We start from the raw sequence: 57,671 nt of genomic DNA, 5'->3' as shown, positions 1-57,671 counted from the left end.
TAAACTCTCCAAAATACACGTATATATTTTAACATAAGTCGAAATCGCAAGTAAAATGAGCGCGGACAGCCCCAATGTTCCATGTGAAACATGAAAACAGACAAACGGACATCCCAGTGAAAGAATGCCCGTTGTATCAGTGATCCTGATCATCCATGAAACCAGAAGTATCTCTGTTTTTCTTTTTAGTTTTTCGTACATATAACAAGACGATAACGATAAGTAAGAGAGTGGTCGCCTGCAAAACCCCGCTGCTGAAAAGGAAAAAGTTCTTTATCATGTCCCACATATAGTTTCACCTCTATTTCGTATTTCCTTTACATTGATTTTCCCTTTCTGGAAACTTCAAAACATCAGGAACAACATCGGAACCGGGGCATATGCTGATAGTGAAAATGAAGGATAAAGGAGATTCTTACACCATGACTGAGCGGAGAACATTAGCATGGCATGAAACGTTAGAACTGCATGAGTTAGTGGCTTTCCAGGCAAACGGACTTGTGAAATTAAAAAGAACAGAGCGGGACGTAAGCGACGCCAGATTAAAACAGCTTTACAGATTTTCCATCCATTCGCTGGAACAAAATCTGCGTGAACTGCTTCCTTTCTTCCCTGAAGCTCCCGCTTTTCGTGAGGATGAAACAGAAGAGCGCGCTGATTCCTCCTTTTACAGCGGCGGCCTGCTCATTCTGGCCAAAACATCTGTCCGCAATTATGCCGGAGCCATTACAGAGACGGCCACACCTCAATTAAGACACGTCTTCGTCAAGCACTTAAATGCGGCCATCAAGTGGCATCAAATGGTCTTTGAGTATATGGAAGAACGCGGTCAATATCCGGCTTACAACCTGAGCGAATTGCTGAAAAATGACGTGCGCAACGCCAGAAAGGCCATCGCGATGAAATAAAAAAAAAGCAGCAAGGAATTTAATCCTTTGCTGCTTCTTATTTTTGAGCGGACTGATCTTGAGGAGACGTTTTTTCCCGGTATGTCTCGAGAAACTCCCGGTTGGCATCTCCCCATTTCTTCATTTGCAAAACGATCGGTTCCAGCGACCTGCCGAATTCGGTAAGAGAATACTCCACCTTTGGAGGCACCTGCTGATATACCTCGCGATGCACGATGCCGTCCGCCTCAAGCTCGCGAAGCTGAAGCGTCAGCATACGCTGCGTAATGCTGGGGCAAATGCGCCGAAACTCATTAAACCGCTTTTTTCCGCCGATCATATGATAAAACAAAATACCCTTCCACTTTCCGCCGATAACGGAAAGCGTCAGTTCAACCGGACAACCTTCTTTATTCGGATATATGTTCATTTTTCATCCTCCATAGTACCTTTTTTGATACTATATGCTGATTAGCATCTGACTTACCCAGTATTTTACTCGCAATCCTCTCCACCTCTCAACAAAAATGCTTCTTTTTCACATCAATTTTTAAGGTTTTGAAGATTACACCCTCCTCAAGACGTGTTAAACTATAAAAAGATTGTTTACACTACAAAAAAGGACAAGGAGTTATTATGGAAAAAATTCTTATTTTCGGACATCAAAACCCAGACACAGATACCATTTGCTCTGCCATTGCCTACGCTGATCTAAAAAATAAACTCGGCTTCAATGCTGAGCCCGTCCGCCTTGGACAAGTCAACGGCGAAACACAATACGCGCTTGATTATTTCAAGCAGGAAAGCCCGCGTTTGGTGGAAACAGCCGCAAACGAAGTAAACGGCGTCATCCTTGTTGACCACAATGAACGCCAGCAAAGCATCAAGGATATCGAAGACGTTCAGGTTCTTGAAGTTATCGACCACCACCGTATCGCCAACTTCGAAACAGCGGAACCTCTTTACTACCGTGCTGAGCCGGTCGGCTGTACGGCTACGATCTTAAACAAAATGTACAAAGAAAATAACGTGAAAATCGAGAAAGAAATTGCGGGCCTCATGCTGTCAGCAATCATTTCCGACTCTCTGTTATTTAAATCTCCGACTTGCACGGAGCAAGATATCGCAGCGGCAAAAGAGCTTGCTGAAATTGCCGGCGTAGATGCGGAAGAGTACGGCTTAAACATGCTGAAAGCGGGCGCCGACTTAAGCAAAAAAACTGTGGAAGAACTGATTTCTCTTGATGCGAAAGAGTTCACGCTCGGCAGCAAAAAAGTCGAAATCGCCCAAGTCAACACAGTTGATATTGAAGATGTTAAAAAGCGTCAGCCGGAATTAGAAGCGGCTCTTTCAAAAGTAATTGCTGAGAAGAACCTTGACCTGTTCCTTCTCGTGATTACGGATATTCTGGAAAACGATTCCCTTGCGCTTGCCATCGGTGATCAAGCGTCAAAAGTGGAAAAAGCATTCAACGTGACTTTAGAAAACAACACGGCTCTTTTAAAAGGCGTCGTATCCAGAAAGAAACAAGTCGTTCCTGTTTTAACAGACGCGATTGCAGAATAACCAAAACACCCCGGAAACCGGGACTGACCCCATAATATGAGACAAACAAAAAACACCTTCAAGTTTGAAAACGGATCGTTGTTATCCGAAATTAGACTTGGAGGTGTTTTTCTATGAGGGCAAGAGTGAGTTATCCGGTTGAAGTCAAACAGAAGGCTGTAGAAATGAGATTGGCGGGCGTGCCTGTGAAGGAGATCATGCAGGAATTGAATATAAAGAATAAGACGCAGGTGCAGACATGGGTCAGGTGGTATAAAGCTGGGGACACACATCGATTCGAACAACCTGTCGGAAAGCAATATTCTTATGGAAAAGGTCCAGAGTATTCTTCCGAATTAGAGAAACTGCAGGCAGAAAATTGTTATCTGAGACAACAGAATGAAGTGTTAAAAAAGTACAACGAATTGGAAAGGAAGCTGATAGCGAAACGCCAGTCGAGCTTGTAGAAGCATTGCGCAGCACAATGACCATAAAGGATATCTGTATTCATTTAGGTATCTCACGAGCATCTTATTATCGTTGGAAGAAGAATCTGATGAAAGATAACCCTAAATACCATTTAGAAAAACAAATCGGCACGTTGTGCCGAGAACACAAGTATCGATATGGCTATCGGAAAATCACAGCCATATTAAAAAAGGGAATGCGTATGAATCATAAAACGGTTCAGCGCATTATGCAGAAGAATCAGTGGCAATGCCGGGTTAAGGTGAAAAAGCGCAAGAAGAATGGGCAGCCATATGCCGTGGCCGAGAATATATTGGAGCGGAACTTTCAGTCTGATCGCCCTCTGGAAAAGCTAGTAACGGATATCACATATTTGCCTTATGGGCAGAAACAATTGTATCTTTCCAGTATATTGGATTTATACAATGGAGAAGTGATTGCTTTTACGATTGGCGATAGACAGGACACAGACTTTGTCTTACACACACTTGATCAGCTGCCCGCACTGCCAGAGAACTGTGTGTTACATAGTGACCAAGGTTCTGTTTATACATCTTATGAGTATCAGAAAGCTGTTAAAACAAAAGGCATTACCATGAGCATGTCCCGCAAAGGGACGCCCGCTGATAATGCCTCCATTGAATCGTTTCATTCCTCACTAAAGTCTGAAACGTTCTACCTCGACAGGTTGGAAAGCACTACGACGACCATCGTAGAACAAACTGTCGAAACCTATATACACTATTATAACAACATTCGTATTCAAACGAAACTAAACAACCAGCCGCCGGTCACATACCGACAGCTGGCTGCTTAAAGGTGTTTTGATCCCTGTCTCAAAAACGGGGGTCAGTCCCAACCCGCCGGGGTGTTTTTTTTTACAGCTCATTCCTCAGACGGCCGTTTTGTAAGAGCTTTCTCCGAAAATCTTTTTGACGGAATTTAATATACAATATATAATATATCACATGTAAGGAGTTCGTTTTCCTAATTATTGTAAGTTAATATCAGAACATCAGAATCGGGGGTGTCTATCCTGGAAAAACACGCTGCTCTTTCTTATTCACGAACAACAGGCATTTGGCTTGTGCTTACAGGAGCTATCTTATGGGGGGTCTCGGGAACGGTTGCCCAGTATCTGTTCCAGCACCGCCATTTTAATACAGAATGGCTGACTTCGGTGCGCCTTCTGGTGTCAGGGGCGCTTCTGCTCGGCATCGCGTACCGCAAAGAAAAAGGACGGATATGGGCTGTTTGGAAAGACAGACGGGACAGAATTCCCCTTCTTTTATTCGGGATTTTCGGAATGTTAGGCGTTCAATACACCTACTTCGCGGCAATTGAGTACGGCAACGCGGCAACTGCTACCGTTCTTCAGTATTTAGGGCCAGCGATCATTACATGCTTTTTAGCGATTCGCGCAAAGAGAATTCCTTCAGGAAAAGAGCTGCTCGCCGTCTTATTGGCGGTTGCCGGCACATTCATTTTGGTCACGCACGGGAATGTCGGAAGCCTGTCCGTATCCGGTCTGGCCGTCTTTTGGGGCATCAGTTCGGCGTTTGCACTGGCGTTTTACACCCTTCAGCCGCATCGTCTGCTGAAGAAATGGGGATCTGCCATTATTGTCGGATGGGGCATGCTGATCGGCGGAGCCGCCCTCAGCTTGATCCGCCCGCCCTGGAAATTTGAAGGCGAGTGGTCCTTTCCTGCATATGCCGCGATCGTGTTTATCATCATTTTCGGAACGCTCATCGCTTTTTATTGCTACTTGGAAAGCCTGAAATATCTGAGTGCCTCTGAAACCAGCCTGCTCGCTTGTGCAGAGCCGCTGTCGGCAGCTTTTTTAGCTGTGATCTGGCTGCATGTTCCCTTCGGAATATCAGAATGGCTGGGTACTTTGCTGATTTTAGCTACCATCGCTTTATTATCTATCAAGAAAAAATAACCTCTCTTTTTTAGAGAGGTTTTTTCCTAGGCCCAGAGCACCCCTTAGTCTCAATTACCCATATATTAAAAGGCCTTTTTTCATTTTACTATCATCCAAAAGAGGAAAATAGACCAGTTGTCAATAGAATCAGAGTCTAATAGAATGATGTCGACAAGTAAATCATGCAGGATTGTTACTGATAAAGCAGGCAAGACCTAAAATGTGTTAAGGGCAAAGTGAATTCTTTGGCGTCACCCCATACATATTTTAGGTCTTTTTTTCTGTAACAAACCTGCCATCCATGAATGCAGGAGGAGCGAATCGGTAGATCGCAAAAAAAGGTACATACAAAAGGAGACATGAACATGAACATCAAAAAATTTGCAAAACGAGCCACAGTTCTAACTTTTACGACTGCACTTCTGGCAGGGGGAGCGACTCAAGCCTTCGCGAAAGAAAATACCCAAAAACCTTACAAAGAAACGTACGGCGTCTCTCACATCACACGCCATGATATGCTGCAGATCCCTAAACAGCAGCAAAGTGAAAAATACCAAGTGCCTCAATTCGACCAATCAACAATTAAAAATATCGAGTCCGCAAAAGGACTGGATGTGTGGGACAGCTGGCCGCTCCAAAACGCTGACGGAACAGTAGCTGAATACAACGGCTATCACGTCGTGTTTGCTCTTGCCGGAAGCCCGAAAGACGCTGATGACACATCCATCTACATGTTTTATCAAAAAGTCGGCGACAACTCGATCGACAGCTGGAAAAACGCTGGCCGTGTCTTTAAAGACAGCGATAAGTTCGACGCCAACGATGAAATCCTGAAAGAACAGACACAAGAATGGTCCGGTTCTGCAACCTTTACATCTGACGGGAAAATCCGTTTATTCTACACTGACTTTTCCGGTAAACATTACGGCAAACAAAGCCTGACAACGGCGCAGGTAAATGTGTCAAAATCTGATGACACGCTCAAGATCAACGGAGTGGAAGATCATAAAACGATTTTTGACGGTGACGGAAAAACATATCAAAACGTTCAGCAGTTTATCGATGAAGGGAACTATACATCCGGCGACAACCATACGCTGAGAGACCCTCACTACGTTGAAGACAAAGGCCATAAATACCTTGTATTCGAAGCCAACACGGGAACAGATAACGGATACCAAGGCGAAGAATCTTTGTTTAACAAAGCGTACTACGGCGGCAGCACAAACTTCTTCCGTAAAGAAAGTCAGAAGCTTCAGCAAAGTGCTAAAAAACGCGATGCTGAATTAGCGAACGGCGCCCTCGGCATCGTAGAATTAAACAATGACTACACATTGAAAAAAGTCATGAAGCCGCTGATCACTTCAAACACGGTAACTGATGAAATCGAGCGCGCGAATGTTTTCAAAATGAACGGCAAATGGTATCTGTTCACTGATTCACGCGGTTCAAAAATGACGATCGACGGTATTAACTCCAACGATATCTACATGCTTGGTTATGTATCAAACTCTTTAACAGGTCCTTACAAGCCGCTGAACAAAACTGGTCTTGTACTGCAAATGGGTCTTGATCCTAACGATGTAACGTTCACTTACTCTCACTTCGCAGTGCCGCAAGCCAAAGGCAACAATGTCGTGATCACAAGCTACATGACAAACAGAGGCTTCTTTGAGGATAAAAAGGCAACATTTGCGCCAAGCTTCTTAATGAACATCAAAGGCAAGAAAACATCCGTTGTTAAAAACAGCATCCTTGAACAAGGACAGCTTACGGTTAACAACTAATAACAACAAAAAGAAAATGCCGATACTTCATTGGCATTTTCTTTTATTTCTCAACAAGATGGTGAACTCAATCATGGCACGAAAATGGCCCGTTGTAATATTGATCTTTTTGGGTGCGTTCCTGTTTGTCGGCTTACTGCCGAACAAAAGCCACAATTCCTCTGACACAAACACGGAGCATAAGAAAGATTACCGTGCGGCGTATCATTTTACGACCCCGGACAAATGGAAAAACGACCCTCAAAAGCCCATTTTTTTCGAGGGGAAATATCATTACTACTATCTTTATAATCGGGATTACCCGAACGGCAACGGCACAGAATGGCGGCACGCCGTATCAGAGGACTTGGTGCACTGGACGGACGAAGGCACGGCTATTCCGAAATACACCAACGAAAACGGCGATATATGGTCCGGTTCTGTCGTCATTGATAAACACAACACCGCGGGCTTCGGCAAAAACGCGCTGGTCGCCGTCACAACGCAGCCGACAGCCAAAACAAAAGCCCAGGAACAATATTTATGGTACAGCACGGACAAAGGAAAAACGTTTACTTCCTATAGTGATCAGCCCGTGATGAAAAATCCGGGAACTAAGGATTTCCGGGACCCGAAAGTGATCTGGGATGAACAGGATGACAAATGGGTGATGGCCATGGCCGAAGGCGAAAAAATCGGTTTTTATGAATCACCCGATTTAAAAAATTGGACATACACGGGCGGTTTTATCACTCAGCAGATCGGCCTCGTCGAATGCCCCGACCTTTATATGATGCGTGCAGATGACGGAACAGCCAAGTGGGTTCTGGGCGCAAGCGCAAACGGCAAACCCGCAGGCAAACCGAATACGTACGCGTATTGGACCGGAAACTTTGACGGGAAGGAATTTTCCGCCGATCAAGAAGAACCGCAATGGCTCGATTACGGCTTTGACTGGTACGGCGGCGTCACATTTGAGGACGGTAATAGCGAAGATCCGCTGACAAAACGCTATGCGCTGGCATGGATGAACAATTGGGATTATCCGAATGAAACACCGACACTAAAAAACGGCTTTAACGGTACGGATTCTATCGTCCGTGAAATCCGCCTTCAGCAGCAGGACGGCGGCACATACAGCCTTGTGTCAGAGCCGGTTGAAGCATTGAACCAATTAACCTCTTCAACTGACAGCATAGAACACAAACAGGTGAACGGTTCAGAGACACTGCCGATCAAAGGTGATACATATCAGCTTGATATGGATATCGCTTGGTCAGATATCAAAAATGCAGGCGTCAGACTCAGAGAATCAGCAGACCAAAGTCGGCATATTGATGTCGGTATTTCGGCAGAAGACGGCTATGCCTATGTGAACAGATCGTTTACAGACCAGCCTGATAAAACCGGCGCATACGCCGAAAGCAAAGCCCCATTTGACGGAAACAAAGGGCGCGTCCATCTGAAAATTCTCGTGGATAAAACAAGTATTGAAGTATTTGCAGACGACGGAAAAACCGTTTTGACAAATGAAGTGTTCCCAAAACACGAAGATCAGGGAATCACGCTCTTTTCTGAAGGCGGCTCCGCTGACTTTCAGCATATTGAGATGAAGCATCTCGGTTCGATTCATTCTTAGACGTCCCTCTTCATTTCTAACCAGCGCCCGGACTGTGGTAAAATGAAAATATGTATACTACGATTCATGAGGTGTTCCATTGGATAATCAAAACAAAGAACCTGTGCTGAAAAGAACCATCATGCGGGACGAAGTGTATCGCACACTCAGAAACTGGATCATAACGGGCAAGCTCAAACCGGAAACAAAGTTAAAGGACAAGGATTTGTCGGAAACATTGGGAATCAGCCGCACCCCGATACGGGAAGCCTTATTGCGGCTGGAAGATGACGGCTTGGTGATAACAAAAGCGAACAGATGGACGCTTGTCGCTCCGATTGAGTTAAAAGAAGCGGAAAACTTGTATTCCATCGTCTGGACGCTTGAAAAACTCGCATTGCAGCAAGCTCTCCCGCATGTGGACGATGCCGTGATTCAGGAATTGAAACAGCTGAATGAAAATCTTCTTCAAACAATGAAAGACGGCGATAAACTGGCCATCCTGGAAGCGGACAATGCATTTCACCATCGCATCATTCTGCTTGCGGACAACGCCGAACTTCACAAATTGCTAGTAAGCCTGAAAGTCAAAATTCAGAGAATGGAAATCCGCTATTTCAGTGAAAACGGCGCTTTAAACAGATCATATAATGAACACTCTGATATCATTCACGCATTAGAACAGCAAGATGCCGCCGCTGCTTTTACAGCGCTTGAAGCGAATTGGAAAAACAGTTTAGAACGGCTGCAGAACATGGCATAGCAAATGAAAAAGCCAAATCACTCATATGATTTGGCTTTTTTACGGATATCACAAGACAGCCGCGTTGGCTGTCTTGTTTACTTATTGTTTATATATAAATACATACCGTAATCCGTCGGCACAGAAGCATACCCCATCTGTCTGAGCATGGCTGTTATATTCCCGCGATGATACGTTCCGTGGTTCACAACATGGAGGATCATATCGGCCGCTGCGGTTTTCATGATGTCACCTGACGGATGCTCTATTTCAAGAGGGAGACTGATATTTTCTTCCTTTTGCAAAAATAATTGATACCGGTCTGATAATTCCGAGAACATATCTTCCAGCTCTTCTATCTCTTTAGACAAGATGTCCTCTTTTTGCTGTTCAGCTGATTTCAGCGTATCCTCCAGACGCTCTCCGGAGAACACATCAAACCACCCCTTATCCGACAGATACACATGAGTCAATACACCGGCTATCGACGGAAAGACACTTTGAATCTCCTTACGATACACATCCTCCGGAAGCTCTTTAAGCCGGGTGAATATTTGCTGATTTGCCCAAAGATGATAATCATACAATTGCAGTGCCAGATGTCCCACATTACCCTCTCCTCTCTCGATATAGAACGTACGTTCCTCATTATACTACACTACATGCGGCTTTGTACCATCTTCTTCATTCGCAGCTGAGAAAATCCGATAAAAGCCGAAATTAATAAGAGGAGGCCTGCGCCAATATAAATAAACCGCACGCCGAATACATCCGAGATAACCCCCGTTCCGATAATGGAAAACATAAAAATGAACTGAACTAAAGCTGATCTCGCCGCTAATATATTGACCCGTGTCTTTTCGGTCGTGATGTTTTGAAGGAATGTTTCCTGCGTGAGATCTCGTAATACACAAGCCGGCCCCATACACAGCACCAGAAAAAGGGCCGTAACGGCGCTTGTGATCAACCCATAAATAAACGTGAACATTCCATATGCCAAGGCTCCCGTCAGCATAAGCGGAATGAGATGATGCTGAAACTTACCGGATAACTTATAGATGATCAGTCCGCCGATCATCGTCCCTGCATAATAGACTCCGTTGACATACCCCCACCAAGCCTCTCCTTTATGAAGGACGTCATGCACATAAGTCAAGGACACAGACCCAATCCATATCATGCCTGCCCACGATTCGATCACATCCATCACAATGAGAACCCTGAGCTGTTTTTGCTGAAATAAATACACCCAGCCGCTTGCCGCATCTGCAAAAAGGGAACGTTCCCTGACTGCTGCCGGCGCACACAAGCGTACTTGAAGAAACAGAATGATGCCCAAAACCGAAGAAACCAATAACATGACAGTGACGATCATTGTATCGCTCTCTCCCAAGAACGCTATGATGACGCCGCCCAGAGACCACCCCGCAAACTGAACGGTCTGATCCGCCGCAGATAATAAACCGTTCGCTTTCGCCCTTCGATCAGGAGGAATGATTTCCCCAATCAGTGCGCTTTTTATCGGAGCAAACCATCCGTTGCAAAAAGAAATGCCTCCGATCAGACAAAACATCAGAAAAAAGAATGCGGATGAACCGGTTTGGATGACAAAAAACAAACAGACTAACAGTGTGATCTGTATCAATTGAGAACCGATTAACAAAGACCGAAGCGTGAACCGGCCGGTGACCAGCGGCAAAATGGCGCTGCCCAATACGCGACATACAATGCTGACGAACGTCATAAGAGAGGCCATCGCCGTCGAACCGGTTTTTGTAAACAAAAACAAGATGACAGCCATCGTATAAAGTGAGAACCCCAAGTTGATAGCGGTCTGGCTGTATAAAATAGCATAATACGCTCTCTTCATATTCATCTTCTCACTCCCTGATTATGTAAATCATACCATATTTGCTGATCAGCTCTCTTTTTTTAAAAAAGGTAGGTATGGAGTCAAAGCTGGCTGACATCGAAAATGTCATTAAGATTCCGGACAAAAACAAAAGCCGATGCGCGCAGGCATCGGCTTTCAAATTAACCTATCATCTCAAGAACAAGCGACACAAAAGCTTCAGCGGCCGGAAGCTGCCATTTTTTCTTTTTGACCAGCATATGAGAATAAAGCCGCTCGAACGGCTCAGACTGCTGAAGAATTTTCAGCTTCCCCGCTTTTACCTCTTCTTTTACCGTAATATAAGGTAAAACGGAGAAACCGAGTCCGCTCATCACCGTCTGCTTAATTGCTTCTATACTCCACAATTCCATTGTTTGTAAATGACTGATATCATGCTTGACGAGAAATCGTTCAAACATAGTCCGATAGCTGCATCCTTCTTCATTTGTAATAAAAAAGTGCTTGCCGCTTTGTTGATAGTCGTCAAAATGTTCCGGTGCGTCACTGCCCGCCACGAGGACGATGCGTTCCTCCAATAAAGAATGATGTATGCATTTTTCCATTTGTATCTCCGGATACACCATAAATGCGATATCCACGCGGCCGCTTACTAATTCCACCTGATTCTGCCCGCATGTTCCGTTGCTCAATATGATATTGACGTTCGGATACTTCATGGAATATTCTCTGATAATCGGCCCCAGTCTGGAAATGGTCAAAGACTCCGGCGCCGCAATTTTTAAAACGCCCTTCACCTCGTGAATGCTTTGCATATTTTTGATCTTGTCATGGGCGGAAAGTAAATCCTCGGCTAACGGTATCAGCTCTCTCCCTAAAGGCGTCAGTTTCAGACGCCTTTTTTCGTACGTAAATAATGCGCCGCCGATCTCCTGTTCAAGCGCCTGAATATGAGTCGTAATCGTCGACTGCGTATATCCCAGCTTCGCCGCGGCCCCTGTATAGCTTCCCTTATCTACAATGGCCTGAAATGTAATAAGATGTCTGATCTCCATATGAATTCACCTCTAAGATGTATCGAAAAAATCAATAATGCGATTTTATTTTTCAATTTTATTTATAACTATTCTTATCATACAATAAAAAACGGTTCCATCACATTAGCAAATGAAGGTGATTTAATGAGTATCATAGCTTTTCTTTCTTATGTCCTAATGACATCTATTACACCCGGACCGAGCAATATTTTAATGATGAATGAAGCGCGCAGAGCCGGCTTTATCGGTTCATGGCGTTTTAACGGCGGCATCCTGACGGGATTTGCAGTGCTCGGCATTCTCAGCGGTCTGTTTACCATGAGTGTTTATCATTGGATTCCCGTCGTGGAACCTTACTTTAAAATTGCCGGAGCCGTCTATTTGCTCTATTTGGCTTGGCAGATCTCGCTGCCCAAAACATCAAAAGGCGATTCTGAAAAAACCCGATCGTCTTTTCTATCGGGATTTCTGTTTCAAATGATCAATATAAAGAGTATTTTATTCTTTTTAACCTTAATGAGCGCTTTTATATTGCCATTTCAGCACACGTATCCATTGATTGCGTTCTGGCTCGCGTCGGCTATTCTCCTGGGCTGGGCGGCTTTACTGCTGTGGTCGGCGTTCGGCTCTGTTTTTAAACATCTCTTTGAGAAACACGATAAAGCGTTTCGCATCGTGATGTGTCTGCTGCTCATCTATTCTGCGGTAAGCATTTATCTGTAATTCAAAAAAGATCCGCCTAAGGAATGATTTTCAAAACAGAATAAAAAAAGAGGGCTTCCTTTCCGGAAGCCCTCTTTCCGTCTGCTACGCCAATAAAAGAAAAATAAGCGCTAAAACAGCCGGAAGTCCTTGTTTTACGATAATTGATTTGTTTGAAGTAAAGCCTCCGAAAATGGGCCGCGATGACCACGCAGATGACGAAAAACATTTGAATCATATGGCCAATCGGATCAGCTCCGAGGATCAGCCCCCAAATGAGGCCGGCAGCCAGAAATCCATTATACAGACCCTGATTTGCAAACATGACCGCTACATTCCGATCACCTTCTAAATGCTTCGGCAATTTGAAGGACCGCTTAGCTGCCTTCGAATTGATAAAAAACATTTCAAGTATCATGATAAATACATGTTCTAAAGCTACAATTCCGACGAAAACAGCTGCAATAATCTCCACTGTCCCTCTCCCCTCAGCTTCACTTCAACCTTATTTCCATTGTGCGATTGTTTCGATAGGAAGACGGTAGGAAGCATATCCTTCGTCTGCCGCTTTTCCGATTGATAACAGCATGACCGGTACATAACGCTCTTTATCCATTCCGAAAACCTCGGCAATCTTTTCTTTATCGTAGCCGCCGATCGGGTTTGTGTCATAGCCGTGCGCGCGCGCCGTAAGCATCAGCTGCATGGAAACGAGTCCTCCGTCAATCAGAATCGTTTCACGGTTCACTTGCTCCGGCAGTTTTTCAAAATGCGCCGTCAACGCAGCGATTTGTCTGTCTTTTACTTCCTGCGGCATGTAGCCCAGTTCGACCGCTTTTGAATAAATTTCTTCTAAATAGTCATCACTGTTCATATCTGCGAAAACCGCGATCACCGCAGATGATGTGCTGACTTGTGTTTGGTTAAAGCTGGCAAGCGGCGCGAGTTTTTCTTTTCCTTCAGGGCTGTCAATGACGAGAAAACGCCACGGCTGCGCGTTGACTGAAGACGGTGCTGTCGTTGCTTCTTCCAGGATTTGAGTCATTTCTTCTTTGCTGATTTTAACAGCCGGATCGTAATTCCGAATGGAACGGCGGCCTTTCATAATGTCCATAAAGTCGTTTGTTTTCAGTTCTGTTTTCATGTGTAAAACACTCCTATGCTTTCATATTTTCTATATTATTCTGCATCTGTGACAATACGTTTTTTAACATACTGCGTTCTTCCGCGCTGACACCGGCAAGCATTTCCTTTATGAAACGCTCCTTCTCCTTTTTGGAAGCCTCAATTCTCTCCCGCCCCTGTTCAGTAAGCCGGACAAGTATAATTCGGTTGTCCTCGGGCTTCCGCCTTCTTGTGACCATTTCTTTGGCTTCAAGCTGTTTCAAGTGTCTTGTCACGGCTGCGCCATCAATATTCACCTTTTTCTGAAGATCGCTTTGGCTGATCTCATCGACGTAAAAAAGCACGGCGAGAAGCTCAAGGCGGGATTGGCTGATTCCGGTGCACGCTTCAAACTTCGTGCCGATCACTTTATGCAGTGATTGGAGCTGATATAAAATCTCGCCTTCCTCTGAACAACATGCTGTCAAAACCCATCCCCACTTTCTTTTGCGCAATTAATTGACTAGTCAATATTTGATATATCAATAATATACAGCCGTCATTCTATTTTTGCAAGTTTTTTCTCCTTTTTTAAAAAAAGCTGCCGATTAACGGCAGCTCTCTACTTAATGATTATGGACTTTTCTGAAATTACTGCCTTTTACTTCTGCGACATCATATACCGTCACAAAGGCTTGTTTATCAATGTCATTAATAATTTCTTTCAGTTTGGTTTCTTCCAAACGGTTGATGACACATGTGATTTCTTGGAATTTTTCATGAGAAAAACCGCCGTATGCTTCTTTATAAGTAGCGCTCCGGCCCAATTCTTCACGAATGGTCTCTACCATTAATGCAGGCTCATTGGTGATAATCTGAAATGTTTTAGAACCGCTTAAGCCTTCCTCAACCACATGAATCACCTTAGATGCAATGTAGTAAGCAATGACGGAAAGCAATGCGCCTTGCAGCCCAAATACAAAAGAAACAAAAATAAACACAAACATGTTTAAAAATAAAATGAGGTCGCTCGTGCCAAACGGCAATTTCCGTGACAGAAGCACAGCCAGCATATCAATTCCATCTAATGCGCCGCCGTTGCGCAATGCCAATCCCATTCCAAAGCCGAGAATAATCCCGCCGACAACGGTGATTAACAGGGTGTCTCCCTCGATGATAGCCGGTGTGTGGTGGAAAAAACTCGTGCCCGCGGCAAGTGAGACAATACCGATAATTGATAGAAACGCAAAACCTTTCCCGATTTGCTTATATCCTAACCAGACAAACGGTATATTGATCACCGCAATTAAGATCCCAAGAGGCAAATGAAACAGCTGTGAACCGACAATGCTGAGTCCGGTCACACCGCCGTCAGATACACTATTCGGAATCAATACGGTTTCCAGTCCATACGCGGCAATAATTCCGCCGATGATGACCATGATGGCCCGTACGATTGATTTCGCTCTGAATTTCTTACGTCTTTGTTTTTCGATTGTACTCATATCATTCCCCGCTTCAATTATTTTTTCTTATTTAAATATACCATAATTGATACTTTTCGTTAAAAATAAGCCTATCGGCTATGTTGAAGCAGGAACCGAGGAAGGAGATTTCACAGATAACGTATCCATTTATGACTTTAATCATTCACAACGCAATCATTCACTAAAAGGAATTAATGACCATTAATAATCTCTTTTATTCCCCTTCTTCACAAATTCCCAATCATGTTCTATATTTTTTCTCACCCGCTGAAGAAGGCTGAAAATGGTTTCTTTTTCCTCAGATGTAAAGCCGGACAGGGCTACCTCCGCAGAATGCTCTCCTTCTCTTTGCAATAACGGATAAACCTTTCTCCCTTTTTCAGTCGGAAACAGTTTTTTTATTTTTTTATTTTGATCATCAGGACGCTTTTCAATAAACCCTTGTATTTCCAATTTTTTGATTGCTCTCGCCGCTGTTGTTCGGTCGACTTTAATCATTTCCGCCACTTTTTCCTGTATCACTCCCGGGTTTTCACATATCCGCACAAGATAGAGATACTGCCCTTTTGTTAAGTCTAATTCTTTAAATTCAATATTGCTGATGGAATCCAGTGCCCGTGCGATCATGCCGATTTCCCGCAAAATATCAGTCATATCTTTTCAAACCCCTCATATTTTTGTTGCATTTGCAATATAATTATTTTATCGTTACTTCTATAAGACCACAAGCAAGCCGTGCAGTCCAGACTAACATGTGAAAAGGATTGGTTGATTATGAAGATAAAAAGAATAACAACGGAAATTGATTTGCAAGCAGCGCTTGAGATTAGAAAAGCAGTATTCATTGAGGAACAGCAAGTACCTGAATCCGATGAATTTGATCAGTTCGATACGCTTCAGGAACAGTGCGGGCATGTCTTGGTTTTTCATGAAAATCAGCCTGCCGGCACAGGACGCGTCCGCATTGTAAACCATACAGGCAAGCTCGAACGAATCTGCATCCTGAAGCCTTACCGTAAATACGGGTTGGGCAAAGTCATCATAAGCGAATTAGAAAACATGGTAAAAGAAAAAGGCATCACCCAATGTAAACTGCATGGACAAACACATGCGGAAGGCTTTTATCACAAACTGGGCTATCAGACAGATTCACCGGAATTTATGGAAGACGGCATCCCGCATGTCTTGATGATAAAAGAGCTGTGAGCTGTCACTGAATGAGCAGCCAAACGGCTGTATGAATTATTTACCGAAAGCCTTGTATAAAGGCTTTTTTTCATATTCTGAAACTCACAACTAAAAGGTATGTGTGCTCAGCCGGTGCTTGTCACAAATGACCGCCACAAAAAAATCAAAGCTGGAATAAAACTACCAATTTAAGCTTTTAATCTATTAAAAATTAACAGTTAAAGAGATTGTAAAAAGGGAAGAAAATCTCAAATTATACAAGAAAGACTGATTCTCTCTAATATGGACTGCTGACGCGTTACATTTTTTCTATCTTCACATATCTTTAATACTACGTACGTTATAAATAGATTCCAGGAGGAGATATGAAGTGGAAGAAACGAGTATGGAGCCATCACGGCTCTGCAAAGAATTTGCTAGAATTCTTAATTCAACGCCCAGTGTCGTAAATGGCGTATGTACGGCGACAAGATTTCGAAGCAACATTCATCCGGTGGTACTCGGAAGAAGAGCCGAGGCATTTCCTTTTATTCCTCAGGCCTTTTCATTTGAAAGCATGGATCGGGAAGGCAGAGCTTTATGTTTAGGTGAGACTGTTTTACTGCAAGAAGAAGTGAACCCGTTAATGAGTGAGCTGCGCAAATTCGGTATCATCGTAACTGCCGTTCATAACCATTGGCTGTTTGATAAACCGCGTCTGATGTTTATGCATTTTGAATCAATTGATAAACCTCTCACTTTTGCAAGAAAAGTGAGAGAGGCCCTGAGGGTTTTAACTACTAAAACTGTGCGTGCGGTACCAAAAACTGACGGGGAAATGATTGAACGGCATGGTCTTTGTGACGAGTTCAACGATATTCTAGGCGGAACCATGCATACGTTTGAAAATGGAATTTGTACAGTAATGAGATCACGAACGAATATAAAACCAGTAGTACTGGGACGGCCCGGAAGATCATTCTTGCTCATTCCGCAAATGTTTTCATTTGAATCAATGACAAAAGACGGCCGTGCTCTTTGCAGCGGAGAAACTGTCATTCTGCAAAAAGAAATCAATCCATTTATCAGCGTTCTTCGGAAACATGATCTGATTGTAACGTCACTTCACAATCACTGGCTGTTTGATAAACCGAGACTGATGTATATTCATTTCGAAGCGATTGATAAACCTGTCAACTTCGCCTTAAAAGTGAGAGATGCTTTAAAAGTGCTTACTGATAAAGAGGTCAAAGCTTAGCATGTTTCGAAGTATCAAAAAGCGATTAATATAATCGCTTTTACATATGATCAACCGAAAACAAAAAAGAGACCATATATAGGCCTGGCACAGACTTTTTTATGATAAGCGAGACTATTAAAAAACAGCCTTATAGGCTGTCGTTTTGTGTATATTCTATTGATGAGTTTATACTAATTCAACCCGCATTCCATACAAGCTCTTTATTTCTCAATGGTTTTCTACATGTCGTTGTGCAAACACCTTCTTAGCCACTGAAAGAGCATTAAGTACACGCGGGAATCCTGTATAAGGAACCAATTGGGTGATACTCTCTACAATCTCAGTCGGTGTTAATCCGGATGTAAGCCCTGTATTGATATGAAGTTCAAGCTGCGGCTCGGTTCCTTGCGTTACAAGGGATGAAATGGTAACAAGCGCACGTTGTTGATTGGTTAATCCCGGTCGTGAATATATATCTCCATAAGCAAATTCTATCATGTACTTACTTACATCTGGGGCGATATCTTTCAAGTCTTCAGAAATCTTTAAATGCGTAGAGATTTTATCATCGCTTGTTAAAGTGTACTCCATTAATTTGTCTAAACCTTGTTGGTAACGGCTTTGATCCATTTGAATTTCCTCCTGAAAAGTACTTATTTTCTGACATAAGATAATATATCGCAGCCCTCTCTAACCGTAAAATACATAAAAACTATAAAAATCATTCATTTTTTTCATGAGTTATCTTGATCTGCGTAATTACTCTTACAAAAAAATGAAATATACCGGATAAATTCGCGTACTGCGTGTGAAACATATTTGCCTTTTTTTAAAATAATCGCCACTTTCCAAGGAATGGATGGATTGACAATAGAAATTGCCTTAACTAAACTTTGATCAGTCTTTTTCACTATAGACTGAGGAAAAATGGAAATACCTAGTTCTTCTCCAATCATTTCGCTGATAAAATCCCATTGAGAACTTTCATAAACGATATTTGGACGAAAACCGGCTCTAATACACTCTTGAATAATCCGATCGTGAAGAGAAAAGTCTTCACTAAACAGGATGAAAGGTTCATTTTTCAAGTCTTGCATTTCCACAATCTCTTTATGAACAAGCGGGTGAGCGGAATGAACGAAGAGCATCAGTTCTTCATTAAGCAATGGAATGATATCAAACTGCTCTTCGTCCACTGGTTCAATAACCACGCCAAGATCCAGTACCCCATCTTCAACCTCCTGTTTCACCTTGTTTCCCCCATGTTCTATCAGCTTGATGTTCACATCAGGATACAATTGTTTAAATCCTCTAATGATTTTAGGAAAAAACAAGACACCGATAAGCGGCGGTATTCCAATTTTCACTTTTCCTTTTTTTAAATGTAAAAGATCGTATAAGTTCGTCGACAAGTCATCTATTGACTTCATAATCATTTGGCCTTGCTCAAATACAATTTCGCCTGCATCTGTCAAAGCGATTTGTCTAGCTGATCGATCAATGAGCTCAACCTTTAATTCCTCTTCCAAACTTTTCACCATCTTACTTAAGGCAGGCTGTGACAAATGCAAATTTTCTGATGCCTTAGTAAAACTGTTGGATTTAGCAACTTCAAGAAAGTAAGTGATTTGGCGTATATCCATCGTATGATCTCCATTCCATAAGTTTAACGAATACATTATATTCTTTTTATTCATTTTACTTATACAACTGCTGGGTGTAAACTTTTAGGAGACCAAAATGAATCCTGGAGGGGTTACTATGAGTAAATTATTGGAAAGTAAAGTTGCTCTTGTTACAGGCGCGGCGAGTGGAATTGGTTTAGAAATTGCACGTGAATTCGCTAAAGAAGGCGCAAAAGTTGTGATTTCCGATTTGAACGAAAAAGCCGTGCAACATGCAGCTGAGGAACTTACGGAACAAGGATACGATGTCCTCTCTGCGGTTTGTGATGTAACAAACGAAGAACAAGTAGAAAAAAGTGTCTCTAAGACACTTGAAACCTTTGGACGATTGGATATTCTGGTAAACAATGCGGGGATTCAGCATGTGTCGGATATAGAAAACTTCCCGACTGATAAGTTTGAATTTATGCTGAAATTAATGCTTACTGCTCCTTTTAGTGCGACAAAAAGAGTATTCCCTTTGATGAAAAAACAAAAATTTGGCCGCATCATCAATATGGCTTCCATAAATGGTTTAATTGGTTTTGCAGGGAAAGCGGCTTATTGCAGCGCCAAACACGGTCTGATCGGTTTAACTAAAGTATCAGCATTGGAAGGAGCGGAATACGGAATTACCGTCAACGCCTTGTGCCCGGGATATATCGACACTCCATTGGTGCAAAACCAGTTAAACGATATTGCAGAGACTAGAGGCATTTCTAAAGAAAAGGTGTTTGAAGAAGTCATTTACCCCTTGGTTCCTCAAAAACGTTTGTTAGCCGTGCAAGAAATCGCTGATTACGCAGTATTCCTCGCCAGTGACAAAGCGAAAGGGGTTACAGGGCAGGCAGTCGTAATGGACGGCGGTTATACGGCCCAATGATCTAAATAATAGAAAAAGCGCTATTCTTCATCTGTAGATATAAGAATTTCTGTAAATGATTTACTCTTCAAAAACCAAGCCGATGTTCTTCTAGGAAAGACATAGCCATACAATTAAAGTTTGAATAAAACAAGGAGAGCAGAGATTATTTTTTTCTTACATTTTGCATCTTAACTTAAGAAAAGCCGCTTTGTTGGCGGCTTTTTTACTGGTTTTCATGAGGGGAAAAGAAGCATTTGAAAAAGCGAAACGCGAAAACAAGCAGATTCTTGTCATTGATAGCATGTCCCTGTCTTTTAGTAATCATTATATTTATCTGCTTGCCAATTCCTTAATCATCAAACCCAATTCATAAATTCCCTTTTGAAGGTCTTCAAGAGATGCATAAGCATATGATAAGCGAATATAATTCCCTTTTTCTTGAGCATAGATACTGCCGAGATTGAGAAGTATCCCTTTTGTCAAAGCTTTTGTATAAAGTAATTTCATAGATAGTGAAGGCAATATTTTTACCCAGACAAAGAATCCTCCCTTCGGCATATTCCATGCAGCGACATTCTTCAAATTGGTTTCTAAGAGACTCATGACCAATTGCCTTCTCACCTTTAATTGACTTCTCACCTGTTCTAGATGTTGCTGGTATTCACCGGATGTAAACCACTCTGCCGCTACTCTCTGAGATAACGAACTGGAGCCGTAATCTGTTTGCATTTTTATGTCGGATAAACGTTCAATCACTGGTTCTGGACCGACGATCCATCCAATCCTCAAGCCCGGACTTAACGTTTTCGATAAACTGCCTATGTAAAGCACATGCCCATTTTTATCTATTGTTTTAATAGGATCTGGAGGAATCTCATCTATCCATAACTCACGATAAATGTCATCTTCAATAATGGGAAGCTGTGCATTCTCACTTGCCGCAAGGATTTCTTCTCGTCTCTTTTTTGACATTAAAATACCTGTCGGATTATGAAAACAAGGATTTGTATATAAGATAGACCTCCCCCGTTCCCCCCTTGCCATGTGGATGTGTTCCGGCAAAAGTCCATTATTATCCATAGGAACTCCAGTCAGCTTCATACCGGCTGATTGAAATACGTGTAATGAATAAAGATAGGAAGGCTGATCGAGAAATACGGTCGATCCCCTTTGTAAAAGCCCCATTGATATAAGCTGCAAGGCTTGCAGTGCGCCCGAAACAATAAGAATGGAAGAAGGAGACGCTTGAATGCCGATTGTTCTTAAATAGCCGCTTAATGCCTCTCTCAAAGGTAAATATCCTTTTGGTTCCTCATATCCGAATGCCTCTATGTTTTGAGATACCTTTCCCATGATCTCTTTCATAACAGCTAAAGGAAAAATCTCATGTGAAAGTTCTCCTTTACTGAGCTGTATAAGATCAGAATTTGATTCTGATTTATTGATCTCTTGAACGATTTTTTGGCTTGGCTGCTGGATTCCGGAGATTACATACTGATCCCAATCGGGGGCGGAATTCTTAGCCAAAAGTGTCCATGTATTGTTCGTAACAACTGTCCCTTTGCCCATTCTGCCTTCGATTAATCCATCCGCCGTCAATTCCTCTAAAGCTGTAATGACTGTGCTCCTGTTCACCTCAAAGTGTTTAGCAAGCGTGCGCTGGCTTGGAATCTTACTTCCAATCGGCCATTCTCCATTTCCTATTTTCTCTTTTATAAATTGAATGATTTGTATGTACTTAGGAAGCTTTTTCATCTTTTTTTCTTCTGGAGCGCTCATAAAAAGGATCCTCCTTAAAAACTAAAGTGGTTGGGTCAAAATCTATTTAACTGGTTGAAGTCATATCATCAAATCTTTATTAATATAGAAACACATTAAATAACTGGTTGGTTTTTGTAAAGAGGAGTGAGAAAGATGCAAAAGAAAACAGTTCGAATCGGTATATCTTACAGTCTGATGATTGGGTTGTGGGCATCAGCTTTCCCGGGAATTCGAGCGGGTTTGGAGAGTTACACGCCGGAACACCTCGCTTTGTTTCGCTTGTTGATTGGGTCAATGGCACTGTTGGTTTTTGCTGTTTTGACTCATATGCGTTTACCTGACATGAAGGATATCCCTGCTATTTTATCGTTAGGATTTTTAGGTTTTGCACTATATCACATTTTGCTGAATATCGGAGAAAAAACAGTTAGCGCAGGGACAGCAAGCTTACTCGTGACCATGACACCTATTTTTTCTGCCATGTTATCTCGTCTGTTTTTTGGTGAACATTTTGGGCTTTATAAATGGATTGGCTCTATCATAAGTTTATTGGGTGTGTCGATCATTTCATTTGGGGCAGGAAACTATACAAATTCAGTGAACGGCATTTTGTTAATCCTGCTGGCAGCTTTTTCGGAGAGTATTTATTTCGTTTTTCAAGCTCGCTATATAAAAAAATATGGATTTATTCCATTCGTTACATTCACTATTTGGGGCGGGACAATACCTATGCTTGTATTTCTGCCTGGCTTAGGGGAAGAGTTTTTGAACGCTTCAATGAACTCAACATTGTCTATCGTTTACTTAGGTTTATTACCAACGGTTGTGCCTTACTTTGCACTTGCGTATGTAACTTCACTCGTCGGTGCTTCAGAAGCAGCCATTTCACTTTATTTAACACCAGCCGTAGCCTTGGCCATTTCTTGGGTGTGGTTAGGTGAGGTACCTGCGTTTATTGCACTGACAGGCGGGATGGTTACAGTCGCCGGAGTGTGTTTCACCTATCTAACAGTAAATAAAACGATAAAGATTTTAAATCCTTATTTCTTATCTAAAAAGCAATAAGGTGGATGAAGTTTAACCCTGAAAATAGAGTCATAAGCAGTTCTCCTTTTTAATGACTTGGGTATGGTTCACAAAGTTGAGTGTATGAATTTTTTTAGAGGATTGTGGTATGTTAAACATACAAATATTAATAGAAAGCAGGTGAGCCCATGCCAAACAATAGCAAACCCAACAGTTTAATCACGGAGAAGTCCCCCTATCTGCTCCAACATGCCCACAACCCCGTAAACTGGCATCCTTGGGGAAAAGAAGCCTTCGAAAAAGCAAAACGCGAAAACAAGCCGGTTCTTGTCAGCATCGGCTATTCGACGTGTCACTGGTGTCACGTAATGGCCCACGAATCCTTTGAGGACGAAGAGATCGCCGGTATGTTAAACGATAAATTCATAGCCATCAAGGTTGATCGTGAGGAGCGGCCTGATGTGGATTCCGTGTATATGAGAATCTGCCAGCTGATGACGGGGCAGGGCGGGTGGCCGCTGAACGTGTTCGTCACCCCAGATCAGAAGCCGTTTTATGCGGGGACATATTTTCCGAAGACGAGCAAATTTAACCGTCCGGGCTTTATCGATGTGCTTGAACATCTGTCCGAAACGTTTGCGAATGACCGGCAGCATGTCGAGGATATCGCCGAAAACGCCGCCGCTCATCTTGAAGTCAAGGTTCACCCGACCGAGGGCATGCTTGGCGAACAGGCTGTTCATGACACGTATCGCCAGCTGGCCGGCGGGTTTGATACAGTGTACGGCGGGTTCGGCCAGGCTCCAAAATTTCCGATGCCGCATATGCTCATGTTTCTGCTTCGCTACTACAGCTATACGGGCAAGGAACAGGCTTTGGCCGGCGTAACCAAGACACTCGACGGCATGGCGAACGGCGGGATTTTTGACCACATCGGGTTCGGCTTTGCCCGCTACTCGACTGATAATGAATGGCTCGTGCCGCATTTTGAGAAAATGCTGTATGACAACGCCCTTCTCCTGACCGCCTATACGGAAGCCTGCCAAGTCACGGGTAATGAGCGCTACAAACAGATTGCGATGCAGATCGTAACGTTTATTCAGCGGGAAATGATGCATGAAGACGGCAGCTTTTTCTCAGCTTTAGACGCTGATACCGAAGGCCGTGAGGGGAAATATTACATATGGTCCAAAAAAGAAATTATGAACCTTCTCGGTGATGAACTCGGCCCGCTTTACTGCAAGGTGTATAACATCACAGATCAAGGCAATTTTGAAGGCGAAAACATCCCGCACCTCATTTTTACGCGGCGTGAGGCCATCCTCGAAGAGACCGGCCTCACAGGACATGAGCTGGCCGAACGCCTTGAAGAGGCAAGAACAAAATTGCTGGAGGCCCGTGAAAACAGAAGCTATCCGCATACAGATGACAAAGTGCTGACCTCATGGAACGCGCTCATGATTGCCGGGCTGGCAAAAGCCGCAAAGGTATTTCACGAGCCTGACTTTCTCAGCATGGCGGAAACAGCGATCCGCTTTCTCGAACGGCACCTCATGCCGGACGGGCGCGTCATGGTCCGCTATCGCGAGGGCGAAGTGAAAAACAAAGGGTTTATCGATGATTACGCTTTTCTCATCTGGGCTTACCTTGAACTGTATGAAGCGGGTTTTAATCCGTCTTATCTGCAGAAAGCGAAAACGTTATGTACAAGCATGCTGGAGCTGTTCTGGGATGAACGGCACGGAGGTTTCTTCTTTACGGGGAATGATGCTGAGACCCTTCTTGTCAGGGAAAAAGAGGTTTATGACGGAGCCGTGCCTTCCGGAAACAGCGCGGCTGCCGTACAGCTGCTTCGTCTCGGCCGCCTGACGGGTGATATATCACTGATTGAAAAAGCCGAAGCGATGTTTTCCGTGTTCAAACGGGAAATAGAGGCCTATCCGAGCAGCAACGCTTTCTTCATGCAAAGCGTACTGGCACATACAATGCCCCAAAAAGAAATCGTTGTTTTCGGAAGGAAAGATGACCCGGACAGAAAACGTTTCATTGAGGCGCTTCAGGAGCATTTCACTCCCGCCTATACGATTCTCGCCGCAGAACATCCGGAAGAGCTTGCCGGCATTTCTGACTTTGCCGCGGGTTATCAAATGATCGATGGGAAGACAACGGTCTACATTTGTGAGAATTTCGCCTGCCGGAGGCCGACGACGGATATTGATGAAGCGATGAACACCTTACAAATCAGCAGCAGAGCCTAGGCGGCCTGCTGCTTTTCTTTTTTCACAAAACGGAACGCGAGCCATACGAAGATGATATTGATCACCAGAGTCGATATGCAATCATATATTTCATAGCCGCCGGCTGCTGTTGTAAATATCGACGGAATGCCGCCGTACACCGAATGATCCTCTGTGAGAAAGATAAATAAAAACATATTATTGGCAGCGTGACCGCCAAGGGACATCTCCAGACTGCCCGTTTTAATCGTGATAAAGGTCCAGATCATGCCGATGGTGACATATCCGATTCCCGCCCAGAGAGCTCCATTTTCCATCTCCGGATTCCCGAAATGAAGTGCGCCGAATAATCCGCCGATAATGACTGTCAGAACCACCGCATTTGCCGTCAATTTTCCGGCGAACTGAAGCAGAAAACCGCGAAAGAGAAATTCCTCCGCAGAGGTTTGAATCGGCACCAACAAGACGGCCGCCGCTAACAGCAGCAGAAAACGTGAAGCATGGAATTCCTGAAGCATGAAACGATCCGGATGAATTGTAAAATCAATCAGCCCCGCGACAAATATCAGCACAACATATGTGCCGAATCCAAAGAAAATCCTCTTCCAGTTCAGCGACTGATTCGGTGTGATGATGGATAAAAACCGCCGTTTCATAATGAAACGAACCGCTATCCAAATGCCCGGAATCGCTATGAAATAGACGATATGCTGTAAATAAATATCCGCCAGCGGGTCACTTAATGCCCCCTCATCCCAATTTATCGTCAGTGAAGGATTGAAAGCGGACGTGAGAAACATATAAAACACGGTCAGTATGCTTCCGAAAAAGAACAAACCCACAATGACCAACAGAGAAAGGAGATATCTCGATACACTATTTTTTCCCTCTGCGGGCCGTACAAACGTATTCATATTTATGCATCAACTTCCTTTCCTTCAACATTTTACAATATAAACAGAAACAGATATAGGAAATGTTATATATTTTAAGAAGAAAGCGCTATGCCGTTTCCTTTGGCTCTGGTTATTTACACTCTGTTTTTGCCAAAAAAAGACCTTTATAATGTATTCGTCAGATAAATTCACAGTATTTTCTGATTACAATTGCAAAGTCAGGGGGTTGTTTATGAAACATCAGACATTCTCAAATGTAGCGAACCGATTAGACCGTCTCCCCATTTCACGTGTGCATTATCAAGTATTAACCGCTCTCGGAATCATCTATTTTTTTGATCTCGCTGATCTGTTTACGCTCAGCAACGTGGCTCCGGCGCTGATTGAGCATTGGGGCGTGAAGCTGTCCACCATTGCCGACATCACGGCCGCATCATTCCTGGGCATGTTTTTAGGCGCGTCCATCGGCGGAAGGCTGTCCGATCGGATCGGCAGGAAAAAAGCGCTGAATTGTTTTGTCCTTGTCTTTTCGATCTCATCTTTTCTGAATGCGCTGGCATGGGACATTCCGTCCTTAATGATTTTCCGATTCTTGACCGGTCTCGGCGTCGCGGCCGCCATGATTGTGACGAACAGCTATTTGGCGGAATTTTTTCCATCCTCCGTACGGGGAAAATACATCTCCCTTTGCGCCATGATCGGACTAATCGGCGTTCCCGTCACAAACGTTGTTTCCGCTTTTGTCATTCCTTTAGGCTCATGGGGGTGGCGGCTCGTATTCGTATGGGGGGCAGCCGGTCTCATTTATTTCTTTTTTATCCGCCGGCTTGAGGAATCGCCGCGCTGGCACGAAAATCGGGGCGCATATGATCAGGCAAACGCCATTATGAACCGTCTTGAAGCACGTGCAGAGAAAGAAAAAGGCCCGCTTCCCGCGCCAAAAGAGGCGGCAGAAGTACATACAGTGAAGCACGCAGGCTACTTAGGGCTGTTTCAGGGCAGGAATTTAAAGATCACCATCATCCTGTCAGCGGTATGGATTCTTGAAACCTTTGGCTTTTACGGCTTTGCTTCATGGGTGCCCAGCCTGCTGAAAAGCAACGGGATCACCATGGAAAAAACGCTGTGGTACAATGTGCTTCACTCTGTCGGCGCACCGCTTGGCGCATTGCTCGGTTCCATGATATCCGAGACGTTCCAAAGGAAATGGATTCTGGCCGCAAGCGCCTTTCTGACTGCCATTGCCGGACTGTTATACGGCATGACGTTTATTCCCGTCATGATTATTGTGTTTGGGTTTGTCGTCAACGTCACGGAACGGATCTTCACCTCAAACTTATACGCCTACACATCGGAGCCGTATCCTACGGAATATCGCTCGGCCGGGAGCGGGCTGGCATACGGGCTCGGCCGTTTTTCCAACATATTCGGCTCCCTGCTCGTCGGATTTATTGCCGTTAAGCTCGGCTACATCAGCGTCTTTTTGTTCATCGGCGGCTGCTGGCTTCTATGTTCCGTTTTGTTAATCCTCTTCGGCCCGAAAACAAATGCACAGCAAATTTAATCAAAAAAACAGTGCGGAATCACTCCGCACTGTTACACTGTGATTTCTATCAAATTGCCTTCCCCATCCTCTATCACGCTCTCATAATATCCGTCACCCGTCACGCGCGGGCCGCTTACAACCTGAAATCCATCGTTTTTAAACGTTTCCGTCAATTCATTCACCCGCTCCTTGCTGCCTGTAGAAAATGCGAGATGCGCCCATCCGGTCATATTCTGTGCCGGAGCTTCATCAATGCCGCCTTTTTTCATAAGTTCCAGCCTGCATCCGGAGTCAAATGAAAGAAAATACGATTTGAAATCTTTTTTCTCATTATGATAAAGGTCATTGGCCTTGGCGCCGAAGTATGTCTCATAAAACTCTTTCATCCGTTCCAAATCTTTCACCCATATCGCTGCATGTTCAATTCGCATATGTCCGCCTCCCTTTTTTTCTCAATCTATTTATAAAGCATGAAACCCATTTCAGCTCAAGACTTTTTTCCGCTGAAATTGATGCATAATTTGTTTTTTAGCCGTTTCTTCGTGAAAAAATAATAAAAATGCTTCCTTTCCGACCCGTTCCAAATGAAGTTCCAGGGATGGAATATTCAATGCCCGGCTGACGCTCAGATTTCCCTCGCCGATGATCTCCGCGTCCCATTTCTGTTCTTTCGCAAACTGGTACAAGCCGGCAGCCACGTCATCACTGTGCGCATAGATGGCCGTCGGCGCCTTGTCGAAACCCCAGAAGTGCTCACCCGCTCGCTTTCCGTCGTCCATATCATGGCATCCGACCAGAATGCGAGTTTCATCAAGAGAGCCGAAGACCGCCTTATATGCGGTTACCTTGTCGGCCGTACTCGGGCTTTTTTCCGCTTCCCGCACACATGTAAAAGCAACGTCTTGATGCCCGCGGTTTTTCAAATACAAAAAGCTTTCTCTGTATGCTGCCTGCCTGTCATTATAAGCGCAGGGAATCTCTTGATGCTGTGTATATTCACAAGCGACAATGGGACCGTATTCCAGGTAAGGCACGGCGGTCTCCCATTCATTCGCGCGGGACGTGACAATCAGTCCGTCAATCTTTTTCATTTTCAGCAGTTCGAAATATGTCATCTCTATAGCGGGGTCATAGTTGGTGGGGAGAAGGGTTGTCACGTAATCATGGGCAAACGCTTCCTTCGTGATACCGTTTACAATTTTGTCAAAGCAGGGATGGTCACTGTACGGCAAAATCACGCCGATTGTATTGGTCTTTCCGCGAATCAGATCAATGGCGGTTCGATTAGGGGTATAATCCAGCTCCTTCATCACTTGATTCACAAGACGCCTTTTCTCCTCAGATACGTACGGGTGTCGGTTTAATACGCGTGATACGGTGGCCACCGACACATTCGCCAGTTTCGCAATCTCTTTTATATTTGCCATGTGCTCCTCCATTTTCAGTGATAAAAAAGCAGCAAGAGTGGATTTCTCTTACTGCTATCTCATCATAAATCCACTGTCATTTCAACAGGGCAATGGTCAGAACCCATGATATCGGCACAAATGGCCGCTTGGCTGATCCGCTGCTTCAGTCTGTCTGAAACAATGACGTAATCAAGCCGCCAACCGATGTTTTTCTCACGTGCGTTCGTCCTGTAAGACCACCAGGAATAGGCGCCTTCCCGATCAGGATATAAATAGCGGAATGAGTCGGTAAATCCCGCGTTCAGCAGGGCGCTGAACGCTTCCCGCTCCTGCTCCGAGAAACCGGCGTTCTTCCGGTTGGCTTTCGGATTTTTTAAGTCTATCTCCCTGTGTGCGACATTCAGATCGCCGCATAAGATCACGGGCTTCTTCCGGTCAAGCTTCTGCAGATAATCCTTAAAATCGGCTTCCCATTGAAGACGGTAATCAATTCGCTCTAATCCGCGTTTGGCATTCGGCGTATAACAGTTGACGACAAACACATGCTCAAATTCAAGCGTGATCACCCGTCCTTCTTGATCATGGTCGTCAATCCCCAGTCCATAGAGCACGTGCAGCGGCTTTTCTTTCGAAAAAACAGCCGTGCCTGAGTAGCCTTTTTTCACCGCATAGTTCCAATAGGCGTGATATCCTTCAGGCTGTAATGATACTTGTCCGTCCTGTACTTTTGTTTCTTGCAGACATAGAATATCAGCTTCCGTTTCCTGAACGTAAGTATTGATATCTATCTTTTTCATCACGGCACGCAAGCCGTTTACATTCCAAGAAATCAGTTTCATGTGATCCCTCCTGTCCAGCTCAGCCGGTATTCCAGTGTTTCAATGTTTCCGCCCTCTAATGCCAGCAGCTGCTTTTTCATTTCTAAACCGCCTCTGAATCCGGTCAGTTTCCCGTTTTTTCCGATGACGCGATGGCACGGAACCGTAATCAATACCGGATTTTTTCCAATCGCAGCGCCCACGGCTCTTACGGCTGCCGGTTTCTGAATCATTTTTGCTATATCCGAATAGGAGTATATCTCGCCGTACGGTATGTCCATAAGCGCTTTCCATACAGCAAGCTGAAATTCTGTTCCGTAAAGATCCACCGGCACTGAAAAAGCTGATCTGCCATTTTCAATGTACTCGGACAACTCTGCCGTGTAAGGCGCCAGCTTTTCATCATCACGTGCCAATCGATATTGCGGCAGTGATTTTTTTGCCCACTGCTCAAGCTCTTCAAAGCTTCCATGATTTGACCCTATAAAGCAAAGCCCCTTAGATGTAGCGGCTGTATACAGGCTCCAATCATTCCGTGTGAAGAGTGTCCAATAGATCATAGGCTCTTTACTCATATTGAACCTCCCTGTCCCATTTTGGCCGTTTTTCTGTATTCTGTGGGCGAACTCCCGGTTCCCTTTTTAAAAAGGGTCGCGAAATGCGCTGTGTTTGGAATTCCGACAGTCAGAGCGATCTCCATGACTGTCATATCAGTATGCTTTAAAAGGTGCTCCGCCTTCGACAATCTTATTTTCTGTATATACGCAATCGGGGATATTCCCCTGATTTTTTTAAATGTCCGCTGTAAATGATAGGGGCTGCCGTGACACATTTCGGCCAGTACACTCAGAGTCAGGGATTCGTGATAATGGCGTTCAATGTATTCAATGATTTGAGCAATCCATTCTTCATCAGGAAGACGAAGACCGTTCGGCCGGCACCTTTTACAGGGACGAAAATGTTTCTCGAGCGCTGCATCAGCCGTATCAAACACCAGCACGTTTTCTTTATTCGGAACTCTCGATTTACAAGAAGGCCGGCAGAAAATCCCCGTCGTTTTTACTGCATAATAAAATGCCCCGTCATAAGAAGCATCATTATGTATGATTGCGCTCCACTTTTCATCAGTCAGGATATTTCTGTCTGTCTCCATCTCAGCCACCCCCTGTTCTTCAGTATAAACAAATTCATTGCATAAGTACGCGTATTTGAATAGAGGAGCAAGATAACAAAGGTGTAAGAAGCACTTCCATGTTTCATGTGAAACATTTCGGCAGGATGGAGGAGGACTGATATAAAAAAAGAGCAGGAGCCCGCAGGCTCTTGCTCTTTTTTCGGCTTACTCGCCAGTTACGTATGGAAGTAAAGCCATTTGACGTGCGCGTTTGATCGCGATAGTCAATTTACGTTGGTATTTCGCGTTTGTTCCAGTTACACGGCGAGGTAAAATTTTACCACGCTCAGAAACAAACTTTCTAAGAAGATCTACATCTTTGTAATCGATGTGCGTAATGCCGTTAGAAGTGAAGTAACAAACCTTACGGCGTTTCGCACGACCGCCTCTGCGTCCTCCTGCCATTGTCATTTCCCACCTTTCTCGTTATGAATATAGCGATAATCTATTAGAACGGAAGATCATCATCCGAGATGTCAATCGGCTTGCCGTCGTTGGCAAATGGATCATCATTAAAGCTGTTCCCTTGATTTCGTCTCTGGTTGTTCTGATTTCCGCCGAACGGATTATCATTTTGGCCTCCGCCAAAGTATTGGCCTCCGCCGCTGTTTCCTTCGTTGTATCCGCCTGATCCAGAACCGCCGCTGTTTTTAGGCTCAAGAAATTGAACACTTTCAGCTTGGACTTCTGTCACGAAGACACGCTGTCCCTGCTGGTTTTCATAATTTCTTGTCTGGAGTCGGCCGTCTACGCCGGCAAGGCTTCCTTTTTTAAGAAAGTTTGCAACGTTTTCGGCTTGTCTTCTCCAAGTGACACAATTAATGAAATCGGCTTCACGTTCTCCGGACTGGTTCGTGAATGTACGATTCACAGCAAGAGTGAACGTGGCGACAGCCGCACCGCTTGGCGTATAACGAAGCTCTGGGTCTTTTGTCAGTCTTCCGACTAATACAACTCGGTTAAGCATATGAAAGACCACCTTTTAACATTATATATTTCAAATTGCTTATTCTTCTTCTTTAACAACGATGTGGCGAATGATATCGTCACTGATCTTAGCTAAACGGTCGAATTCAGCAACCGCTGCAGCTTCAGACTGAACGTTTAAGATTTGGTAGAAACCGTCACGGAAATCGTTGATTTCGTAAGCAAGACGACGTTTACCCCAATCTTTTGTTCCAGTGATCTCCGCTCCGTTAGAAGTCAATACGTTGTTGAAACGCTCGATAACTGCCTTCTTTGACTCTTCGTCAATGTTCGGACGGATAATGTACATAACTTCGTACTTTTTCATCTGTTTGCACCTCCTTTTGGTCTAAGCGGCCCTATAATGGGCAAGGAGCAATAATTCTATTACTCACAAGTTTATATTATACCAAAGCTCTTGTCCCTTTACAACTGTGTCCTATACATTAAATCGGAAATGAATGACATCTCCGTCTTGGACTACATATTCCTTACCTTCCAGACGCACTTTTCCGGCTTCTTTCGCTCCGGACATTCCGCCGCCTGCCAAAAGGTCTTCATAAGCAACCGTTTCAGCGCGGATAAAGCCGCGTTCAAAGTCAGTGTGGATGATACCCGCACACTCAGGAGCTTTCATGCCTTTTCTGAATGTCCATGCGCGCACTTCCTGTTCGCCCGCCGTAAAGTATGTCGCAAGGCCGAGAAGAGAGTATGACGCTTTAATCAGCTGATCAAGACCTGATTCTTCGATGCCGAGCTCCTCAAGGAACATTTGTTTTTCTTCGCCTTCCAATTCAGCAATTTCAGACTCAATTTTCGCGCAGACGACGATAACTTCGGCGTTTTCACCCGCGGCGTACTCCCGGATTTTCGCAACATATTCATTATCTGAAGGATCAGCCACTTCATCCTCGCTTACATTTGCTACATAAAGCACGGGTTTTGACGTAAGCAAATGAAGCTGCTTCACAAGCTTTTGCTGTTCTTCCGTAAATTCAACGGAACGGGCAGGCTTTTCTTGTTCGAAAGCTTCTTTTAATTTAGACAGAATGTCAAATTCAAAAACCGCTTCTTTGTCTTTTTGCTTAGCAAGCTTGCTTACACGCGTGATGCGTTTTTCGACTGTCTCCATGTCGGCAAGAACCAATTCAAGATTGATCGTTTCAATATCGTCAATCGGATCGACTTTCCCTGACACGTGCGTAATATTGTCATCAGCGAATGCGCGTACAACGTGGCAGATCGCATCTACCTGACGGATATGAGAAAGAAACTTATTTCCGAGTCCTTCACCTTTTGATGCGCCTTTTACGATCCCCGCGATATCAGTGAATTCAAACGCAGTCGGCACCGTTTTTTTCGGGTTCACCAATTCAGTCAGCTTTTGCAGACGTTCATCCGGCACTTCCACGATTCCCACGTTCGGATCAATTGTACAGAACGGGTAGTTGGCTGATTCGGCACCAGCCTGGGTAATTGCATTAAATAACGTCGATTTTCCGACATTCGGCAAACCGACAATTCCAGCAGTTAAAGCCATTCTTTCATCTCCTCTATATCAAACCATCATCGTATAAACGTATTGTAAACCTAGAGCAATTATAAGGAGGTTCATAGGAAAAGACAAGCTGAGAAAAAAGCATTTCCCGCCCTCTCTCTCCTTAGATTATCCTTTTTTAACCGCTACCAGACAGTCAAAAAGCGTACTTCCCATTCCATTATCGGAATTTGAATCCTTTGTGAGCATGTTGACGGAGCCTCCGAATGCCGCCCACATGCCTTCATCTATATTCACCGTCTTCGGGTGAGCCTGCTTCATGATTTTCACCCTGCCGCGCAGACGGCCGCGGTCATTGTATACCTCTGCCGTATCTCCGTCTTGAAGTGAAAGCTCCTCGGCGATATCCGGCGACAGGTCCACCTGAATCTGCTGAAGCTTTTCAATAAACGGCACGTGCTGTGAATGATTGGAGCGCTGCGGGTGAATGGACAGCAGCATATACGGATATTTCCCGGCCAGTCCGGCGTCATGATAAACAGACTCCTCCGGCACCTCCAATTGAGGGAGGCCGCTGTATCCTTTCTCTTCTGCCAGTGACGAGACGAATTCAAATTTTCCGCTCGGGGTTAAAAATTGAAAATCACTCCACGGAACCTGTTTGACCGGAAGCGGCATATGTCCTTTTTCCTTTAATTGCTCAAGGGTGATTCCTTCTTTCTCCAAAGAAGAGAGCCCCATTTTTAAGAAATCTTCCGTACTGTAATCAAAGAGCTCCCCGAATCCGAGACGCTTTGCGAGTTCCGTCCAGATCCAGCGGTCTGATTTTGCCTCTCCCTGCGGTTCCGCAAGCTTCTTGCCATATTGAACATAGTGATGATACATGCTGGAATAATAAATATCTTCCTCTTCGAAAACAACGGCCGTCGGCAGCACATAGTCACAGAGCTTCGCCGTATCGGTCATGACCGAATCAATGGCCACTGTGACCGGTGTTTTTTCAAATGCTTCCTTCACTTTTTTTGTATTCGGCACCTGTGTCAGCGGATTGCCGCACGTCACGATGATCATCTCAATCGGCGGATCGGCTGCATTCAGCGCCTCTTCGGCTTGAGTCATCATCGAAAACGTTCTCGAACTTTTCTTCAGATCAGGCCGGGTGAGCTCGGCCTTTGCAAAGCTTTCACCGACTTGCACATTTCCGAAGTTTGCGCCGCCGCCTTTGATACCGACATTTCCGCTCGCCGCAGCTAAAGCGTCAATCCACCGTATCGTCCCGCCCCCGTTTTTATATCTCTGCATCCCAAGACCCATAAAAGTGGAGGCGGGACCGTCAGCATATAAATCAGCAAGATATTCAAGCACTTCTAAAGACGTTTCTGTTTTCTCAATGATCTCCTCAATAGAAATCGTCTGCAGAAGCTTTTCTATTTCTTCAAAACCGACCGAATGCCTTTGAATGAAATCGGAATCGGTTCTGCCGGTTTGGCATAATATTTTTAAAACACCCGCCGCAAGCCATCCATCCATGCCGGGTTTGACGGATATATACCGATCGGCAAGCTTGGCAGTCGGGTTAAAAATAGGATCAATGACCGTCAGTGTCGCTCCTTTTTTCTTCACCTGCTGCAGATGATGATAGAGGTGCATATTCGTCCGGGACACGTTTCTGCCCCATACGATCACATGCTTGCTGTGATAAATATCAAGCGGTCCATGCCCGTAAGAACGCCCGAAATCCCAGCGCTGCGCTTCAATGCCGGAACCCCAGCAAATGCTGCCCGCAATCTCCGTCACACCGCCGTATCCATTGAAAAAACGCTGGTCGAGCGCCTTCAAAAGACCGTTATTGGCGTAATCATGACTGTGCAGCACTGCGGCAGTGCCCAACGTCTCCTTAATCACCGCCATTTTTTCAGCAATTTCATCTAACGCCTGCTCCCAGGAAATGCGGACAAATTCGCCGTCTATCTTTTTTAAAGGAAAACGAAGCCGTTCCGGCGCATTCGTTTTCGCCTCCAGCATTCTGCCACGGCCGCAAATTTTCCCTTCCGTAATGGGATGATTCGGGTCTCCGTCTACTTTCGTCACCTTTCCATCCTCAACTGTCACCAAAAAGCCGCAGCTGTCCCAGCAATTCAGCGGGCACGCTGACTGATGCACTTTGCTCATCGGGCCTCTTCCTCTCCTCTATATGAAAAAGCATGAGCGCCAGCCCTTATGATGTAGGCTCCTCATGCTTGACGAGTACTTTTTTCAGCTTTCTCTCAAAATCTCTTCTCGGAATCATGACACTGTGGGAACAACCCGTGCATTTAATCCGAATATCCATTCCCATCCGAATGATTTTCCACCTGTTTTCACCGCAAGGATGCGGTTTCTTCATTTCAACAATATCATTCAGGCCAAAGTCTTTATCCGCCAAGACCCTTCACCTCTCTCCATAGACTGCTTTATTTATTGTACAAAAAAAAACAGGATAAGAGCAACGGCCGCACTCAAAATGAGCATTATACTTTTTTCCATCTCCCTAAAATAGGGTAAAGAAGAAGACATACCAGCAAATAAAGACTTAAAAGCCCGTAAATGGGATATAAAATGGCGATCAAATCTGAAAAACCGATTGTCGTAAAAGGCACCATCACAGCTAAAAGAAGAGATACGAGCGTCCATCTCGGCAATTTCACAAATGCAAGCATGCGGCTGGACAGCCCGAACAGACCGGTCACGGTTGTCGTATAGATGGCTAAAAAAAGCACGGCGGCCATACAAAGAAATAACGGATAAGGAGCGCCTTCAAGGACAGCGAAAAGAGGAATCTCATATTGTGTAAGACTGCCTGAAAGCTGTACAAGCGTTTCATTGTAAACAAATGAAATCATACCGAAAATCAGCCCGCTTGCAACGCTTGCGATTTTCGCTTCTCCCAGTCCCTTCATATCTTTCCCGATTGAAGAAAGAACAGCGACAACAGAAAGGATGTTTAAAGACGTGAAGGTAATGCTTGCCGGCCAATTATACTGGCGGGTCAAATCTATCGTCCACGTGTAATGATGGGTTGTCTGAAAAAAGACCAATGCATATAACAGCCCCGCTACAAGAATCGGTATCAAAATACTATTCAGAGATAATATTCCTTTTATATCCCAAAAGAATAAACCGACGGTCACAATGCAAAGAAGAAAAATACCGATCCAAAACGGCAGCTTGTACATTTGCAGCGTCACACCGCCGCCGGCAATCATAACCATCGTCATTGAAAACAAATAAAACATAATAAGCACATCATAGACTTTAGCAAGAGCCGGCCCCATCAGATGCTCAAGCACAGGTAAAAAGTGCGTTGATTGAACCCGATAGCTGATCTTCAACACAATATAAGCCGAAATCGTAAACATGACTGTAAACAATACAATAGCCAGTCCGCTTTCGACACCGAAAAACTGCCATATTTCCTGCCCGCTTGCATACCCAGCCCCAATCTGGCTGCTTAATATGAGCAGCATCCACTTCATCCCGGCTCTCCACACCCTCATCACCTCATAAAATTTCTGATCATCTCCGCATATTGCTACTATATTGAGTGACAGCGGCAATCATTCATACAAATGGGACAAATATGGTATGATATCGACGATTGACTATTCAGAAAAATTCACTTATGCAAGGAGCTCAAACCATGTACATCAGGCGTTTAACCGCAAATGATACCCAGCCTTATACCGATATCAGGCTCAAAGCTTTAAAAGATCACCCGGACGCATTTGCCGTCAGCTATGATGAGGAGAAAGAATGGCCGTCCGAAAAATTTAAAGCCAGGCTTGAAGCCGACAATGCCATCGTGCTTGGCGCCTTTGAAAAAGACAGACTGATAGGAATCCTCAAGATCTCCAAGCATCCGCTGTTTAAACTAAGACACATTGCGGTTATCGGTTCTATGTATATTTCCCCCAAACACCGAGGGTCAGGCGCGGGAAAAGCGTTAATGACGGAAGCCATCAGCCGAGCAAAAAAGATGAAGGACACAGAACAGCTCCATCTCTCTGTTACCTCAACAAATGAACCCGCAATAAAACTCTACGCTCAGTTAGGATTTATCCTCTTCTCTACAGAAAAAAGAGCGCTGAAATTAGATCATCAGCAATATGTTGATGTAGATCAAATGGTCTTATTTCTTTCATGAACTTAGAGAATAACTGCTCTGGGTTCTTTTTTCTATCCCGCTCTTTTCAAACAACCGGCATGCTGATCATGACATAAGCATAAAAAAAGGCAGCGCTGGATATACTGTAAACAACCATACATCACCAAAAACAACAATGTAATACTCGTATGACATGACAAGGAAGTGAACCTTATGAATCGAAAAGGCGGGCTTTTTTCTCAAGAACGGGCAAAACAATATGTATCTCATACGGATTCTTCTGCTGCGAATCAAATACAAGCGATCCTTACTTCATCTTTACGTAAAGCAGCCGGCAGACCGTTAGTCACCGTGTGTATCGGCACAGATCGGTCGACCGGAGATTCATTAGGTCCGCTCGTAGGAACAAAGTTAGAAAAAATGAATTTAGGCAGATTGCACGTTTACGGCACGCTGTCAGATCCTGTTCACGCCGTCAATATGAAAGACAAGCTGAAAGATATTCAACATCTACATAAAAATCCGTTTATTATAGCGGTTGATGCTTGTTTAGGCCGCGTCAAAAGCGTAGGGTCATTTCAAATCGGCGATGGGCCGCTGAAGCCCGGAGCAGGTGTTCAAAAAGATCTTCCTGAAATCGGTGACGTCCATATCAATGGAATCGTCAATGTCAGCGGGTTTATGGAGTATTTTGTCCTGCAGAATACGAGGCTTCATCTTGTTATGAGCATGGCAAATGTTTTAGCAGAGGGGTTACAGCTGACAGATAAATCAGAAGGCCGGCAGGAACGGCTCAGTCCATTTCATAAGCTGACAAGACGTATATAAAAAACCATCTTTTTTTAAAAAGATGGTTTTTACGCTTCTCTTTCAGACAATAGTTCTAGGATACGTTCAAGATCTTCATTTGAGAAAAACTCAATCTCAATCTTCCCTTTTTTCTTTTGTCTCTTAATATTTACTGTTGTTCCGAAGTAATTTTGCAAATACGATTCCCGCTCTTTTAACACCACATCTTGGACAGGTTCTTTTTTCTTTGTTTCACGTGGAACATTGTTGTTTAACTGCTGAATCAGCTGCTCAAGCTGACGGACGTTCAGCTGTTCTTCAACCACTTTCTTCACAAGCGGTTCAAGCTTGTTTTTATTTTTCAAACCAAGCAAGGTTCTGCCGTGTCCCATGGATAACGTACCTTCTGCAATGAGGTTCTGGATGCTTTCCGGCAGCGTCAGCAGTCTTAAATGGTTGGCAATATGAGGCCTGCTTTTTCCGAGCCGTTTAGCGAGCTGTTCCTGGGTTAAATCCAAATGCTTCAGCAGTGAGTCATATGCCAGAGCTTCTTCAAGCGGTGATAAGTCTTCACGCTGAAGGTTTTCCAAAAGAGCGATTTCCCGCATCAGCGATTCAGATAAATCCCGCACGATAGCCGGCACTGTCTCTTTACCGGCAAGTTTTGCGGCGCGATAACGGCGTTCGCCGGCTACAATATCATAGCCCTTCAATGATTTTCTCACGATAATGGGCTGAAGAATGCCATGCTGAATGATGGATTCCTTCAGTTCAGCTAATGACTCATCGTCAAATTGTTTTCTTGGCTGATAAGGATTGGGGCGCAAATCACTGATTTTAATCTCTTCCACTGTCTCTTCAGACAAATCAACCTGATTAAACAACGCGTTAATCCCTTTTCCGAGCCCGCCTTTAGCCATTCGCTGCCACTTCCTTTGCTAAATCTAAATATACTTCCGCACCTCTCGAACGCGGATCGTATAATATGATCGGCTTGCCGTGACTCGGCGCCTCACTTAAACGGACATTTCGAGGAATAATGGTTTGATACACTTTATCTCTAAAGTATTTCTTTACCTCTTCTATCACTTGAATGCCGAGATTCGTTCTGGCATCAAGCATCGTCAGAAGCACTCCTTCTATCATTAAGTCGGTATTTAAATGTTTTTGCACAAGCCGAACTGTATTTAATAATTGACTCAATCCTTCAAGAGCGTAGTATTCGCACTGAACCGGGATAACGACTGAATCTGAAGCGGTAAGCGCATTAATCGTTAATAACCCGAGAGACGGAGGACAATCAATAATCATGTAATCGTAATTTTGTTTCACTGATTCTAATGCTCTTTTCAGCCTGACCTCCCGTGAGATCGTCGGAACCAATTCGATTTCCGCTCCCGCAAGCTGGATCGTGGCCGGAATGACATCTAAGTTCTCTACTGAAGTCGGTTTAATAATATCTGTAACATCTGCATCATCTACTAAAATGTCGTACACACAATGATCCACATCGGCTTTTTCAATCCCTAATCCGCTCGTTGCATTGCCCTGCGGATCAATATCAACAAGAAGAACCCTTTTACCTATGTAAGCCAAGCAAGCCCCCAGATTAACAGAAGTCGTCGTCTTCCCGACTCCGCCTTTTTGGTTCGTAATTGCTATGATTTTTCCCACGATGTCACCTACCTTCACATGAACATGTACTGTCTTGTTTCTATCTTATCAAAAAAAGAGTAAAGCGTTTTATTTTTTTCATAATTTGTTTATCAGCAAGTGAAAAAAATGTAAACGAAAAAGACACTTTCTAATATAAGTTCTCCGATAAAGTGACTTTTTTGACTGTAAAAAGACAATTCACGACACAAAAAGATAAAATTTTACATAAATAATGTATAGTGCACAATAAATCTATCATTATCTCAAAATAGTTTTTTGATTAAAATAAAAACTCCCCTGCTGATCAGGAGAGTTTTTATTTAGGTATCCGAATGGTAAGCTGGATGTACTCTTCGAATTCTTCTTCTTCAGTGTTCAGCCTGACGCCGCTGTCTTCTACCATAGACAGTGACTGACGAATCGTATTCATCGCAATTCTTGTATCCCTGCTGAACGCTTTGCGTCTCGGCTTTGGTTTCTGCTTATTCTGTTCAAGCATTTTCACCACTCTGTCTTCCGTCTGCTTAACGTTTAAGCTTTTCTCAATGATTTCCGCAAGCAATGTGACCTGAAACTCCGGCTGTTTGAGCGGAATCAGTGCTCTTGCATGACGTTCCGTAATTTTTTTCTCCATAATCGCATCCTGGACGGGTTCCGGGAGCTTTAACAATCGGAGCTTGTTCGCAATCGTTGACTGGCCTTTTCCTAAGCGCTGCGCCAAGGCTTCCTGTGTTAAATCATGAAGTTCTAACAGCCTTGCGTACGCATGAGCTTCCTCAATGGAGGACAATTCTTCCCTTTGCAGGTTTTCAATCAAAGCGACAGATGCTGTTTCCGTATCAGAAAAATCTTTAATAATTGCGGGAATCTTCTCCCATTCAAGCGTCTGTACCGCTCTCCAGCGCCTTTCACCCGCAATGAGCTCATATTGTCCTTCATCTTCTGTATGTCTGACAACAATCGGCTGAATGATGCCGTGTGTATGGATAGTCATTGCTAACTCTTTGATTTTTTCATCTGAGAAAATGGTGCGTGGCTGAAAACGGTTGGGAACGATAGCATGTACCGGTATTTCGAGTATCTCTTCTTTGTTTGTATCATGCTCAGCTATCTCCGGTTCCTCTTCCTTCTCACCAAACCCGAAGAAACGAGAGAATGAATGCTTCATGTACCTACACCACCTTTAAAAACTGCCATTTTTATAATTCTATTTTCTCATGGTTTTTCCTGCTGTATCTTCATCAATTTTGCAGAAAATATGATGGAATTGTCACATCAGGCTGTCTAAATTACCCTTCAATTGGCGATTTATTTGGAGTACCCGGTTTTCTCGGATATTTTTTCGGAGTGCTTTTCGTCTTGCGAATGATCATGATGTTCCGTTCACTTTCTTCAACAGGAAGTGTAAAGGAATGAACTTGTTCAAGCTCTCCTCCCAATACTTTAATCGCCTTTTGCCCCGCTTTCAGCTCTTCATCAGCTGCTGCTGCTTTTAGTGCCGCAAATACGCCGTTTTTCTTGGCCAGCGGCAGACAAAGCTCACTCAGGACCGACAGACGCGCCACCGCACGGGCCGTCACGAGATCGAAGCTTTCCCGTACGTCTTTCCGTTGTCCGAATGTCTCCGCTCTGTCATGGACAAATGTCGTATGCTCTAATTGTAAAGCATCAGAGAGAGTTTCCAAAAACGTAATCCGCTTATTCAGTGAATCGACGATGGTGACATGCAGATGCGGGAAGCAGATTTTGATGGGCAGGCTTGGAAAACCGGCGCCGGCGCCGACATCACAAAGAGTGGTAACCTTTTCAAAATCAATATAAAATGCCGCCGTTATCGAATCATAAAAATGCTTGAGATAAACTTCCTTTTTCTCAGTGATGGATGTCAGATTCATTTTTTCGTTCCATTCCACGAGCATCCGGTAATACAACTCGAATTGCTCCAGCTGGCGGTCAGAAAGGGAAATCCCTTTCTCCGCTAAACTGGATGTAAATTCCTCTATATTCATGCCGTCATCCTTTCTATTCAGCTACCTTGGCAATACGGCCCTGCTCCAGGTATACCAGCAGGATTGAAATGTCTGCCGGATTGACGCCGGAAATACGGGACGCTTGAGCAACTGATAAAGGACGCACTTCTTTCAGCTTTTGACGGGCTTCAGTAGCAATTCCTTTAATGGCGTCATAATCAATCCGATCAGGGATTTTTTTGTTTTCCATTTTCTTCAGCTTTTCCACTTGCTGCAAGGATTTTTCGATATATCCTTCATATTTCACCTGAATTTCCACTTGTTCCGCCACATCTTGCGGAACCGGAGAATCTGCAGGCGCAAGTTTTGTCACTGTTTCATAGTTCATTTCCGGACGTTTCATTAAATCTGTGCCGCGCACTCCGTCTTTCAGCTCGCTTCCGCCGAGTGAACGGATATATTCCTGATTCTCAGGAGACGGCTTGATAATAACAGACCAGAGACGTTTTTTCTCCGCCTCGATCGCCGCTTTTTTCTTCTCAAACGCTTCATAGCGCTCATCAGAAATTAAGCCGATATCGTGGCCGATTTCCGTCAGACGAAGATCCGCGTTGTCGTGACGGAGCAGCAGTCTGTATTCCGCCCGTGAAGTCAGCAGACGGTACGGTTCATTGGTTCCTTTCGTTACCAAATCATCAATCAATACACCGATATAAGCATCGGAACGGCTGAGGATCACTTCTTCTTTTCCAAGCGCTTTGCGGCCTGCGTTGATCCCTGCCATAATTCCTTGCCCGGCTGCTTCCTCATAACCTGATGTACCGTTAATTTGACCGGCCGTGTACAGGTTAGGGATTTTTTTCGTCTCCAGTGTAGGCCAGAGCTGCGTCGGTACAATCGCGTCATACTCAATCGCGTATCCGGCTCTCATCATCTGCACCTTTTCCAGTCCCGGAATGGTCGCCAGCATCCGCTGCTGCACGTCCTCAGGAAGACTCGTGGATAAACCTTGAACGTATACTTCCTGCGTATTTCTGCCTTCCGGCTCAAGGAAAATCTGATGACGCGGTTTATCATTAAACCGAACGACTTTATCTTCAATCGAAGGGCAGTATCTCGGTCCCGTTCCTTTAATCATACCGGAATACATTGGCGAACGATGCAGGTTGCTGTCGATGATCTCATGAGTCTCAGGACTCGTGTAAGTCAGCCAGCAAGGCAGCTGATCGGTAATGTATTCAACCGTTTCATATGAGAAAGCGCGCGGAACCGGGTCCCCCGGCTGGATTTCTGTTTTGCTGTAATCAATGGAATCGCTTGAGACACGAGGAGGCGTGCCCGTTTTAAAACGGACGAGATCAAAACCGAGCTCCTCTAAGTGCTCAGAAAGTTTAATAGACGGCTGCTGGTTATTCGGACCGCTTGAGTAAGACAGATCACCGAGAATGATCCGCCCTCTTAAATACGTTCCGGTTGTCAGCACGACCGTTTTTGCCTTATATTCAGCACCGGTTTGCGTAATGACACCGCGGCACTCCCCGTCTTCAATGATTAAACGCTCGGCAATCCCTTGAAGAAGTGTCAAATTCGGTGTTTTTTCCAGCGTATGCTTCATTTCGTGCTGATATTGGAATTTATCCGCCTGCGCACGCAGCGCCCGTACGGCCGGACCTTTTCCTGTATTCAGCATTCTCATTTGAATATGAGTTTTATCTATATTTCTAGCCATTTCTCCGCCGAGCGCGTCAATTTCGCGGACGACAATCCCTTTCGCGGGGCCGCCGACAGACGGATTACATGGCATAAACGCAACCATATCAAGATTGATCGTCAAAACAAGCGTTTTGGCTCCCTGGCGCGCGGATGCGAGGGCAGCCTCAACACCGGCATGCCCGGCGCCGATGACAATCACGTCGTATTGGCCTGCTTCATACCCCATGGTTTTTTCCTCCCTTTTATTTACCTAAACAAAATTGTGAAAAGAGCTGATCAATTAAGCTTTCGTGGACGGCATCACCGATGATTTCGCCCAGCAGCTCCCAGCACCTTGTCAAATCAATTTGCACCATATCAATCGGAACATCCTGTTCAATTCCGTTCAGCGCATCATCAATCGCTTGCTTTGCCTGATGCAGAATCGAGATATGACGGGTGTTGCTGACATAGGTGAGATCTCCGCTTTCGATCGCTCCTGTATAAAATAGCGACTGAATCGCTTCCTCTAAATCTTGAATGCCTTCTTCTTTCAGCAATGAGGTCGTGACGACAGGCCGGCCTTTCGCCAGTTCCTTGACGCGCTCAGCGTCAATCTTAGCCTCAAGGTCCGTCTTATTCATAATGACAATGACGTCCATTCCCTCAACCGCTTCAAACAATTTCACATCTTCTTCAGAAAGCTCTTCGCTGTGGTTAAGCACAAGCAAAATGAGATCCGCTTCCTTCAGAACCTGCCGTGACCGTTCCACACCGATTCTTTCGACGATGTCTTCTGTCTCACGGATTCCGGCGGTATCGACAAGCCGAAGCGGCACGCCTCGGACATTGACATATTCCTCAATCACATCACGCGTCGTTCCCGGAATATCGGTTACGATCGCCTTCGTTTCATGGACAAGGCTGTTAAGCAGAGAGGATTTTCCGACGTTCGGACGGCCGATGATCACGGTAGACAGTCCCTCACGCAAAATTTTCCCCTGCTCAGACGTACGGAGCAGCGTCTCGATTTCTTTCTTCACGCCGCTTGCCTTCTCCACTAAAAGCTGATGCGTCATTTCTTCGACGTCATCATATTCCGGATAATCTATATTAACCTCAACATGGGCAAGTGTTTCTAACAACTCATCACGCAGACGGCGGACAAGCGCGGAAAGCCGTCCTTCCATCTGGTTCATGGCGACATTCATGGCACGGTCCGTTTTGGCCCTGATCAGATCCATCACCGCTTCCGCCTGTGAAAGGTCAATCCGTCCGTTTAAAAATGCGCGCTTCGTAAACTCACCGGGTTCTGCCAGTCTCGCACCTTCTCTTAAAGCAAGCTGGAGCACCTGATTAACCGTCACAATACCCCCATGACAGTTGATTTCAATGACATCTTCCCTTGTGAATGTTCTGGGCGCTCTTAAAACAGACACCATGACTTCCTCAATAATCCGTCCCGTCGTGCTGTCCGCGATATGCCCGTAATGAATGGTATGCGATTCTGCCGAACTGAGCGTTTTGCCTTTCGGACCCTTGTACATTTTGTCGGCGATCTTTACGGCTTCCGGGCCGCTCAGCCGAACGATCGCGATCGCGCCTTCACCCATCGGAGTTGAAATCGCTGCAATTGTATCCATGCTGTTCACCTCTCTTTATCTCTGTTTCCATCTATATAAAAAATTTTATTTACGCCAAAATTAAAAGATAACATAGTTTGGTTTGAAGTGGAAGATACGTTATCCACAAAGGCAGAAATTCATCCCTTATTACTTTAACTTATCCACATGTGAATAACAATTAATTTTATTTCCTAAAACCTTTTTTATCAACAGCATAGACCGAAAAAGAAAAAACTTAAACGCAAAAAGTGCGATTCTGCTTAGGAATAGAGCCATTTTTACCAATAAAAAAACCGAAGTTCCGATTTTACCCGGACTTCGGTTTTCTGCTATCTTTATGGGAAATAACGAGATGGCGGTACCGGCCTTCACCGGTAGAAAACGTTTTGATATTTGGATGCTTTGACAGCGCGTCATGGATGATTTTTCTTTCACCTGACGGCATCGGTTCTAAATGCACATCTTTTTTCGTTTTCGACACTTGCTTGGCCAGCCTGTTTGCCAGCTGCTCCAGAATTTCTCTTCTTTTCCGCCGATAATTCTCAGCGTCGACAACGGCTTGGCGATACTGGCCGGAGCCGTGGTTCAAAACAAGCTGCGTCAATGTTTCCAGGGCATTGAGTGTTTGTCCTCTTTTGCCAATAAGCAGCGCCGCTTTTTCACCTTTAATGTGAAAACAGACTGTTTTCTTGTTTTCTTCCGTAACAATCTCAGAAGGTCCGGCAATGGAATGGATGATTTCTTCCAAATACGCTTTCGCTTCATGAACAGGATTTTTTTTCTCTTCCAGTTCTACGATCGCATTCTTTTTTCCAAAAATACCCAAAAACCCTTTGTATCCTTCTTGCACCACCGTTATTTCTACTTGATCTTTCGTCAGTTGAAGTTCCTGAAGGCCTGATTGAACTGCTTCTTCGACATTCCGTCCCGCAGCAGTCACCTTCTTCACTTTTTCTTTCCTCCCGCTTTCTGCGTTTCCGGATCGTGTTTAATGTCAGGTCCTTTAATAAGGAATGTCTGAGCAATCATAAACAGGTTTCCGACTACCCAATACAGAGAAAGCGCGCTCGGGAAGTTGATCGCAAATACGATGATCATGATCGGCATAATCCATACCATCATTGCCATTTGAGGATTCTGAGTCGGATTTCCGGCCATCATCAGCTTCTGCTGGACAAAAGTGGCCACACCGGCAACGATAGGAAGAATATAGTAAGGATCCTTCTCTCCTAGGTCAAACCATAAAAAGCTGTGCTGTGAAATGGCTTGCGTACGCATAATGGCGTGGTAGAATCCGATCAAAATCGGCATTTGAATCAGGATCGGGAAACATCCCGCCAGCGGGTTTACCCCGTGCTTTGAAAACAGGGCCATTGTTTCCTGCTGAAGCTTCTGCTGCGTTTTTTGATCTTTAGAGCTGTATTTTTCTCTGAGCTTCTGCATTTCAGGCTGCAGCGCCTGCATCGCTTTTGAGCTTCGAAGCTGCTTGATCATCAGCGGCAGAATCAGCAGACGAATTAAAATCGTAACGATGATGATCGATAAACCATAGTTATCGCCCGTCAGTTTCGCTACGTACGTAATGACTTCTGACAATGGATACACAACATATTTGTCCCAGAAATGCGGACTATTCGCCGTAATCGGCTCTTTCACACTCGAGCACCCGGCCAGCAGCACGAGCATACCGACCATACTCAGTAGTAACCATATTCTCCTTTTCAAGAACGTTTCCTCCTATACCAATCTTTATGAACCTTGTATGTATTTTAGCATCTTTCAGTTTCAAATGGCGTTCATTTTTCGCCAAATAAAAGGAAGCGCTTTTAAAAACGTGAAGAAAACAAAATATGAGCTATTTTGACGAAGATTTCTTATATAATGAGGTTTTTCTGAATAAGTGCTGCAGACTCTTTTTCGTTTCTTCAAAACTGAGGTCGCCGGCGGGTTTTCTTGCGATAATAATAAAATCTTTCGGCTTGAGCAGCTCTTTTTCCTCCTGAACAGCCTGTCTGATTAACCGCTTCACCCGATTGCGCACGACGGCATTGCCGATTTTTTTACTGACAGAAAGCCCTACCCGGAGCTCTTCCTGTTTCGGCTGATCAAGCGTATACAGCACGAACTGGCGGTTTGCCATAGACGTTCCGCGTTTAAACACTTTTTGAAAATCTTCATTTTTCTTTAACCGATTTCGCTTCTTCACTTTAATTCACTCCGATATTCACTCGCAGAAACTTTTATTTCTATCTAAAAAAAACGGGCCGCCGGAATACTGAAGAAATTTCTCCAGTACCGGGCGACGCATGACATCTCACTCTCTTAATGTGAAAAAAGACCACTGACATTATTCAGTGGCCTAAGCTGATAATACTTTTCTGCCTTTGCGGCGACGGCGTGCTAATACTAGACGACCGTTTTTTGAACTCATACGGCTTCTGAAGCCATGAACTTTACTGCGTTTACGGTTATTCGGTTGGAATGTTCTTTTCATTTATGACACCTCCCTCGAGGAATAGCTGTTAAAGACAGTCTTACTTATTATATTTGTGCTGCCTATTCATTGTCAACTTCAGCAGTGCTTTTATTTCTTACAACCATAATAGGATAACATACCTTAACCAGTTTAGAAACCTTATTTTTCATATTCCTTTTTTTAACGCAAAAAAAAAGCCGCGCTCCCCCGGAAAAACGACATGTGGATAATTTTTTGGCCTTTTTTTAATATCCACAGTCGTTATCGACAACATTTTCACATTGCTAACCCCTGTGGACAAAGATTTTTCAACAAGTTGTCAGGTTTGTGGATAAGATTACGAGAACCATTGCAAGTCCTCGCTTAATTTGATATTATATTTGTGTTTTAACTCTTAATTACTTATCCAGCCCATTCTCTTTATCCACAAACTGTGGATAAGTTGTGGATTGTTTTCACACAGCTTGTGTAGATTGTTGTCCACAACTTGTGGAATTTGTCGAAAAGCTGTTTTTCTACTATACTATATGTTTTCAACATTTCGTGTGTACGAATGGTCAGAGCCATATGCTCTTTTTTTGTGTTCTATAACAGGGAAAGGGCGCTGATTTTTAAAGAAAAGGAGGGCTGTGCCGGATAATGGAGAATATATTGGATCTTTGGAATCAAGCTCTAGCTCAAATTGAGAAAAAGCTAAGCAAACCGAGTTTCGAAACTTGGATGAAGTCGACGAAAGCCCATTCGCTGCAAGGGGATACCTTAACCATCACCGCTCCCAATGAATTTGCCAGAGACTGGCTGGAGTCCAGGTACTTACATCTCATTGCAGATACCATATACGAATTAACCGGGGAAGAATTGAGCGTCAAATTTGTCATTCCTCAAAATCAGGACGAAGAAAACTTTTTACCGAAACCGCAAGTGAAAAAAGCGGCAAAAGAGGAACCGTCTGATTTTCCCCAAAGCATGCTCAACCCGAAATATACATTCGACACATTCGTCATCGGATCGGGAAACCGATTCGCCCATGCAGCATCACTGGCTGTGGCGGAAGCACCCGCTAAAGCGTACAACCCTTTATTTATATACGGTGGAGTCGGCTTAGGAAAAACCCACTTAATGCACGCGATCGGCCATTATGTCATTGATCATAATCCTTCAGCCAAAGTGGTGTACCTGTCTTCTGAAAAATTCACAAATGAATTCATCAACTCAATCCGCGATAATAAAGCCGTTGATTTCCGCAACCGCTACCGGAACGTTGATGTACTTTTGATAGATGATATTCAATTTTTAGCCGGAAAAGAACAAACACAGGAAGAGTTTTTCCATACATTCAACACGCTTCATGAAGAAAGCAAACAAATCGTGATTTCCAGCGACAGACCGCCGAAAGAGATCCCAACCCTTGAAGACCGCCTGCGTTCGCGGTTCGAATGGGGATTGATTACGGATATCACACCGCCGGATCTGGAAACGCGGATTGCCATCCTGAGAAAAAAAGCGAAGGCGGAAGGTCTTGATATTCCGAACGAGGTCATGCTTTACATCGCGAATCAGATTGACAGCAACATCCGCGAACTGGAAGGGGCATTAATCCGGGTTGTCGCCTATTCATCCTTAATCAATAAAGACATTAACGCAGACCTGGCTGCAGAAGCATTGAAAGATATTATTCCGTCTTCTAAGCCGAAGGTCATTACGATAAAAGAGATTCAGCGGATTGTCGGACAGCAGTTCAACATTAAGCTTGAAGATTTCAAAGCGAAAAAGCGCACGAAATCCGTGGCGTTCCCAAGACAAATTGCGATGTATCTTTCAAGAGAAATGACGGATTCTTCTTTGCCTAAAATCGGGGAAGAATTTGGCGGCAGAGACCATACAACCGTCATTCACGCCCATGAAAAGATTTCAAAACTGCTGATTGATGACGAGCAGCTTCAGCAGCAGGTGAAAGAAATAAAAGAACTGCTTAAATAATAGTGCCCTCGGATGAATCGGGGAAAGTGTGAATAACTTTTTCATAGCCATACACAGTCTGTCCACATGTGGATAGGCTGTGTTTCCTGTCTTTTTCACAACTTATCCACAAATCCACAGGCCCTACTATTACTACTGCTATTTTTAAAATATATTAATTATATTATCCGTTAGGAGGATAAACATGAAATTTACGATTCAAAAAGATCGTTTAGTCGAAAGTGTACAAGACGTTCTAAAAGCCGTTTCATCCAGAACCACAATTCCCATTCTCACCGGTATTAAGATCGTCGCCTCAGATGAAGGAGTATCTTTCACAGGAAGTGACTCTGATATTTCAATCGAGTCATTCATTCCGAAAGAAGAAGATGATAAAGAAATCGTGACGATCGATCAGCCGGGAAGTATCGTGCTGCAAGCGCGTTTCTTCAGCGAAATCGTTAAAAAACTTCCAATGGCGACTGTTGAAATCGAAGTTCAAAATCAATATTTAACGATTATCCGTTCCGGAAAAGCCGAATTTAATTTAAACGGCCTTGATGCAGATGAATATCCGCATCTGCCGCAAATCGAAGAGCATCACGCCATTCAGATTCCGACGGATCTTTTGAAAAACCTGATCCGCCAAACCGTGTTCGCTGTGTCCGCCTCAGAAACACGCCCTATCTTGACAGGTGTAAACTGGAAAGTCGAAAACGGTGAATTATTATGCACTGCCACGGATAGCCACCGACTCGCTTTAAGAAAGGCGAAGCTTGATATTCCGGAAGACAGCTCTTATAACGTGGTCATTCCTGGGAAAAGCTTAACCGAGCTGAGCAAAATTCTTGATGACAACCAAGAACTGGTTGATATCGTCATTACAGAAACCCAAGTTCTGTTCAAAGCGAAAAACGTATTGTTCTTCTCAAGATTGCTTGACGGAAACTATCCGGACACGACCAGCTTAATTCCGCAGGAAAGCAAAACGGAAATCGTCGTGAACACGAAGGAATTTTTACAGGCGATAGACCGTGCTTCTTTATTGGCGAGAGAAGGCCGCAACAACGTTGTAAAGCTTTCTGCCAAACCGGCGGATTCGCTGGAGATTTCATCAAATTCTCCGGAAATCGGGAAAGTGGTCGAAGCTGTGCTGGCTGACCAGATTGACGGCGAGGAATTAAATATTTCATTCAGTCCAAAATATATGATGGACGCACTGAAAGTACTTGAAGGAGCGGACATCCGTATCAGTTTTACGGGAGCGATGAGACCGTTTCTTATCCGTACGCCGAATGATGAAACCATCGTTCAGCTCATCCTTCCGGTCAGAACGTATTAATCAAACAGAATGTGCTGCCGGCTTAGTTCGGCAGCTTTTCTATTCATCAACCGCTCCCTCAAGTTTTCCCTTTCCTTATTTCAGGATTTTTTAGTACAATTAGATATTAGTGATATTTGAAAGAGGTCGATAATATGGCAAATCCGATTTCGATTGATACAGAAATGATTACGCTTGGCCAGTTTTTAAAATTAGCAGATGTGATTCAGTCCGGCGGCATGGCGAAGTGGTTTCTGAGCGAGCATGAGGTGACTGTCAACAATGAACCTGACAATCGCCGCGGCAGAAAGCTTTACGTTGGAGACGTGGTCGCGATTGAAGGATTTGGTTCATTTCAAGTCGTCAATTAAAGCGGGTGACAGCGGTTGTATATCCAAAATTTAGAATTAACATCCTACCGTAATTATGAGCGCGCTGAGCTTCAATTCGAAAACAAGGTGAATGTGATCATCGGGGAAAATGCCCAAGGCAAAACCAATCTGATGGAAGCCATCTATGTCCTTTCGATGGCAAAATCACACCGCACCTCAAATGACAAAGAACTTATACGGTGGGACGAAGACTATGCTAAAATAGAAGGAAGAGTGATGAAGCGAAACGGGGATATCCCGATGCAGCTTGTCATCTCCAAAAAAGGTAAAAAGGGCAAGGTCAATCATATAGAGCAGCAAAAACTCAGTCAGTATGTCGGAGCGCTGAACACCATTATGTTTGCCCCTGAGGATTTAAATCTCGTCAAAGGAAGCCCCCAGGTGAGGAGGAGATTTCTCGATATGGAGATCGGGCAGGTTTCTGCCGTTTATCTGTATGATTTATCTCTTTATCAAAAAATCCTTTCACAGCGGAATCATTTTCTGAAACAGCTGCAAAGCCGGAAACAGACTGACCGGACCATGCTTGACGTTCTCACTGATCAGCTGATTGAAGCAGCCGCAAAAGTTGTCGCCAAACGTCTGCAGTTTACGGCGCAGCTTGAAAAATGGGCGCAGCCGATCCATTCCGGCATTTCCCGGGGACTTGAAGAACTGACGCTTAAGTACCACACGGCGCTTGATGTATCAGATCCCAAAGATTTGTCGAAAATAGGTAACAGCTACCAGGAGTCTTTTTCGAAATTAAAAGAAAAAGAAATAGAACGAGGCGTCACATTATTCGGACCGCATCGGGATGATGTCCTTTTTTATGTGAACGGACGCGATGTGCAGACGTACGGTTCGCAGGGACAGCAGCGTACGACGGCTTTGTCTTTGAAGCTGGCCGAAATAGATTTGATTCATGAAGAAATCGGAGAATACCCCATTTTACTTTTGGATGATGTACTAAGCGAGCTGGATGATTACCGACAGTCCCATTTGCTTCATACGATCCAAGGCCGTGTGCAGACATTTGTCACCACGACAAGCGTGGATGGCATTGACCACGATACCTTACATCAAGCAGGAATGTTCCGTGTGGAAAACGGTACGTTAGTGAAGTGAAGAAATGAGGTGAGCGATTGTATATTCATTTAGGTGACGACTTTGTCGTTTCAACACGCGATATCGTCGGCATTTTTGACTGCAAGGTCAATGTATCGCCGATCGTTGAAGAATTTCTGGACAGACAGAAAGAAAAAGTAGTGCCGTCCGTAAACGGCACGCCAAAGTCTATCGTAGTCACGACTGAGAATATATATTACTCTCCCTTATCTTCCGGCACACTGAAGAAACGTGCGCAATTTATGTTAGAAATAGATTCTTAGCGGATCTTTACAATGAATATATCGTTTAAGAAAAGTGTAGGTGAATGTGCATGGCTATGGAACAGCAGCAAAATAGTTATGATGAGAATCAGATACAGGTATTAGAAGGTTTGGAAGCTGTTCGAAAGAGACCGGGGATGTACATCGGATCAACTAACAGCAAAGGCCTTCACCACTTGGTGTGGGAAATCGTCGACAACAGTATTGACGAAGCCCTGGCCGGTTATTGTACAGATATTAACATCGAGATTGAAAAAGATAACAGCATTACCGTTAAGGACAACGGGCGCGGAATTCCGGTCGGTATCCAGGAGAAGATGGGCCGCCCTGCGGTTGAAGTCATCATGACCGTTCTCCACGCCGGCGGTAAATTTGACGGAAGCGGATATAAAGTATCCGGCGGTCTTCACGGTGTAGGGGCATCTGTCGTAAACGCCTTGTCGACCACTCTTGACGTTACGGTTCATCGTGACGGAAAAATCCACTATCAGGCGTACGAGCGCGGTGTACCTGTGGCCGATCTTGAAGTGATCGGTGATACTGATAAGACCGGAACGATTACGCACTTCGTTCCGGATCCGGAAATCTTCAAAGAAACAATCGTATACGACTATGATCTGCTTTCAAACCGTGTCCGGGAATTGGCCTTCCTGACAAAAGGCGTAAACATCACGATTGAAGACAAACGTGAAGGACAAGAACGGAAAAACGAGTACCACTACGAAGGCGGAATCAAAAGCTATGTTGAGTACTTAAACCGTTCCAAAGAAGTCGTTCATGAAGAGCCGATTTATATCGAAGGCGAGAAAGACGGCATAACGGTTGAAGTTGCATTGCAATACAACGACAGCTATACAAGCAACATTTATTCTTTCACAAATAATATCAACACTTACGAAGGCGGGACGCACGAAGCCGGATTTAAAACCGGTCTGACCCGTGTCATAAACGACTATGCAAGAAGAAAAGGGATTTTCAAAGAAAATGATCCGAATTTAAGCGGGGATGATGTGAGAGAAGGGCTGACTGCCATTATTTCAATTAAGCACCCTGATCCGCAATTCGAAGGGCAGACGAAAACGAAGCTCGGCAACTCCGAAGCGAGAACGATCACTGATACGCTGTTTTCTTCTGCGCTGGAAACATTCCTTCTTGAAAATCCGGACTCAGCCCGCAAAATCGTTGAAAAAGGTTTAATGGCCGCAAGAGCGCGGATGGCAGCGAAAAAAGCACGGGAATTGACCCGGCGCAAAAGTGCGCTTGAGATTTCCAATCTGCCGGGCAAACTGGCGGACTGTTCTTCTAAAGATCCGAGCATTTCCGAGCTGTATATCGTAGAGGGTGACTCTGCGGGCGGATCAGCGAAACAGGGACGGGACCGTCATTTCCAAGCTATTCTGCCGCTGCGCGGTAAGATTCTGAACGTTGAGAAAGCCAGACTTGATAAGATTCTCTCAAACAATGAGGTCAGATCAATGATCACGGCCCTCGGAACAGGAATCGGAGAAGATTTTAATCTTGAAAAAGCGCGTTATCATAAAGTGGTCATCATGACGGATGCAGATGTTGACGGCGCCCACATCAGAACGCTTTTATTAACGTTCTTCTACAGATACATGCGGGAAATCATCGAAAACGGCTATGTCTACATTGCCCAGCCGCCGCTTTATAAAGTGCAGCAGGGAAAACGGGTGGAATACGCTTATAACGATAAGCAGCTTGATGAGCTGTTAAAAGAGCTTCCGCAATCACCTAAGCCCGGCCTTCAGCGTTATAAAGGTCTTGGAGAAATGAACGCGACTCAGCTTTGGGAAACGACAATGGACCCTGCGACCAGAACGCTTCTGCAAGTCAATCTTGAAGATGCAATGGACGCTGACGAGACTTTTGAAATGCTGATGGGTGACAAAGTAGAACCGCGGAGAAACTTCATAGAAGCAAACGCCAGATACGTGAAAAATCTTGATATTTAACCAAGAAAGCCTTATTTTCGTTAAGAAATAAGGCTTTTTTCTCAAAGCGGCTTCTAAAGCCTCTGAAAACCCGCAAAACCCGTATATTCTACTAAATTAATGTGTATAAACACAAGTTTATTGATATAATGGAGAATAGTGAAATCGTATTGAAGATCATAATGGACAATCTACTCCCACATTATTTCATGTGATACTTCAGGGAGGTTTTTTTAATGAGTGAACAAAACACACCACAAGTACGTGAAGTCAATATCAGTCAGGAAATGCGGACATCCTTCCTGGACTATGCAATGAGCGTTATCGTATCCCGGGCGCTTCCGGATGTGCGTGACGGTCTGAAGCCGGTTCACAGACGGATTTTGTACGCGATGAATGATTTAGGCATGACCAGTGACAAACCATATAAAAAATCTGCCCGTATCGTCGGTGAAGTTATCGGTAAGTACCACCCGCACGGTGACTCAGCGGTTTACGAATCAATGGTCAGAATGGCGCAGGATTTTAACTATCGCTACATGCTTGTTGACGGACACGGCAACTTCGGTTCGGTTGACGGCGACTCAGCGGCCGCGATGCGTTACACAGAAGCGAGAATGTCAAAAATCGCAATGGAAATCCTTCGGGACATTACGAAAGATACGATTGATTATCAAGATAACTATGACGGCGCAGAAAGAGAACCTGTCGTCATGCCTTCGAGATTTCCGAATCTGCTCGTCAACGGAGCTGCCGGTATTGCGGTCGGAATGGCGACAAATATTCCTCCGCATCAGCTTGGGGAAGTCATTGAAGGCGTGCTTGCCGTAAGTGAGAATCCTGAGATTACAAACCAGGAGCTGATGGAATACATCCCGGGCCCGGATTTTCCGACTGCAGGTCAGATTTTAGGCCGGAGCGGCATCCGCAAGGCATATGAATCCGGACGGGGATCCATTACGATCCGGGCTAAGGCTGAAATCGAAGAGACATCATCGGGAAAAGAAAGAATTATTGTCACGGAACTTCCTTATCAGGTGAACAAAGCGAGATTAATTGAAAAAATCGCAGATCTTGTCCGGGACAAAAAAATCGAAGGAATTACGGATCTGCGTGACGAATCCGACCGTAACGGAATGAGAATCGTCATTGAGATCCGCCGTGACGCCAATGCTCACGTCATTTTGAATAACCTGTACAAACAAACGGCCCTGCAGACGTCTTTCGGAATCAACCTGCTGGCGCTCGTTGACGGACAGCCGAAGGTACTAAGCCTGAAACAATGTCTGGAGCATTATCTTGATCACCAAAAGGTTGTGATCCGGCGCAGAACGGCTTACGAACTCCGCAAAGCGGAAGCGAGAGCTCACATTCTGGAAGGTTTAAGAATTGCTCTCGATCATTTAGATGCCGTTATTTCTCTTATCCGCAATTCCCAGACGGCTGAAATTGCGAGAACAGGTTTGATCGAACAATTCTCACTGACTGAAAAACAAGCGCAAGCCATTCTGGATATGCGCCTTCAGCGATTAACCGGTCTGGAGCGCGAAAAGATTGAAGAGGAATATCAATCACTTGTTGCGCTTATCGCCGAGCTGAAAGATATTTTAGCCAATGAAGCAAGAGTTCTTGAGATCATTCGTGAAGAGCTCAATGAAATCAAAGAGCGTTTCAATGATGAGAGACGCACTGAAATCGTGACGTCCGGTCTTGAAACAATTGAAGATGAAGATCTTATCGAGAGAGAAAATATCGTCATCACACTGACCCATAACGGCTATGTTAAACGTCTCCCGGCGTCCACATACCGCAGCCAAAAACGGGGCGGAAAAGGCGTACAGGGAATGGGAACGAATGAAGATGACTTTGTGGAACACTTAATTTCCACATCAACGCACGATACGATCCTGTTCTTCTCTAATAAAGGGAAGGTATACCGTTCTAAAGGATATGAAATCCCTGAATACGGCCGTACGGCAAAAGGCATTCCGATTATTAACCTTCTGGAGGTTGAAAAAGGCGAATGGATTAATGCTATTATTCCGGTCAGCACGTTTGATGAGGAGCAATACCTCTTCTTTACGACCAAACAAGGGGTGTCGAAACGTACGGCACTGTCCCAGTTTGCGAATATACGGAATAACGGGCTGATCGCCCTAGGTCTCCGGGAAGACGATGAACTGATGGCCGTCCGCCTGACTGACGGCAAGAAACAAATCATCATCGGAACGAAGAACGGTTTGCTGATCCGTTTCCCTGAAGCAGATGTAAGACAAATGGGACGCACAGCTGCGGGTGTTAAAGGCATCACGCTGACAGACGATGATGTCGTAGTAGGCATGGAGATTCTTGAAGAAGACTCCCATGTCCTCATAGTGACAGAAAACGGCTACGGCAAACGCACACCGGCTTCAGAATACAGAGTTCAAAGCAGGGGCGGAAAAGGCCTTAAAACATGTAAAATCACTGACAGCAACGGTCCGTTAGTAACCGTGAAAGCAACAAAAGGCGAAGAGGACTTAATGATTATTACGGCAAGCGGCGTGTTAATCAGAATGGATATTAATGATATTTCCACTACGGGACGCGTAACACAAGGCGTCCGTCTGATCCGCATGTCTGATCAAGAGCATGTAGCCACTGTGGCGCTTGTGGAAAAGAATGAAGAAGAGCCGGAAGAAACGGAAGAAGTATAAACGAAAAAGCGCAGCTGCAACAGGCTGCGCTTTTACTATATAAAGAAATGAAAAAAAGCTTTGACACATAGCGATGATACTGATATAATTCTTTTTGTTGTCTTTTTAATAGAAAGGCAAGCCTAGCGAAAATATTTTTTAAAAAAGTATTGACCTAGCAAACTGAAAATGTTATGATTAAGAGGTCGCTTCGAGAGAAGCAACAAAGTTCTTTGAAAACTAAACAA

58 protein-coding genes and 1 pseudogene are annotated in these 57,671 nt (G+C 44.4%); 23 read left to right on the top strand and 36 right to left on the bottom strand.

What is annotated here, in order from left to right; genetic code table 11:
* Window positions 1-136 precede the first annotated feature (136 nt).
* Window positions 137-289 carry a hypothetical protein gene (locus D5S11_RS16235; protein ID WP_004393059.1) on the bottom strand — a complete coding sequence of 51 codons (153 nt, stop codon included), beginning with the start codon at window positions 287-289 and terminating at the stop codon, window positions 137-139.
* 133 nt (window positions 290-422) lie between these two features.
* Here D5S11_RS16235 and D5S11_RS16230 point away from each other — a divergent pair, with 133 nt between their 5' ends.
* Entirely contained in the window at window positions 423-908 is a 486-nt protein-coding gene (locus D5S11_RS16230; protein WP_007407913.1) for a spore coat protein, read from the top strand.
* 37 nt (window positions 909-945) lie between these two features.
* On the opposite strand, the gene D5S11_RS16225 is transcribed toward D5S11_RS16230, so the two are convergent.
* Entirely contained in the window at window positions 946-1,317 is a 372-nt protein-coding gene (locus tag D5S11_RS16225; RefSeq protein WP_004393054.1) for a winged helix-turn-helix transcriptional regulator, read from the bottom strand.
* 206 nt (window positions 1,318-1,523) lie between these two features.
* On the opposite strand from D5S11_RS16225, the gene D5S11_RS16220 reads away from it, so the two are divergent.
* From D5S11_RS16220 to D5S11_RS16195, 6 genes are all read left to right on the top strand, one after another.
* Window positions 1,524-2,453: a manganese-dependent inorganic pyrophosphatase gene (locus tag D5S11_RS16220; RefSeq protein WP_004393053.1), complete on the top strand. Its 930-nt coding sequence runs from the start codon at window positions 1,524-1,526 to the stop codon at window positions 2,451-2,453.
* A gap of 113 nt (window positions 2,454-2,566) precedes the next feature.
* Window positions 2,567-3,717 (top strand): IS3 family transposase gene (locus D5S11_RS16215; RefSeq protein WP_241211466.1). Its coding sequence is split into 2 segments (ribosomal slippage): window positions 2,567-2,840 and window positions 2,840-3,717, totalling 1,152 coding nucleotides; the frame shifts between segments, so codons are not numbered across the junction.
* Window positions 3,718-3,927: 210 nt separating this feature from the next.
* A complete protein-coding gene (locus D5S11_RS16210) occupies window positions 3,928-4,845 on the top strand; it encodes a DMT family transporter (protein ID WP_007409862.1) in 918 nt (305 codons plus the stop codon).
* Between the two features lie 347 nt (window positions 4,846-5,192).
* The gene (locus tag D5S11_RS16205) at window positions 5,193-6,614 is read left to right on the top strand and encodes a glycoside hydrolase family 68 protein (protein WP_015240964.1); all 1,422 of its coding nucleotides are present in this window, start codon (window positions 5,193-5,195) and stop codon (window positions 6,612-6,614) included.
* A gap of 61 nt (window positions 6,615-6,675) precedes the next feature.
* Window positions 6,676-8,232, top strand: a complete 1,557-nt coding sequence (locus tag D5S11_RS16200; RefSeq protein WP_108725310.1) for a glycoside hydrolase family 32 protein — start codon at window positions 6,676-6,678, stop codon at window positions 8,230-8,232.
* Between the two features lie 79 nt (window positions 8,233-8,311).
* Window positions 8,312-8,974 carry a GntR family transcriptional regulator gene (locus D5S11_RS16195; protein WP_007409865.1) on the top strand — a complete coding sequence of 221 codons (663 nt, stop codon included), beginning with the start codon at window positions 8,312-8,314 and terminating at the stop codon, window positions 8,972-8,974.
* A 77-nt stretch (window positions 8,975-9,051) separates the two neighbouring features.
* Here D5S11_RS16195 and D5S11_RS16190 read toward each other — a convergent pair whose 3' ends face one another.
* The 3 genes from D5S11_RS16190 to D5S11_RS16180 all read right to left on the bottom strand — a co-directional run bounded on the left by D5S11_RS16190 (window position 9,052) and on the right by D5S11_RS16180 (window position 11,860).
* Complete coding sequence (locus D5S11_RS16190) at window positions 9,052-9,561, bottom strand: DinB family protein (protein WP_015240966.1); 510 nt, start codon at window positions 9,559-9,561, stop codon at window positions 9,052-9,054.
* Window positions 9,562-9,611: 50 nt separating this feature from the next.
* Window positions 9,612-10,829, bottom strand: a complete 1,218-nt coding sequence (locus D5S11_RS16185) for an MFS transporter (protein ID WP_020958111.1) — start codon at window positions 10,827-10,829, stop codon at window positions 9,612-9,614.
* A 158-nt stretch (window positions 10,830-10,987) separates the two neighbouring features.
* The gene (locus tag D5S11_RS16180) at window positions 10,988-11,860 is read right to left on the bottom strand and encodes a LysR family transcriptional regulator (RefSeq protein ID WP_007409874.1); all 873 of its coding nucleotides are present in this window, start codon (window positions 11,858-11,860) and stop codon (window positions 10,988-10,990) included.
* A 126-nt stretch (window positions 11,861-11,986) separates the two neighbouring features.
* On the opposite strand from D5S11_RS16180, the gene D5S11_RS16175 reads away from it, so the two are divergent.
* A complete protein-coding gene (locus D5S11_RS16175) occupies window positions 11,987-12,565 on the top strand; it encodes a LysE family translocator (protein ID WP_012118916.1) in 579 nt (192 codons plus the stop codon).
* Window positions 12,566-12,649: 84 nt separating this feature from the next.
* Here the strand turns inward: D5S11_RS16175 and D5S11_RS16170 are convergent.
* The 5 genes and pseudogenes from D5S11_RS16170 to D5S11_RS16150 all read right to left on the bottom strand — a co-directional run bounded on the left by D5S11_RS16170 (window position 12,650) and on the right by D5S11_RS16150 (window position 15,789).
* A pseudogene (locus tag D5S11_RS16170) lies at window positions 12,650-13,019 on the bottom strand (DUF1304 domain-containing protein).
* Window positions 13,020-13,049: 30 nt separating this feature from the next.
* A complete protein-coding gene (locus D5S11_RS16165; protein WP_004393039.1) occupies window positions 13,050-13,688 on the bottom strand; it encodes a nitroreductase family protein in 639 nt (212 codons plus the stop codon).
* Between the two features lie 13 nt (window positions 13,689-13,701).
* On the bottom strand, window positions 13,702-14,163 hold the full coding sequence (locus D5S11_RS16160) for a MarR family winged helix-turn-helix transcriptional regulator (RefSeq protein ID WP_172437936.1): 462 nt from the start codon (window positions 14,161-14,163) through the stop codon (window positions 13,702-13,704).
* A gap of 111 nt (window positions 14,164-14,274) precedes the next feature.
* Window positions 14,275-15,153, bottom strand: a complete 879-nt coding sequence (locus D5S11_RS16155) for a YitT family protein (RefSeq protein ID WP_032870851.1) — start codon at window positions 15,151-15,153, stop codon at window positions 14,275-14,277.
* Window positions 15,154-15,336: 183 nt separating this feature from the next.
* A complete protein-coding gene (locus D5S11_RS16150; protein ID WP_007409879.1) occupies window positions 15,337-15,789 on the bottom strand; it encodes a MarR family winged helix-turn-helix transcriptional regulator in 453 nt (150 codons plus the stop codon).
* A 120-nt stretch (window positions 15,790-15,909) separates the two neighbouring features.
* Between D5S11_RS16150 and D5S11_RS16145 the strand changes: the two genes are divergently transcribed.
* A complete protein-coding gene (locus D5S11_RS16145) occupies window positions 15,910-16,341 on the top strand; it encodes a GNAT family N-acetyltransferase (RefSeq protein WP_106080295.1) in 432 nt (143 codons plus the stop codon).
* Window positions 16,342-16,693: 352 nt separating this feature from the next.
* Window positions 16,694-17,560 (top strand): DUF1259 domain-containing protein, encoded by an 867-nt coding sequence (locus D5S11_RS16140; RefSeq protein ID WP_061581219.1) that lies wholly within the window; start codon window positions 16,694-16,696, stop codon window positions 17,558-17,560.
* A gap of 210 nt (window positions 17,561-17,770) precedes the next feature.
* Here the strand turns inward: D5S11_RS16140 and D5S11_RS16135 are convergent, their stop codons facing one another.
* Window positions 17,771-18,172, bottom strand: coding sequence for a carboxymuconolactone decarboxylase family protein (locus D5S11_RS16135; RefSeq protein WP_007409882.1), 402 nt, complete (start codon window positions 18,170-18,172; stop codon window positions 17,771-17,773).
* A 104-nt stretch (window positions 18,173-18,276) separates the two neighbouring features.
* On the bottom strand, window positions 18,277-19,185 hold the full coding sequence (locus D5S11_RS16130; RefSeq protein ID WP_007409883.1) for a LysR family transcriptional regulator: 909 nt from the start codon (window positions 19,183-19,185) through the stop codon (window positions 18,277-18,279).
* Window positions 19,186-19,303: 118 nt separating this feature from the next.
* Between D5S11_RS16130 and D5S11_RS16125 the strand changes: the two genes are divergently transcribed.
* Window positions 19,304-20,089, top strand: coding sequence for a 3-hydroxybutyrate dehydrogenase (locus D5S11_RS16125; protein WP_164833850.1), 786 nt, complete (start codon window positions 19,304-19,306; stop codon window positions 20,087-20,089).
* A gap of 312 nt (window positions 20,090-20,401) precedes the next feature.
* Here the strand turns inward: D5S11_RS16125 and D5S11_RS16120 are convergent, their stop codons facing one another.
* Entirely contained in the window at window positions 20,402-21,850 is a 1,449-nt protein-coding gene (locus D5S11_RS16120) for an aminotransferase-like domain-containing protein (protein ID WP_046702184.1), read from the bottom strand.
* A 135-nt stretch (window positions 21,851-21,985) separates the two neighbouring features.
* Between D5S11_RS16120 and D5S11_RS16115 the strand changes: the two genes are divergently transcribed.
* Window positions 21,986-22,897, top strand: coding sequence for a DMT family transporter (locus tag D5S11_RS16115; protein WP_061861073.1), 912 nt, complete (start codon window positions 21,986-21,988; stop codon window positions 22,895-22,897).
* Window positions 22,898-23,046: 149 nt separating this feature from the next.
* Entirely contained in the window at window positions 23,047-25,116 is a 2,070-nt protein-coding gene (locus D5S11_RS16110) for a thioredoxin domain-containing protein (RefSeq protein ID WP_108725201.1), read from the top strand.
* Here D5S11_RS16110 and D5S11_RS16105 read toward each other — a convergent pair.
* Window positions 25,113-26,009, bottom strand: a complete 897-nt coding sequence (locus D5S11_RS16105; RefSeq protein WP_108725200.1) for a CPBP family intramembrane glutamic endopeptidase — start codon at window positions 26,007-26,009, stop codon at window positions 25,113-25,115. The genes D5S11_RS16110 and D5S11_RS16105 overlap by 4 nt on opposite strands.
* A gap of 214 nt (window positions 26,010-26,223) precedes the next feature.
* On the opposite strand from D5S11_RS16105, the gene D5S11_RS16100 reads away from it, so the two are divergent.
* Window positions 26,224-27,555, top strand: coding sequence for an MFS transporter (locus D5S11_RS16100; RefSeq protein ID WP_007615061.1), 1,332 nt, complete (start codon window positions 26,224-26,226; stop codon window positions 27,553-27,555).
* A gap of 32 nt (window positions 27,556-27,587) precedes the next feature.
* On the opposite strand, the gene D5S11_RS16095 is transcribed toward D5S11_RS16100, so the two are convergent.
* The 12 genes from D5S11_RS16095 to D5S11_RS16040 all read right to left on the bottom strand — a co-directional run bounded on the left by D5S11_RS16095 (window position 27,588) and on the right by D5S11_RS16040 (window position 36,938).
* Window positions 27,588-27,968, bottom strand: a complete 381-nt coding sequence (locus D5S11_RS16095) for a VOC family protein (protein WP_025285587.1) — start codon at window positions 27,966-27,968, stop codon at window positions 27,588-27,590.
* 51 nt (window positions 27,969-28,019) lie between these two features.
* A complete protein-coding gene (locus D5S11_RS16090; RefSeq protein WP_007409892.1) occupies window positions 28,020-28,964 on the bottom strand; it encodes a LacI family DNA-binding transcriptional regulator in 945 nt (314 codons plus the stop codon).
* 62 nt (window positions 28,965-29,026) lie between these two features.
* A complete protein-coding gene (gene xth, locus D5S11_RS16085) occupies window positions 29,027-29,785 on the bottom strand; it encodes an exodeoxyribonuclease III (protein ID WP_020958116.1) in 759 nt (252 codons plus the stop codon).
* A complete protein-coding gene (locus D5S11_RS16080; RefSeq protein ID WP_020958117.1) occupies window positions 29,782-30,339 on the bottom strand; it encodes a methylated-DNA--[protein]-cysteine S-methyltransferase in 558 nt (185 codons plus the stop codon). The genes xth and D5S11_RS16080 overlap by 4 nt, the downstream gene beginning before the upstream one ends.
* Window positions 30,336-30,917 carry a bifunctional transcriptional activator/DNA repair enzyme AdaA gene (locus tag D5S11_RS16075; protein ID WP_020958118.1) on the bottom strand — a complete coding sequence of 194 codons (582 nt, stop codon included), beginning with the start codon at window positions 30,915-30,917 and terminating at the stop codon, window positions 30,336-30,338. Before D5S11_RS16075 ends, D5S11_RS16080 begins: the two co-directional genes overlap by 4 nt.
* Window positions 30,918-31,103: 186 nt before the next feature.
* On the bottom strand, window positions 31,104-31,343 hold the full coding sequence (gene rpsR, locus D5S11_RS16070) for a 30S ribosomal protein S18 (RefSeq protein WP_004392983.1): 240 nt from the start codon (window positions 31,341-31,343) through the stop codon (window positions 31,104-31,106).
* A 43-nt stretch (window positions 31,344-31,386) separates the two neighbouring features.
* A complete protein-coding gene (gene ssbA, locus D5S11_RS16065; RefSeq protein ID WP_004392979.1) occupies window positions 31,387-31,905 on the bottom strand; it encodes a single-stranded DNA-binding protein SsbA in 519 nt (172 codons plus the stop codon).
* Between the two features lie 39 nt (window positions 31,906-31,944).
* Window positions 31,945-32,232 (bottom strand): 30S ribosomal protein S6, encoded by a 288-nt coding sequence (gene rpsF, locus D5S11_RS16060; RefSeq protein WP_004392977.1) that lies wholly within the window; start codon window positions 32,230-32,232, stop codon window positions 31,945-31,947.
* Window positions 32,233-32,343: 111 nt separating this feature from the next.
* Window positions 32,344-33,444 carry a redox-regulated ATPase YchF gene (ychF, locus tag D5S11_RS16055; RefSeq protein WP_108725199.1) on the bottom strand — a complete coding sequence of 367 codons (1,101 nt, stop codon included), beginning with the start codon at window positions 33,442-33,444 and terminating at the stop codon, window positions 32,344-32,346.
* A 126-nt stretch (window positions 33,445-33,570) separates the two neighbouring features.
* Window positions 33,571-35,574, bottom strand: coding sequence for a molybdopterin-dependent oxidoreductase (locus D5S11_RS16050; RefSeq protein WP_032868214.1), 2,004 nt, complete (start codon window positions 35,572-35,574; stop codon window positions 33,571-33,573).
* A 46-nt stretch (window positions 35,575-35,620) separates the two neighbouring features.
* A complete protein-coding gene (locus tag D5S11_RS16045) occupies window positions 35,621-35,827 on the bottom strand; it encodes a DUF951 domain-containing protein (RefSeq protein ID WP_004392973.1) in 207 nt (68 codons plus the stop codon).
* Between the two features lie 85 nt (window positions 35,828-35,912).
* A complete protein-coding gene (locus D5S11_RS16040; RefSeq protein WP_088005468.1) occupies window positions 35,913-36,938 on the bottom strand; it encodes a YkvI family membrane protein in 1,026 nt (341 codons plus the stop codon).
* A gap of 143 nt (window positions 36,939-37,081) precedes the next feature.
* On the opposite strand from D5S11_RS16040, the gene D5S11_RS16035 reads away from it, so the two are divergent.
* Entirely contained in the window at window positions 37,082-37,585 is a 504-nt protein-coding gene (locus tag D5S11_RS16035) for a GNAT family N-acetyltransferase (RefSeq protein ID WP_020958120.1), read from the top strand.
* A gap of 174 nt (window positions 37,586-37,759) precedes the next feature.
* Window positions 37,760-38,374, top strand: coding sequence for a spore protease YyaC (gene yyaC / locus D5S11_RS16030; protein WP_004392969.1), 615 nt, complete (start codon window positions 37,760-37,762; stop codon window positions 38,372-38,374).
* Window positions 38,375-38,403: 29 nt separating this feature from the next.
* Here the strand turns inward: yyaC and D5S11_RS16025 are convergent, their stop codons facing one another.
* From D5S11_RS16025 to rpmH, 10 genes are all read right to left on the bottom strand, one after another.
* Complete coding sequence (locus tag D5S11_RS16025) at window positions 38,404-39,255, bottom strand: ParB/RepB/Spo0J family partition protein (protein ID WP_004392966.1); 852 nt, start codon at window positions 39,253-39,255, stop codon at window positions 38,404-38,406.
* A complete protein-coding gene (gene soj, locus D5S11_RS16020; protein ID WP_007409899.1) occupies window positions 39,248-40,009 on the bottom strand; it encodes a sporulation initiation inhibitor protein Soj in 762 nt (253 codons plus the stop codon). The genes D5S11_RS16025 and soj overlap by 8 nt, the downstream gene beginning before the upstream one ends.
* Window positions 40,010-40,307: 298 nt before the next feature.
* A complete protein-coding gene (gene noc, locus D5S11_RS16015) occupies window positions 40,308-41,159 on the bottom strand; it encodes a nucleoid occlusion protein (protein WP_007409900.1) in 852 nt (283 codons plus the stop codon).
* A gap of 121 nt (window positions 41,160-41,280) precedes the next feature.
* Window positions 41,281-42,000 (bottom strand): 16S rRNA (guanine(527)-N(7))-methyltransferase RsmG, encoded by a 720-nt coding sequence (rsmG, locus tag D5S11_RS16010; protein ID WP_007409901.1) that lies wholly within the window; start codon window positions 41,998-42,000, stop codon window positions 41,281-41,283.
* Between the two features lie 13 nt (window positions 42,001-42,013).
* Window positions 42,014-43,900 (bottom strand): tRNA uridine-5-carboxymethylaminomethyl(34) synthesis enzyme MnmG, encoded by a 1,887-nt coding sequence (gene mnmG / locus D5S11_RS16005; RefSeq protein ID WP_007615086.1) that lies wholly within the window; start codon window positions 43,898-43,900, stop codon window positions 42,014-42,016.
* A gap of 16 nt (window positions 43,901-43,916) precedes the next feature.
* On the bottom strand, window positions 43,917-45,296 hold the full coding sequence (gene mnmE / locus D5S11_RS16000) for a tRNA uridine-5-carboxymethylaminomethyl(34) synthesis GTPase MnmE (protein ID WP_108725198.1): 1,380 nt from the start codon (window positions 45,294-45,296) through the stop codon (window positions 43,917-43,919).
* Between the two features lie 289 nt (window positions 45,297-45,585).
* Entirely contained in the window at window positions 45,586-46,227 is a 642-nt protein-coding gene (gene jag, locus D5S11_RS15995) for an RNA-binding cell elongation regulator Jag/EloR (RefSeq protein ID WP_032868209.1), read from the bottom strand.
* Window positions 46,224-46,973 (bottom strand): YidC family membrane integrase SpoIIIJ, encoded by a 750-nt coding sequence (gene spoIIIJ / locus D5S11_RS15990; protein WP_007409906.1) that lies wholly within the window; start codon window positions 46,971-46,973, stop codon window positions 46,224-46,226. Before spoIIIJ ends, jag begins: the two co-directional genes overlap by 4 nt.
* A gap of 160 nt (window positions 46,974-47,133) precedes the next feature.
* Window positions 47,134-47,484: a ribonuclease P protein component gene (gene rnpA / locus D5S11_RS15985; RefSeq protein WP_004392944.1), complete on the bottom strand. Its 351-nt coding sequence runs from the start codon at window positions 47,482-47,484 to the stop codon at window positions 47,134-47,136.
* 153 nt (window positions 47,485-47,637) lie between these two features.
* A complete protein-coding gene (rpmH, locus tag D5S11_RS15980; protein WP_003178075.1) occupies window positions 47,638-47,772 on the bottom strand; it encodes a 50S ribosomal protein L34 in 135 nt (44 codons plus the stop codon).
* A gap of 621 nt (window positions 47,773-48,393) precedes the next feature.
* Here rpmH and dnaA point away from each other — a divergent pair.
* The 7 genes from dnaA (at window position 48,394) to gyrA (ending at window position 57,444) form a co-directional block, all read left to right on the top strand.
* Window positions 48,394-49,734 (top strand): chromosomal replication initiator protein DnaA, encoded by a 1,341-nt coding sequence (gene dnaA / locus D5S11_RS15975; protein ID WP_007409908.1) that lies wholly within the window; start codon window positions 48,394-48,396, stop codon window positions 49,732-49,734.
* A 184-nt stretch (window positions 49,735-49,918) separates the two neighbouring features.
* A complete protein-coding gene (gene dnaN / locus D5S11_RS15970; RefSeq protein ID WP_014416704.1) occupies window positions 49,919-51,055 on the top strand; it encodes a DNA polymerase III subunit beta in 1,137 nt (378 codons plus the stop codon).
* Window positions 51,056-51,189: 134 nt separating this feature from the next.
* Complete coding sequence (gene rlbA / locus D5S11_RS15965) at window positions 51,190-51,405, top strand: ribosome maturation protein RlbA (RefSeq protein WP_004392910.1); 216 nt, start codon at window positions 51,190-51,192, stop codon at window positions 51,403-51,405.
* A gap of 15 nt (window positions 51,406-51,420) precedes the next feature.
* Entirely contained in the window at window positions 51,421-52,533 is a 1,113-nt protein-coding gene (gene recF / locus D5S11_RS15960; RefSeq protein WP_007409910.1) for a DNA replication/repair protein RecF, read from the top strand.
* Window positions 52,534-52,550: 17 nt separating this feature from the next.
* Entirely contained in the window at window positions 52,551-52,796 is a 246-nt protein-coding gene (gene remB / locus D5S11_RS15955) for an extracellular matrix regulator RemB (RefSeq protein ID WP_004392908.1), read from the top strand.
* Window positions 52,797-52,852: 56 nt separating this feature from the next.
* The gene (gene gyrB, locus D5S11_RS15950) at window positions 52,853-54,769 is read left to right on the top strand and encodes a DNA topoisomerase (ATP-hydrolyzing) subunit B (RefSeq protein WP_011996153.1); all 1,917 of its coding nucleotides are present in this window, start codon (window positions 52,853-52,855) and stop codon (window positions 54,767-54,769) included.
* 215 nt (window positions 54,770-54,984) lie between these two features.
* Window positions 54,985-57,444, top strand: a complete 2,460-nt coding sequence (gyrA, locus tag D5S11_RS15945; protein WP_015239009.1) for a DNA gyrase subunit A — start codon at window positions 54,985-54,987, stop codon at window positions 57,442-57,444.
* Window positions 57,445-57,671: the final 227 nt, after the last annotated feature.

The sequence above is a fragment of the Bacillus sp. L75 genome (assembly GCF_003676355.1).
GTDB lineage: Bacteria > Bacillota > Bacilli > Bacillales > Bacillaceae > Bacillus > Bacillus velezensis.
Note: the sequence above shows the minus strand (reverse complement) of the source record. Positions and strands in the feature narration are given on the sequence as shown.

Excerpts from the sequence above, each read along its gene's own strand:
- D5S11_RS16235 (WP_004393059.1), bottom strand. The coding sequence starts at position 289 with ATGTGGGACATGATAAAGAACTTTTTCCTTTTCAGCAGCGGGGTTTTG.
- D5S11_RS16230 (WP_007407913.1), top strand. The coding sequence starts at position 423 with ATGACTGAGCGGAGAACATTAGCATGGCATGAAACGTTAGAACTGCAT.
- D5S11_RS16225 (WP_004393054.1), bottom strand. The coding sequence starts at position 1,317 with ATGAACATATATCCGAATAAAGAAGGTTGTCCGGTTGAACTGACGCTT.
- D5S11_RS16220 (WP_004393053.1), top strand. The coding sequence starts at position 1,524 with ATGGAAAAAATTCTTATTTTCGGACATCAAAACCCAGACACAGATACC.
- D5S11_RS16205 (WP_015240964.1), top strand. The coding sequence starts at position 5,193 with ATGAACATCAAAAAATTTGCAAAACGAGCCACAGTTCTAACTTTTACG.
- D5S11_RS16185 (WP_020958111.1), bottom strand. The coding sequence starts at position 10,829 with ATGAATATGAAGAGAGCGTATTATGCTATTTTATACAGCCAGACCGCT.
- D5S11_RS16180 (WP_007409874.1), bottom strand. The coding sequence starts at position 11,860 with ATGGAGATCAGACATCTTATTACATTTCAGGCCATTGTAGATAAGGGA.
- D5S11_RS16175 (WP_012118916.1), top strand. The coding sequence starts at position 11,987 with ATGAGTATCATAGCTTTTCTTTCTTATGTCCTAATGACATCTATTACA.
- D5S11_RS16165 (WP_004393039.1), bottom strand. The coding sequence starts at position 13,688 with ATGAAAACAGAACTGAAAACAAACGACTTTATGGACATTATGAAAGGC.
- D5S11_RS16155 (WP_032870851.1), bottom strand. The coding sequence starts at position 15,153 with ATGAGTACAATCGAAAAACAAAGACGTAAGAAATTCAGAGCGAAATCA.
- D5S11_RS16150 (WP_007409879.1), bottom strand. The coding sequence starts at position 15,789 with ATGACTGATATTTTGCGGGAAATCGGCATGATCGCACGGGCACTGGAT.
- D5S11_RS16145 (WP_106080295.1), top strand. The coding sequence starts at position 15,910 with ATGAAGATAAAAAGAATAACAACGGAAATTGATTTGCAAGCAGCGCTT.
- D5S11_RS16135 (WP_007409882.1), bottom strand. The coding sequence starts at position 18,172 with ATGGATCAAAGCCGTTACCAACAAGGTTTAGACAAATTAATGGAGTAC.
- D5S11_RS16130 (WP_007409883.1), bottom strand. The coding sequence starts at position 19,185 with ATGGATATACGCCAAATCACTTACTTTCTTGAAGTTGCTAAATCCAAC.
- D5S11_RS16125 (WP_164833850.1), top strand. The coding sequence starts at position 19,304 with ATGAGTAAATTATTGGAAAGTAAAGTTGCTCTTGTTACAGGCGCGGCG.
- D5S11_RS16120 (WP_046702184.1), bottom strand. The coding sequence starts at position 21,850 with ATGAGCGCTCCAGAAGAAAAAAAGATGAAAAAGCTTCCTAAGTACATA.
- D5S11_RS16115 (WP_061861073.1), top strand. The coding sequence starts at position 21,986 with ATGCAAAAGAAAACAGTTCGAATCGGTATATCTTACAGTCTGATGATT.
- D5S11_RS16110 (WP_108725201.1), top strand. The coding sequence starts at position 23,047 with ATGCCAAACAATAGCAAACCCAACAGTTTAATCACGGAGAAGTCCCCC.
- D5S11_RS16105 (WP_108725200.1), bottom strand. The coding sequence starts at position 26,009 with ATGAATACGTTTGTACGGCCCGCAGAGGGAAAAAATAGTGTATCGAGA.
- D5S11_RS16100 (WP_007615061.1), top strand. The coding sequence starts at position 26,224 with ATGAAACATCAGACATTCTCAAATGTAGCGAACCGATTAGACCGTCTC.
- D5S11_RS16095 (WP_025285587.1), bottom strand. The coding sequence starts at position 27,968 with ATGCGAATTGAACATGCAGCGATATGGGTGAAAGATTTGGAACGGATG.
- D5S11_RS16090 (WP_007409892.1), bottom strand. The coding sequence starts at position 28,964 with ATGGCAAATATAAAAGAGATTGCGAAACTGGCGAATGTGTCGGTGGCC.
- xth (WP_020958116.1), bottom strand. The coding sequence starts at position 29,785 with ATGAAACTGATTTCTTGGAATGTAAACGGCTTGCGTGCCGTGATGAAA.
- D5S11_RS16080 (WP_020958117.1), bottom strand. The coding sequence starts at position 30,339 with ATGAGTAAAGAGCCTATGATCTATTGGACACTCTTCACACGGAATGAT.
- D5S11_RS16075 (WP_020958118.1), bottom strand. The coding sequence starts at position 30,917 with ATGGAGACAGACAGAAATATCCTGACTGATGAAAAGTGGAGCGCAATC.
- rpsR (WP_004392983.1), bottom strand. The coding sequence starts at position 31,343 with ATGGCAGGAGGACGCAGAGGCGGTCGTGCGAAACGCCGTAAGGTTTGT.
- ssbA (WP_004392979.1), bottom strand. The coding sequence starts at position 31,905 with ATGCTTAACCGAGTTGTATTAGTCGGAAGACTGACAAAAGACCCAGAG.
- rpsF (WP_004392977.1), bottom strand. The coding sequence starts at position 32,232 with ATGAAAAAGTACGAAGTTATGTACATTATCCGTCCGAACATTGACGAA.
- ychF (WP_108725199.1), bottom strand. The coding sequence starts at position 33,444 with ATGGCTTTAACTGCTGGAATTGTCGGTTTGCCGAATGTCGGAAAATCG.
- D5S11_RS16050 (WP_032868214.1), bottom strand. The coding sequence starts at position 35,574 with ATGAGCAAAGTGCATCAGTCAGCGTGCCCGCTGAATTGCTGGGACAGC.
- D5S11_RS16040 (WP_088005468.1), bottom strand. The coding sequence starts at position 36,938 with ATGAGGGTGTGGAGAGCCGGGATGAAGTGGATGCTGCTCATATTAAGC.
- D5S11_RS16035 (WP_020958120.1), top strand. The coding sequence starts at position 37,082 with ATGTACATCAGGCGTTTAACCGCAAATGATACCCAGCCTTATACCGAT.
- yyaC (WP_004392969.1), top strand. The coding sequence starts at position 37,760 with ATGAATCGAAAAGGCGGGCTTTTTTCTCAAGAACGGGCAAAACAATAT.
- D5S11_RS16025 (WP_004392966.1), bottom strand. The coding sequence starts at position 39,255 with ATGGCTAAAGGCGGGCTCGGAAAAGGGATTAACGCGTTGTTTAATCAG.
- noc (WP_007409900.1), bottom strand. The coding sequence starts at position 41,159 with ATGAAGCATTCATTCTCTCGTTTCTTCGGGTTTGGTGAGAAGGAAGAG.
- rsmG (WP_007409901.1), bottom strand. The coding sequence starts at position 42,000 with ATGAATATAGAGGAATTTACATCCAGTTTAGCGGAGAAAGGGATTTCC.
- mnmG (WP_007615086.1), bottom strand. The coding sequence starts at position 43,900 with ATGGGGTATGAAGCAGGCCAATACGACGTGATTGTCATCGGCGCCGGG.
- mnmE (WP_108725198.1), bottom strand. The coding sequence starts at position 45,296 with ATGGATACAATTGCAGCGATTTCAACTCCGATGGGTGAAGGCGCGATC.
- spoIIIJ (WP_007409906.1), bottom strand. The coding sequence starts at position 46,973 with ATGGTCGGTATGCTCGTGCTGCTGGCCGGGTGCTCGAGTGTGAAAGAG.
- rpmH (WP_003178075.1), bottom strand. The coding sequence starts at position 47,772 with ATGAAAAGAACATTCCAACCGAATAACCGTAAACGCAGTAAAGTTCAT.
- dnaA (WP_007409908.1), top strand. The coding sequence starts at position 48,394 with ATGGAGAATATATTGGATCTTTGGAATCAAGCTCTAGCTCAAATTGAG.
- dnaN (WP_014416704.1), top strand. The coding sequence starts at position 49,919 with ATGAAATTTACGATTCAAAAAGATCGTTTAGTCGAAAGTGTACAAGAC.
- rlbA (WP_004392910.1), top strand. The coding sequence starts at position 51,190 with ATGGCAAATCCGATTTCGATTGATACAGAAATGATTACGCTTGGCCAG.
- gyrB (WP_011996153.1), top strand. The coding sequence starts at position 52,853 with ATGGAACAGCAGCAAAATAGTTATGATGAGAATCAGATACAGGTATTA.
- gyrA (WP_015239009.1), top strand. The coding sequence starts at position 54,985 with ATGAGTGAACAAAACACACCACAAGTACGTGAAGTCAATATCAGTCAG.